Raw genomic sequence first — 54,985 nt, forward strand, 5'->3', positions numbered from 1 at the left:
GCGTGCGCACCCGGCCCCGGTGGCGCAGGGCGACACGCTGGGCGACGACGCCGCCCAGCGACTGCCCGAAGACGTGGGCCGACTCCCAGCCGAGCTCGTCCATGACGGCGACGGCGTCGTCGGCCATGTCCTCGGCGGTGTAGATCGCGCCGCGGCCGGCGGCCAGGGCGGCGAAGGGGTTGCTCCGGGCGGTGGGTTTCGGCAGCCGGGTGGACTCGCCCGCGTCCCGCTGGTCGTAGCGGGCGACGGCGAACCCGGCGTCGGCGAAGGCCGCGCACAGCGCCCCGGGCCACCAGTGCCGGGAGACCGCGAGACCCATCACCAGGAGCAGCGGTTCGCCGTCCGCGCCCTCCTGGAGCTGGTCGTAGGCGAGCTCGACCGCAGCGTTGCGGGCGAAGCGGCGTTCGGTCCAGGTCATGGCGGGCTCCTCCGGTGGACGACAATACTGCGAACGATGTTCGCGGTATTAGACTACAGCCAGTTCCGGAGCCAGGACAGGGGCCCTGAGGGAAGGTGGCGGACCGTGGCTGATCGCGAGACCCGGCCGACGAACGTCTGGTCACGTCCCGAGCGGGGTACCCGGGGCCCCGCGCCCGAACGGAGCCGCCCCCAGATCACGGCGGCGGCCCTCGCCCTCGCCGACGCGGAGGGCCTGGCGGCCGTGTCGATGCGCGCGCTCGCGCAGCGGCTGGGCACGGGGCCCGCCTCGCTCTACCGCTACGTGGGGAGCCGGGACGAGCTGCTGGACCTCATGGCGGACGCGGTCGCGGGCGAACTGGACCTCTCCGGGTCGACCGGCGGTGACTGGCTGGACGAGCTCGTCGGCCTGGCCCTCCAGTCCAGGGACGCGCACGTTCGGCACCCGTGGCTGGCCGATCTGAACGACCGGCGCGGCGAGGTCCTGGGCCCGCACGCGATCGACTACCTCGACCACGCGCTCGGGATCCTGGCCCCCGCGCCGGGCACCGCCGGACAGAAGCTGGAGGCCATCGGCCTCCTCGGCGCCCTGGCCGTTCTCTTCGCCCGCCGCGCGACCGGCACGACGGGCGGCGGCGGCCGGTCCGCCCAGGCGGCCCACCTGGCCGCCGTCGCCGCCGAGGGCCGCCACCCGCACCTGCTCGCCGCCCTCACCGCGGCCGGCGCACCGCCGGCCGACCGGGACGCGCTGTTCGTCACGCTGTTGCGGCGACTGCTTCCGGCGATGCTCGGCGAGGGGGCGGCGGAGGAGCAGGGCGGTGGAGGAGTAGGGCCGCGGGATCAGCCCTCGACCGGGGCCACGCCGATCGGGCAGGAGACACCCGTGCCGCCGATGCCGCAGTAGCCGCCCGGGTTCTTGTCCAGGTACTGCTGGTGGTACGCCTCCGCCGGCCAGAACGGGCGGCCCTCGACCGGGAGGATCTCCGTGGTGATCTCCTTGTGGCCCGACGCCGTCAGGACCTTCTGGTACGCCGCACGGGAGGCGTCGGCTGCGGCGGCCTGGGCGGGGGAGTGGGTGTAGATCGCGGAGCGGTACTGGGTGCCCACGTCGTTGCCCTGGCGGAAGCCCTGGGTCGGGTTGTGCGACTCCCAGAAGAGCTTCAGCAACTCCGTGTACGGGACCACGGCCGGGTCGAAGACCACGCGTACCGCCTCCGTGTGCCCGGTCAGACCCGAGCAGGCCTCCTCGTACGAGGGGTTCTCCGTATAGCCGCCCTGGTAGCCGACGAGCGTCGTCCAGACGCCTTCGGTCTGCCAGAACTTCCGCTCCGCACCCCAGAAACAGCCCAGCGCGAAGTCCGCCACCTCCAGGCCTTCCGGATACGGGCCCACCAGCGGGTTGCCGAGGACCGTGTGGCGGGAGGGGACGGTGAATTCGGGGACGGGGCGGCCGCGCAGGGCCTGCTCCGGGGTGGGGAGCTCGGGGGTGCGGTGGTTCAGGAACATGCGGGGGCTCCTCCGGGGGTCGGCGTTCGGTACGTACAACACGGGAGCGGCCGCCGGGATTCCAGGGCCGGGCAGCGCGGGGCTCGGAGGGCGTCGGAACCGCCCCGGTAGTTCACCCGGTGGTACCGGCGGCACCGGCGGCACCGGTGGTACCGGTGGTACCGGCGGCACCGGCGGCACCGGTGGTACCGGCGGTACCGGCGGTACCGGCGGTACCGGCGGTACCGGTGGTACCGGCGGTACCGGTGGTACCGGCGGTACCGGTGGTACCGGCGGTACCGGTGGTACCGGCGGCGCCGGTGTCCTCGGCGACGTCCGCCAGCGCCCGAGCGAAACCCCGTGTCCGGGCCGTCTCGTGGTTCCGGTGCCACACCAGCGCGAGCGAGGAGGCCCGGAGACCGGTCACCGGGACGAAGGCCACCGCGTGGCTGCCGTAGTAGTCCCCCGTCGGGTCGCACAGCAGCATCGCGCCCCGTTCCGCCCGCACCAGGGCCAACCCCTCCTGGAGACTGCTCACCGCGGGCCCGGCCGGAATCGCGCGGCCGCCGGGCGTGACGGCCGGGGCCTGGGCCAGCCGCCAGTACTCCGGGGCCGCCCCGGCGACGCCGATGAGCGGGCAGCCCGCCAACTCCTCCGCGTCGATGCCGGGCCGGCGCGCGTACGGGTGCCGGTCGGAGACGGCGAGGGTCAGCGGCCGGGTGGAGAAGACCGGACCGAGCGCCAGCGCGTCGTCCCGGACCGGCGTCAGTACCACCGCCGCGTCCACCTCCCCGCGGTGCACGGCGCCGAACGGGTCGGAGAGAGGGATCTCCACGATCTCGGCGGCGCAGTCGGGATGCCCGTCCCGGAAGGCCGTGACCGCCCGCAGGAACGGGTCGTTGGCCGTGCCCTGGAAGCCGACGCGGAACACGCCCCCCAGGCCCCGCGCCGCGTCCCGCACCTCGTCGATCGTCGCGACGATCGCGTCGAAGGCGGGCCGCAGCCCCACATGGAGCTGTTCGCCGAGCGGGGTGAGCCGGACCCGGCGGCTCGTACGGTCGACCAGCCGGCCGCCGACCCTGCTCTCCAGAGCCCGCAGCAACTGGCTGATCCGGCTCTGCGAGAGGTAGAGGCGCTCCCCGGCCCGGCCGAAGTGGAGCTCATCGGCCAGCGCGAGGAAGGCCTCCAGCTCCCGGATCTCCGGGTTGCTCATGTGTCCCCCGCCTCCCTGGTCCGGATCCGGTCCGGATCGATGAGTCCAGCTCATAGAAGGATGAGAGTTCAGCCGTTGTTCCCGGCCTCCGCCCCCGATTGGCTGGGGACATGACGCAGGTTCAGAAATCCTCAGGAGCCCCGGCCGCCCGCCCGGCGCCCTCCCGCCACGGCTGGCCGGGTGTGGCGGCCCTCGCGCTCGGCACGTTCACGGTGGTCACATCCGAGATGCTGCCCGTCGGGCTGCTCACACCGATGGGCCGCTCGCTCGGCGTCCCGGAGGGCGTGGCCGGTCTGACGCTGACCATCACCGGCCTCGTCGCGGCGCTCTCGGCCCCGGCCCTCGTCCCGCTGCTCGGCCGCGCCGACCGGCGTACGGCCCTGTGCGCGCTGGTCGCGGTGCTGGTCGTCGGCAACCTCGGTGCGGCCTGGGCGCCGGACTTCGGGACCATGGTCGTCGCCCGCGTGCTGGTCGGCATCGGCATGGGCGGCGTCTGGGCCGTCGCGGCGGGGCTCGCGGTGCGCCTGGTCCCTGCGAAGTCCGCCGGAGCCGCCACCACCCTGGTCTTCAGCGGCATCGCCGTCGCGTCCGTCCTGGGCGTCCCCGCCGGAACGTACCTCGGCGCCCTCGCGGGCTGGCGCGCCGCGTTCCTGGCGGCCGCCGGCCTCGGCCTGGTGGTGCTGGTCGCGGCGGCGCTGCTACTGCCCCGGCTGCCCGCCGAGCGCACCGTTCCGCTCGGCGGCGTGCTGCGGCTGACCCGGGACCCCGGGCTGCGCACCGGCCTCCTCGTCGTCGGCTTCCTCGTCACCGGGCACTTCGCCGCGTACACCTACATCAGGCCCGTCCTGGAGGACGTCACCGGCGTGGGCGCGGGCACGATCGGCGCCCTGCTCCTGGTGTACGGAATCGCCGGCGTCGCCGGGAACTTCCTCGCCGGGGCCGGAGCCGCCCGCTCGCCGCGCACGACGCTGCTGGTGATCGGCACGGTCCTGGCGCTCACCGTGGCCGCTCTGCCGTGGCTGGGCGGCTCCCCGGCCCTCGCGGCCGTACTGATGGCGGTCTGGGGCCTCGGCTACGGCGGCGTCTCGGTGGCCACCCAGACCTGGGTGCTGCTCGCCGCTCCCGACGCCCGCGAGGCCGCCTCCTCGCTGTTCGTCGGGGTGTTCAACGGCGCCATCGCGCTCGGGGCGCTGGTCGGCGGGCTGGTCGCGGACGGCATCGGCGTCAAGGCGGTCATGGCGACGGGCGCGGCTCTCGTCGCCGGTGCGCTGGTGACCACGGCGGCCGGCCGGGCTCCCGGCTCCGCACCCGCCGGGCCGTGACCTTCACGGAAGCGGTCAGTGCGGCAGCGTCGCCGGGCTGCCGCCGTTCGCCTCGTAGCCGGCGACCGCGAGCGCCCGGTAGACCGTGTACTGCGCGGCCGGGTCCGCGTCCGCCGTCCACGGCAGCGCGCCCACGTGACCGTCGACCCGGATCAGCTGGTGCATCGCCTCCGACCAGCGCTCCATGTGGACCAGGAACAGCACCAGGAGGTGGCGGACATGGGCCAGCATCGGGTCGTCCGGGCGGGCCGCGTGCACCGCGAACATCGCGCCCTCGACCGCCTTGGTGACCACCTGGCTTCGGTAGAAGCCCTGCACGAGGTTGACCTCGGGCAGGTGCTCGTACACCGCGAACAGCGGCAGCGCGGCGAGCAGCGAACCCCGCGGGGCGCGGGCGGCGGCGGCCGTGGCGAAGGCCTCGGCGTCCTTGCGCGAGCCGTGCCACTTCTCGCAGTGGAAGTGCAGCGCCGCGATGTGCGCGCCCATGTGGGCCGGAGCCCGGTCGATGATCTTCGCCCAGAGCTGGTCGAACTGCTCGGGGGTGTAGCCGAGCCCCCGGGCCACCGCCAGCTCCACGATGTACGGGACGGGGTCGCCCGGCGCGAGGAGGGCCGCCTCGCCGCAGACCGTACGGGCCTCCTCCAGGATGATCCGGAAGTCGTCGCTCCCCGCAGCCGAGGACCGCCACGCCTGCTGCACCAGAAACTCCGCGTGCACCGCCGCGCCGCCCGCGTCCTTCGGGGACTCCGCGCGCCACTTCCGCAGCCACGCCCCGCCCTCCCCGGGCCGCCGCGCCAGCTCCAGCGAGGCCGCGCCCGCGAAGGCCTGGATCCGCTGCCAGCGCACCTCGCCGTCCTTCGGCGTCCCGGCGAGCAGCTGGGCGGCGGCCCGCCAGTCCTGGGTGCCCTGGACGACGTCGAGCACGTCCAGGAGGTCCTGGTCGGGTCCGGGCATCCGGACGTCCAGCTCCTCCTGGCGGGCGAAGCCGTACGTGTCCGGGTCCGCGGCGTCCGGCGAACCGGGGGCGACCTGACGGATACCGCCCCGGCGGCGCATGACCCAGGGGCCGATCACCGCCGCGAACAAGCACATCGCGAGCAGGAACAACAGAATCTCCATGACCCCATTGTCCCCGGAGAGGCGAGTGGCCGGTAAGGGCCCTCGCCACGAACTACGCTCGGGCCTCATGAGCGACCAGCACAGCTTCGAAACCCTCGCCATCCACGCGGGGAACACCGCCGACCCCCTCACCGGCGCGGTGGTTCCACCGATCTACCAGGTCTCCACGTACAAGCAGGACGGCGTGGGCGGACTGCGCGGCGGCTACGAGTACAGCCGCAGCGCCAACCCGACCCGCACCGCCCTGGAGGAGAACCTCGCGGCCCTCGAAGGCGGCCGCCGCGGCCTCGCCTTCGCCTCCGGCCTCGCCGCCGAGGACTGCCTCCTGCGTACGCTGCTGACCCCCGGCGACCACGTGGTCATCCCGAACGACGCCTACGGCGGCACGTTCCGCCTGTTCGCGAAGGTCGCCTCGCGGTGGGGCGTGGAGTTCTCGGTGGCCGACACCTCGGACGTGGCCGCCGTACGGGACGCGCTCACCCCGCGCACCAAGGCGATCTGGGTGGAGACCCCGTCCAACCCGCTCCTCGGCATCACCGACATCGCCGCCGTGGCGCAGGTCGCCCGGCAGGCCGGGGCCCGCCTCGTCGTCGACAACACCTTCGCCTCGCCCTACCTCCAGCAGCCCCTCGCGCTCGGCGCCGACGTCGTCGTGCACTCCACCACCAAGTACATGGGCGGCCACTCCGACGTCGTCGGCGGCGCGCTCGTCGTCGGCGACCCGGAACTCGCCGAGGAACTGGCGTACCACCAGAACGCCATGGGCGCGGTCGCCGGACCCTTCGACGCCTGGCTCGTGCTGCGCGGCATCAAGACCCTCGCCGTCCGCATGGACCGGCACACCGAGAACGCCACCAAGGTCACCGACCTGCTGACCCGGCACCCCAAGGTCTCCCAGGTCCTCTACCCGGGCCTGCCCGAGCACCCCGGCCACGAGGTCGCCGCCAAGCAGATGAAGGCCTTCGGCGGCATGGTGTCCTTCCGCGTCGCGGGCGGCGAGGAGGCGGCGGTCGAGGTCTGCAACCGGGCGAAGCTCTTCACGCTCGGCGAGTCCCTCGGCGGGGTGGAGTCCCTCCTGGAGCACCCGGGCCGGATGACGCACGCCTCCGCAGCCGGCTCCCCGCTGGAGGTCCCGGCCGACCTGGTGCGGCTCTCCGTCGGCATCGAGAACGGCGACGACCTGATCGCCGACCTCGCCCAGGCGCTGGGCTGACGCCTCGGGGCCGGAGCACGGAACACGAGGGCGCCCGCCGGAACACGCGGGCGCCCCTCACGTGTCAGACGCCCACCTTCTCGTCCTCCAGCATGCCCCTGACCTGCTCGCGCAGTTCGGGACCGTCCTCGTGCCCATGGACCGACGCGGCGTGCTCGCTCGCGGCCCGGACGACCTCGTCCTCCTCACCGGAGATGGTGAGGGTGCAGTTCGTCTCGCTCGGATAGTTCCGGCAGTCCGCGACCTTCCTGGTCATCACGGCCTCCTCGGCTCGCTCGACCCCTCCAGCGTAGGCGCGTCGCCCACGGACCCCAACGGCTCACCAGCCCTCCAACGGGGGAGTGACCTGCGCGGGCTCGGTCTCCCACGGCTGCTCGACCCCGGCCCAGACGAGGAACGCCGCGAACGCCACGGCCAGCAGCCAGAGCGCCGTCCGCCGCACCGCCCGGCGCAGCCGCAGTCGGCGCCCGCCACGCAGCACCGCCCGCGCCGCCAGGCCGGGCGGCAGGGCCGGGTGCGGGCCGTCCAGCATCCGGCGGACCTGCTCCTCGCGCGGGTCCCGGCGGTCGGCGCTCACGGTGTCGCCCGGGAGTCCGGGGCCGGCCGCGGCCGGTCCGTGCCGTGCGAGGGCGCCCGCCCCGGACCGGCGGCACGCCGCGGCGCGCGCAGCGTCGCCACCGCCCGGGCGCACACCGCGCGGATCCGGTCGCCGGGCAGCCCGAGCAGCGCCGCCGTCTGCTCCTCGCCTACCTCCTCGTACACCCGCAGGACGAGAACGAGCCGTTCGACGGGGGTCAGCCGGTCCAGCGGACCGCCGCGCGGCCGCTGGTGGCGCCGGGCCTCCCGGGCGAACCGGAGCGCCAGCTCCCGGCGTGCCAGGTCGTAGGGGTCACCGCCGCGCAGTCCGTCCCAGTCGGCGTACGTACGGGCGAGCGCCGCGTGCAGCAGCCGCTCGGCCCGCGCATACGCGCCCGCCGGGTGCGACGGTTCGCCGGTGAGCAGCGTCGCCGTGTGCAGCAGACGACCGCCCGCGCCCGCCACGAAGGCCTCGAACTCCAGGGCGCGGAGCCGGTCCCGGTGGGTCGCCCGCTCTGCCATGGACCACATACGAGCCCCGGCGCACCGCCCCGGTCAAGAGCCCGGACGCGGCGGGTGCGGGGAAGCGAGCCCGAGAAGGGCCGGGTCCCCGAACTCACAGGGCACCGCGCGGAAGACCTACGCCGGTGACGTACCCAGCAGAACGGCGGGCGGGGCGAGAGACATCATGTCTCTCGCCCCGCCCGCCGTTCTGCTGGGCGTCGCGTCAGACGCGGCGGTGGCGGCCGTAGTACTCGCCGGTCGTGCGGTGGAATTCCGTGTCGCCGATGTGCTTGTCCTTGTCGAATTCCGGAGAGTCCTTGACCTGGTCCTTGGTGAGGTCGAGGTAGACCTTCTTCTCGTCGCTGTCGATCCGGCTCACCGTGCCCGCCGGGAGCAGAACGTGCTTGCCGAAAATCCATACGCCGGTGTCGACCACCAGATATGAGGACGTGACATCGTCGGAGTGCTTGTCGACCTTGCCGATGCCGCCGTCCGTCGCCTCGACCTTGTAGCCGATCAGGTCGGTACCGGCAGTGTGGCCGACATGCGGCTGGTAACCCCACAGGTTGTCACTCATGGGAAATTCCTTCGTTCGTAGGGATAAGGAATGAACGTATTCGGAGCGGCCGTCAGGGCGGCGCCGACACTGGTTCGCTCTCTCGCTCCCGCCCCGGCGATCCGCCCGTTGCCTCAGCAACCGTTGATCAGCCTCGTGCCCCGGACCATCCGGCATACGCCCACGGAATCGGTTGTTTTCCGGCCCGATTTCAGGGAAGCCGGGCAACCTGCACGCAGGTCGGTTCACGGGCCTCCTTGATCGACTCCGGTGCTGAGGGCTTTTCCGCATCGAGGCTTACCTTTCCCGGTGCCGGGCACACGGGCGACACGACTCGAAGGAGTAATTCCCATGCTGGGTATAGCAGCCGCAGTACTGTTCTTCATCGCGTTCCTCATCAACGCCGCCGACATTTCCACCAACGACGTGTTCGCGTCGGGCAACGTGATGCTGCTCGGCCTCGTGCTCCTCGCCCTGCACGTCGCGGGCGTGGGCGCCGGAAGCCGGATCGGCGGCTCGCGCAGGCGCTGAGGCACCCGCAGGCGCCACCGGCCCCAGGAGGACGCAAACCGATGGAGAAGGCACACCGATGAACGACGCATCGCAGGACAACACGGGCACGCCCACCCCTGAGGAACTGCGCGAACAGGTGGAGCGAACGCGCGACAAGCTCGGGCAGACCGTCGAGGCGCTCGCGGCGAAGGCCGACCTCAGGGAGCAGACGAAGGACAGGGTCGCCGCGGTGAAGGAGCGGGCCGCCGGGAAGGCCGGGACGGCATCCGGCCGCATGCGCCACCTCACGGAGCAGGCCGCGCGGCGGGTGAAGGACAGGACACCCGACGCCGTGCTGGAAGAGACCGCGCGGGTCACCGCGCAGCTGCGTGAGGGTACGGTGCGCGCCGGCCAGTACGCGGCGGTGAAGGCTCCCGATCCTCTGCGGGAAAGGGCGGAGCGAGCCGCGAAGGCTGTCCGCGCCAACCGCGCCCCGCTCCTCACGGGCAGTGCCCTGCTGGTCGCCTTCCTGCTGGTACGCCGCAGCCGCGGACGTAACCGATGAAGGGAACCAAGATCGCCTACAAGCCGGTCGGCCTGGTCCTGGGTGCTGTCAGCGGGATGATCGCGGGCGCCGCCTTCAAGCAGACGTGGAAACTCATCGAGGGCGAGGGCGACGCGCCCGACGCTCTCGACGAGGGCCGCCCGTGGCGGCAGATCCTCCTCGCGGCCGCCGTACAGGGGGCGATCTTCTCCGTGGTCAAGGCCGCCGTCGAACGCTCGGGCGCCCAGGTGACCAGGCGCGTCACGGGCACCTGGCCGGCGTGACCCCCGGGGCTGACCGCCGCCCGCGCCCCGTCAGTCGGACTGCGGCGGCTGGTACGCGGCCTGCCGGGCGGCCAACGACCCGTTGAAACGGGTGAGCAGGGCGCAGAACGTGTCCCGCTCCTCCTGCGTCCAGCCGTCCGTCACCTGGGACATCAGCTCGCGCCGCGAGGCCCGGACCTCTTCCAGCCGGGCCTGACCGCGCGGCGAGAGCTGGAGCACCACGGCCCGGCCGTCCTCCGGATGCGACGTGCGCTTCACCAGACCGGTGTCGACGAGCGGCGCGACCTGCCGCGTCACCGTCGAGGAGTCGATGCCCATCCCGGCCGCCAGCGCCTTGACGCCCATCGGACCTTCCCGGTCCAGCCGGTTCAGCAGCAGGTACGCCGCCCGGTCCATCGAGTTGCGGACCTGGCCGACACCGCCGAGGCGGGTCTGCTCGGCACGGCGGGCGAAGACCGCCACCTGGTGCTGGAGGGAGTCCAGCAGGCGGTCGGGGCCCGGGTGTTCGGGGGCGGCGCCCCCGGAAGGAGACGCAGCAGTCGTCATGTCCTGAGGGGGCATGGCCGGGGGCTCTCTTCGTGCGGTGTCGGATGGGTGGGGGACAGAGTACGCGGCCCCGGGGCAACGCGTACCAGTGCCGCACAAACCTGCGGACACCACCGCAGGCCGCCGTGAGACAAGTCGGCCGCGCCCGGTCGGAGCTGCAAGACTTGCGGACATGAGCTTCCGCGCGACCGCCCGCCACCCGGCCCTGATCCTCGACGACGTCCGGGGCGCGCAGAAGATGCTGTCCGGGGTGGCGCGGGTGACCGCGCTGGAGGGCAGCCGCCATCTGACCGAGCTGGTCGGCTCACCGGTGCACCTCAAGTGCGAGAACCTCCAGCGCACCGGCTCCTTCAAACTGCGCGGCGCCTACGTCCGGATCTCCGGCCTCACCCCGGTGGAACGGGCGGCCGGGGTGGTCGCCGCCAGCGCCGGGAACCACGCCCAGGGCGTCGCCCTGGCCTCGTCCCTCCTCGGCGTACGCTCCACGGTCTTCATGCCCGTCGGGGCGCCCCTGCCCAAGGTCGCCGCGACCCGGGAGTACGGGGCCGAGGTGCGACTGCACGGCCAGGTCGTCGACGAGACCCTCGCCGCCGCCCAGCGGTACGCGGAGGAGACCGGCGCGGTCTTCATCCACCCCTTCGACCACCCCGACATCATCGCGGGCCAGGGCACCGTCGGGCTGGAGATCCTGGAGCAGTGCCCCGAGGTCCGCACGATCGTCCTCGGCATCGGCGGCGGCGGGTTCGCCGCGGGCGTCGCCGTCGCGGTGAAGGCCCTGCGCCCCGACGTCCGGATCATCGGCGTCCAGGCCGAGGGGGCCGCCTGCTACCCGCCGTCCCTGGCCGCCGGGCACCCCGTCTCGCTCGACTCCCCGGCCACGATGGCCGACGGCATCAAGGTGGGCCGGCCCGGCGACGTACCGTACCGGCTGATCGAGGAGCTGGTCGACGAGGTCCGCACGGTCACCGAGGACGAGCTGTCCAGTGCGCTGCTGCTCTGCCTGGAGCGGGCCAAGCTGGTCGTCGAACCGGCCGGGGCCAGCCCCGTGGCCGCGCTGCTCAGCGACCCGAAGTCCTTCCGTGGTCCGGTGGTGGCCGTGCTGTCCGGCGGCAACGTCGACCCGCTGCTGATGCAGCGCATCCTGCGGCACGGGATGTCCGCCGCGGGCCGCTACCTGAGCCTGCGGCTGCGCCTCACCGACCGCCCGGGGGCGCTGGCCGCCCTGCTGGCCGCGCTGACCGTGGCCGACGCCAACGTCCTCGACATCAGCCATGTGCGCACCGACCCGCGCCTCGGCCTGACCGAGGCGGAGGTCGACCTGCACCTGGAGACCAAGGGGCCGCAGCACTGCGCGGAGGTCGAGGCGGCGCTGCGGGCGGCGGGCTTCCGGGTGATGGGCTGAGGGGGCCGCACGGGCGGACCCGTCGCGCGCCGGGCGCCCGGGACACGCCCGTTCACCGGGCGGTGGCGGCCCGCCGATCCTAGGATCGGACCGGAAGGCCGCCGCCGGCGACACCATCACCATCCGCGAGTGACGGGGGGAGCCCCTCCATGCCAGGTGCGATCCACGCCGAAGGTCTGGTGAAGACCTTCGGCGACGTACGAGCTCTCGACGGCGTCGACCTCGACGTCCCCGAAGGCACGGTCCTCGGACTGCTCGGGCCCAACGGCGCGGGCAAGACCACCGCCGTACGCGTGCTGACCACACTGTTGCGTCCGGACAGCGGCACGGCGTTCGTGGCTGGGATCGACGTCCTGAAGAAGCCCAACGAGGTACGCCGTTCGATCGGGCTCTCCGGACAGTTCGCCGCGGTCGACGAGTATCTGACCGGCCGGGAGAACCTCCGGATGGTCGGGCAGCTCTACCACCTGAGCGCCCGGGACGCGAAGGCGCGGGCGGGCGTCCTGCTGGACCGGTTCAACCTCGGCGACGCCGCCGACCGCACCGCCAAGACGTACTCCGGCGGTATGCGCCGGCGCCTCGACCTCGCGGCGGCTCTCGTCGTGTCGCCGCCCGTGATGTTCATGGACGAGCCGACGACCGGCCTCGACCCGCGCAACCGGCAGCAACTCTGGGACGTGATCGAGGACCTGGTGGCCGGCGGCACGACGCTGCTGCTGACCACGCAGTATCTGGAGGAGGCCGACCGCCTCGCCCACGACATCTGCGTCATCGACCACGGCAAGGTCATCGCCCGCGGCACCTCCGACCAGCTCAAGGCCCGCACCGGCGGCGAGCGCGTCGAGGTCGTCGTGCACCGCCCGGACGAGATCGAGCGCGCCCGGTCCGTGCTGACCGCCCTCGGCAGGGGAGAGGTCACCGTCGCCCGGCTCTCCCGCAAGCTGACCGCCCCGGTCAGCGGCGGGGCCAGGCTGCTGGCCGAGATCATCCGCGACCTGGACGCCCAAGGCGTGGAGATCGACGACATCGCCCTGCGCAGGCCCACCCTGGACGACGTCTTCCTCTCCCTCACCGGCCACGCGGCCGAGGTGCGCGAGAGCGGGGACGAGGAACCCGACGGAGCCGTGGCGGAACGCTCCCGCGACTCCCGGAGCAAGGAGGACACCCGGTGAGCGCGATCGCCAAGGACGCCCCCTCGTCGGTCCCCCGCCCCGCCGGGGGCGTCACGCAGTCCGTGAGGGACTCCCTCGTCGTCGCCAAGCGGAATCTGATCCGGATGACCCGGATCCCCGAGATGGTGATCTTCGGACTGATCCAGCCGATCATGTTCGTGGTGCTCTTCACCTACGTCTTCGGCGGCTCCATCAGCATCGGCGGCTCGACCGACCCGCAGCTGTACAAGGAGTTCCTCATGGCGGGCATCTTCGCCCAGACCGTCACCTTCGCCACCGCGGGCGCCGGCGCCGGCATCGCCGACGACATGCACAAGGGGCTCATCGACCGCTTCCGTTCGCTGCCCATGGCCCGGGGCGCGGTCCTCACCGGACGTACGCTCGCCGACCTCGTACAGACCACGCTCACCCTCGTCGTGCTCGCCGGAGTCGCCCTGATCGTCGGCTGGCGCACCCACGAGAACCTCGCCAAGGTGATCTGCGGCTTTCTGCTGCTGCTCCTGCTCGGCTACGCGTTCTCCTGGATCGGAGCGCTGATCGGCCTGTCCGTGCGCACCCCGGAGGCGGCGACCTCCGGCGGTCTGATCTGGCTGTTCCCGCTGACGTTCATCTCGAACGCCTTCGTGCCGGTCACCGGCATGCCGACGTTCCTCCAGCACGTCGCCGAGTGGAACCCCTTCAGCGCCACGGTGGCCGGGGCCCGCGAGCTGTTCGGGAACACGATGCCCGGCGTGACGAAGTCCGTCACCGGGGCCTGGCCGATGGAGCACCCGATCCTCGCCTCGGTCATCTGGTCCGTGCTGATCATCGTGGTCTTCCGCACCCTGGCGGTCCGCAAGTACCGCTCGGCCGCCGTCTGACGCCCGCCACGCGACGCCACGCCACGCCGCCACCACGTCACACCACGGAGGCAACCATGACCAGCACACCGGACGTCCCGGCCACCGGCCCGCCCGGCGCCCCGCCCGTCGTCGACCGGGCCACCTGGCAGGCCGCCCGGGACGAGCTCCTGGCCCGGGAGAAGGCCCACACCCGCCGGGGCGACGCGCTCGCCGCGGCCCGCCGCCGGCTGCCGATGGTGGAGGTCGACGGGACGGCCGAGGTCGTCGGGCCCGACGGCCCGGTCCCGTTCCTGGACCTCTTCGAGGGCCGCCGGGAGCTCGTCGTCTACCAGCACATGTGGTACGACGGCGCACCGCACCAGGGCCAGTGCGAGGGTTGCACCGACGCGGTCTGGCACATGAGGGACGCCGTCTACCTCAACGCCCGGGGCGTCTCGTTCGCCGTCCTGACCACGGGAATCCGGGAGGAGGTGGCCGCCTTCACCGCGTTCATGGGCTACACCCAGCCCTGGTACTCGGTGCGCGGCCTGGACGCCCCGATCGGCGGCGAGATGGGACACCTCGCCTGCTTCCTGCGCGACGGCGGGCGCGTGTTCCTCACCTACTCCACGACGGGCCGCGGGATCGAGGCGGCCAACGGCTCCTTCGGTCTGCTCGACCTGACGCCCTACGGCCGCGGCGAGGCGTGGGAGGACCGGCCCGAGGGCCGGCCGGCGCTCGGCAGCGTCCGCGAGGGATATCCGGGCGAAAGCGGCCAGGCCTGCTGGTACTGGCGCACCGACGCGGACGGGACCGCGAGCTGGGGCCCGGCCAGCCGCCCCACCCCGCAGTGGACCCGCCCCGGCGTGACGCCCGAGAAGACCCTCGGCCGCACCGGCGACTGCTCCTGACCCGGCCCGCGGGAACGGCCGGCCCGGGGGCGGGCGGCGACGCGCGGGAGCCGCGGCCGTACGGCGCCAACGGCGCACGGGGCCCGCGGCCGTCCGAACCACGACGCACGGGGCCCCGGCCGTACGGCACACACGACGCACGGGACCCGCGGCAGTCCGACGTACACGAGGCACGGAAGCCCCGGCCGTCCGTGGCCGGGGCTCCCGTGTCGTTCCGGTCGTGATGCGGCCGGATCAGCCGCTGTAGGGCTTCGCCGCCAGGATCTTCACCGAGGCCGTCTTGCCGTTCGGCAGTTCGTAGTCCGCGTCGTCGCCCGTCCGCTTGCCGTTCACACCGAGGCCGAGCGGGGACTGCGGGGAGTACGTCTCGATGTCCGTGCTGGCGTACTCACGGGAGGCGAGCAGGAAGGTCAGCGTGTCGCTCTCATCGCCGTCGAAGGCGATCGTGACGACCATGCCGGGCTCGACCACGCCGTCGTCGGCCGGCGCCTCGCCGACCTTCGCGTGTTCCAGGAGCTGGGTCAGCTGGCGCACCCGCAGCTCCATCTTGCCCTGCTCCTCCTTGGCCGCGTGGTACCCGCCGTTCTCCCGGAGGTCACCCTCCTCACGGGCCGCCGCGATCTTGACGGCGATCTCCGTGCGCGCGGGACCAGACAGGTACTCCAGCTCGGCCTTCAGCTGGTTGTACGCCTCCTGCGTGAGCCAGGTGACGTTTTCGCTGGTCTGGGTCACAGGTGCTCCTCGTCGGTGCTGGGAATACAAAGCATCGCCCTACCCAGAAGCATGTGCTTCTCCGGGTGGGCGAAACCACGAGCCTAACAATTCCGCAGGAAAAGGGGGAGAAGGTAAACCGTCACACCCCTCAGTCGGCCGATGTGACCCGTATCGTCGCAGGTCACAGGGGGTTCGACAGAGATCAGCCGGTCGGGCCGTCGTCGGCGGTGCAGCCCATCGGCTCGACCGCGGTCGCCCTGGACCGGGTCACCACGGTCACGACCTCGTCGATCCGGTCCTCGGCCCGGTCGAAGCGGACCTCCTTGCGGCCCACCTCGGAGCCGTCCTCGCTGAGCGCCCGCACCAGGCAGTAGCCGTGGCCCTCGCGGTCCTTGCGGACCTCCAGATGGACATCGGCGCGGGCGTCGGAGACGACCTTGAACTTGATCATCTCGGCGCTGATGCCCTGGCCGCCGACGTAGTCGAAGCCGATCCACCCGATCACGCCGAGCAGGGCGACGCCCAGGACCGATCCGACGATCTTCAGCTTGCGGTCCGCACGCTGATCCTCGGTCCGGCCGTACCGCCCCTCGGGCAGGGCCTCACGAACCGTCGTCATGATCGTTCCCTCCGGGCCGGGCATCGAGGAATTTTCCGGCCCCTCGTTCAGTCACTATAGAAGCCGCCCGCCCGGCGTCCGACCGCGCCCCACACCGATGCCGCGCGGGCGCGGCACCTCTTGAGACAGAGACCCGGACCGGCTTCGCCAGCGACCCGGATCGACCCGACCGACCCATGATCGACCAGAGCGACCAATGACTGAGGATCGAGCTTTGACTGAGCAGCTGCGACTGATGGCCGTTCACGCCCACCCCGACGACGAGTCGAGCAAGGGCGCGGCCACCATGGCCAAGTACGTGTCCGAGGGGGTGGACGTGCTGGTCGTGACCTGCACGGGAGGCGAGCGCGGCTCCATCCTCAACCCGAAGCTCCAGGGCGACGCGTACATCGAGAAGAACATCCACGAGGTGCGCAAGAAGGAGATGGACGAGGCCCGGGAGATCCTGGGCGTCCAGCAGGAGTGGCTCGGTTTCGTCGACTCGGGGCTGCCCGAGGGCGACCCGCTGCCGCCGCTGCCCGAGGGCTGCTTCGCCCTGGAGGATCCCGAGGCCGCCGCGGGGCGCCTGGTGGCGAAGATCCGCGCGTTCCGGCCGCAGGTCATCACCACGTACGACGAGAACGGCGGCTACCCGCACCCCGACCACATCATGACGCACACGATCTCGATGATCGCGTTCGACGGTGCGGCCGACGCGGAGCGGTTCCCCGAGGACGAGTTCGGCCCCGTCTGGGAGCCGAAGAAGCTCTACTACAACCAGGGCTTCAACCGGCCGCGCACCGTCGCCCTGCACGAGGCGCTCCTCGCCCGGGGCCTGGAGTCCCCGTACGGCGAGTGGCTGGAGCGCTGGGAGGAGTTCGAGCGCGTGGAACGCACGCTGACCACGCACGTTCCCTGCGACGAGTTCTTCGAGATCCGCGACAAGGCGCTCATCGCGCACGCCACGCAGATCGACCCCGAGGGCGGCTGGTTCCGGGTCCCGATGGACATCCAGCGCGAGGTGTGGCCCACCGAGGAGTACGAGCTGGCGAAGTCCCTGGTCGATACCTCCCTCCCCGAGAGCGACCTCTTCGCGGGCATCCGCGACAATGCCTGATATGTACGCGACCCAGGCACTGACGCACCTCGTCCCGCTCGCCGCCGAAGAGCTCGACAAGAACAAGGTCACCCCCGGCGTCCTCGGCTTCCTCGTCTTCGCGGCGCTGGCCGTCGGCGTGTGGGCCCTGATGAAGTCGATGAACCGCCACATGGGCAAGGTCGACTTCGAGGAGGCACCCGACCCGGACGCGGTGGCCGCCGAGCCCGCCGCCGGCGAGCCCGCCGCCGACGGGGCGGGCGCACCCCGGAAGTAACCCGCGCCGGAGCCGCGCGTACGGGGAGGGCGTCCGGCCTCGGTGCCGGACGCCCGTCGGGCCGTGATCGGACGGGCGCCGGTCTCCGAAGCCCGCCCGCGCAGGCTTGTCCGTACAGGCCCGTCCGCGCGGTCACGCCCGCCCGGTCACGCCCGTGTCGCGACGGGCGTGTCGGTCAAGGCCGGGCCGGCTCCACCGTGACGCCCATGATCTGGCCGGCGTCGCGGGTCGGGGTCAGTCCGAGCCGCCACGCCTGCCAGCCGTCCTCCAGGTCCACGCCCCGCTCCAGAGCCACCGCGAACGCCGCCGCCGACTGCTCCAGCTTGCCGTCCCGCGCCGGGTGCCCGCCCTCGATCAGCTCGGCCAGCTCCTGCTGCGCCACCACCGTGCCCACCTCGATGCCGCCGGGCGAGGCGTACGGCAGCAGGGTGCAGCGCAGGAACCGGGCCCAGTCGCCGCCCCGCGCGTCCCCGTACGAGGCGAACAGCTCCGCCGCCTCACCGCACAGCTCCAGCGCCTGCGGCGCACGCCCGTTGCCCGCGTCGATCAACGCCAGCTCCACGCACGCCCACGCCTCCCCGTACGGCACCTTGATCCGCCGGAAATCGGCCCGCGCGTCCATCAGCAACTGCCGGGCGAATCCCGAGTTGCGCAGGTTGCCCGTCTGCGCGGCCCGCTGGTCCCGGGTCACCCGGCCCGAATGGTGACGGGCGCAAGCCAGCCCGTACACGTCCCGCATCCGCGAGAACATCGTGCGGGACCGCTCCAGTTCACGTACCGCCTGAGCGGTGTCCCCCTTGTCCTCCAGCGCCTGCCCCAGGTAGTACAGGGTCCAGGCCTCGCCCCGCGCGTCCTCGTTGTCCCGGTGCCGGTCCAGCGCCTCGCGCAACTGCTCCAGGGCGGCCCCCGGATCGCCGTCCAGCAGCCGGGCCCGGGCCAGCTGGGTGAGCGCCCACGCCTCGCCGCGCCCGTCGCGGGTGCGCCCGTACAGCTCCAGGGCCGTGTTCAGCGCCTCCTCGGCCGGGGCCACCTCGCCCGTCCGCAGCCGCACCTGCCCCAGCTGGAACTGCGTCCAGGCCTCACCGTGCAGCGACTCGCCCTCCCGGTGCAGCCGCAGCGCGTCCGCCAGCAGGGTCAGCGCCCGCGCCAGAGCACCCCGGTCGCGCTCCACGGCCGCCAGGGCGTGCAGGGTCCAGGCGCGGTCCTCGGCCTGCGCGCCGGACGACTGGAGCGCCAACGCCTCGCCGAGCCGGGCCGCCGCCTCGGTCAGATTGCCCTGGTGGTGCAGGGTGATGCCCAGCGAGCAGAGCGCCAGCGCCTCGCCCGCGTCGTTCTGCGCCTCGTGGTACAGCCCGACGACGGAGGACAGCGTGGTGCGGGCCTTGTCCAGCTCGCCGAGCTGCCGGGCCGCGATCCCCGTACGCCACTGCACCGACCGCTCCAGCAGCCCCTGGTCCACGGCCTGCGTCAGCTCGCGGATCTCGCCCAGGCGGTACAGGTCGCCGCGGAGCAGGCAGTAGTCGCACAGGGCGCCCAGCAGATGCAGCAACGTCGCCTGGTCGACGCCCTCCGCGTGCCGCAGCGCCGCCGTGATGAAGCTCGACTCGTCGTCCAGCCAGCGCAGCGCCGAGTCCAGCGAACCGAAGCCGTGGGAGCCGAACTGCCCGGCCCGCGTCGACATCTTCCCGTCGACCATCCGGATCACCGCGTCGGCCAGCTCCGCGTAGTTCGTCAGCAGCCGCTCCTGCGCCGCCGTCCGCTCGGCCGGCTCCTCCTCGTCCAGCAGCCGGGCCAGCGCGAAGGCCCGCACCAGATCGTGCAGCCGGTAGCGCGACCCCCGTACGCGGGTGAGCAGCCCCGCCCGGGTCAGCACGGTGAGCAGCCGCTCCGCCTCCTGCTCGTCCGTCGCGAGCAGCGCCGCCGCCGCTGCCGCCCCCAGGCTCGCCCGGCCCGCCAGCGCGAGCCGCCGCAGCAGCCGCCGGGCCTGCTCGCCCTGGTCCGTGTAGCGCAGCCACAGGGCCCGCTCCACCGGGTCCACGGGCCCGGACACCCCGGGGGGCGGTCCTGCCGCCCCCAAGTCCTCCGCCAGCGTGTGCCGACTGCGCGCCCCCAGCGCGGAACCGGCCACCCGCAGCGCCAGCGCCAGCCCGCCGCACAGCTCCACGACGGCGTCCGTGGACGGGTAGTCGTACGGCCCGGTCTCCGCCTCCTCGGCGACCTCGCGCAGCAGCTCCTCCGCGCCCGCCGCGTCCAGCGGGCCGACCGGCAGGTGGTGCACCCACGCCGGCAGGTCCTCGGGCAGCTCCAGCGGCTCCCTGGCGGTGACGATCACCAGACTGTCCGAGCGCTCCGGCACCAGGGTGCGGACCTGCCCGGCGTCCGTTGCGTCGTCGAGCACGATCGTGACCGGCGTCCCCGTGAGGTGCTGGTCGTACAGCTCGGAGAGCCGCCGCACCTGCTGCTCGGCCGAAGCGCCTTCCCTGAACAGCAGCTGCTCGCGCGGCGCGCCCAGCCGGTTCAGCAGGTGCAACAGGGCGTCCCGGGTCGGCAGCGGGCTCTCCCCGGCGACCTGGCCGCGCAGATCGACCACGCACGCCCCCCGGAACTGGTCCTTGAGCGCATGGGCGGCCCGCACCGCGAGCGCCGTACGCCCCGCCCCCGGCGCACCGTGCAGCACGACGACCGTCGGCCGGGTCAGCGTCGAGGCGCGGGCCGCGTGCACCCACTGGGCGATCTGCGCCAGCTCGGCCCGCCGCCCGGTGAACGGCCCCTCCGCCTTCGGCAGATGCCCGAAGGACTGCTCCAGTACCACCCGGGTACGGGCCGCGGCACTGCGGTCCCCGCCGCGCAACTGCCGCCCCGCCGGGGCGGTCTGCCTCTTCGGGGTGCGCGCGGCGGGGGCCAGCATGCGCTGCTGGTCCAGGTACGGGCGGATGCCCCGTACCTCCAGGGCGGTGAGCCACTGGAGACGCAACTGCTCGGCCCCGCCCGGCTGTCCGGCCGCTCCGGCGCGGCGGTGGGCGGCCGGCCAGTGCGAGGCGGTCGCCTTCGCCACGGTCGTCGCCGTGCCGGCCACCGCGACGGCCGCGCCCGCGCCCAGCGCCAGGCCGGTGTTCGCGCCGAGCGCCAGATCCGCGCCGAACGCTGCGGCGGCCGCAACTCCCGTCACCAGCAGTGGCGTTCCGAGCGTCGCTCTGCTGAAGCGCTCCGAGAGGGGGCGCTCTCCCGCCGCCACCGAGTCCAGCGCCCGCGTGTACGCGGCGTACTCCTCGCCCGCGCTGGCGGCCATGGTGTCGAGGGCGGCCCGCGCCCGCGACATCAGCGCGCCGGCGTCGGTCCGTCCGCCGGTGCGCCGCGTCTCCTCCTCCACGGCGCGTACCAACAGCCTCTCGGCTTCCGCCCGATGGCTGTCCCGCATATGTGTCCCCCTCCGAGTGCCGCGCTCCGGACCTCGGGTTCCGGAGCGTCGGATACCAAGCGTCAGATACCGAGCGTCGGGGTCAAGTGTCCTGCGTGGAGCGCCCCGGCGCGAGGGGCGCAGGGCAAGGGGAGAGTCAAGCCGCGGGGCCGGACAGGGCGTCGAGCCGGGTCGCGAGCGCGATGACCGGGCCGCGCGCCCGCTCCGGGAGGCCGTCGACCGCGCGCGGCGGCCGGGGCCGGGGTGCCCGCACGGTGGCACCGCCCACCTCCGGCCGGCTCCACCTCCGCACTCCTGCGCGCCCACCCCGTGCCACCTGCCCGTTCGCCCCCGGGGACGGGGTGTCCTCGTAGTTGGTCGGAGCCGGTCACCCGGATCGCCAGGGTGCCGGGACGCCCTGGTCGGCGGGTTCATGAGCAGTCGGGTCTGTCCGGAGGGTTCGCCGGCCTGCCCAGCATGATCTTTTTGAGATGCTTGTCGTAGTACTTCTCCCAGGTCTTTGTGGTGATCGATTTCTTGATGGCCTCGCACAGCAGGTACTGAAGGGCTGGGTCGCCCTTCTTCATTCCCACGGCATAGCGTTCTTGGGTGAAGGCGCGAATCGGCCGGATCAGCTTTCCTTCGCCGTACTTGTAGGCCAGTCCGGCCAGGATGACCTCGTCGGTGCTGACCACCTCGTAGCTGCCACGGGCGCCTTCGGCGAGCAGACCCTTGATGCAGTCCTTGTAGCTTGATTCCTTGCCATGGATGTCGAATTTCTTCTTGTACTTCGGGTCTTCCTCCATGAAGTCCAGCGAAGTGGACTCCACGGTGCATGAATCCGTGTGGTCCGGAAGGTCTGTGAGGGATTTGATCTTCATGTCGACGATGGCTTCGGATCTTGCGACCCCGTTGTCCCAGGTCTGCACCTCCCCTTCGGTCACCTTCGACTTGCGCATGAGCAAAGACTGGCCTGTTTTGTAGTAGGGGGCGGAGAAGGCGACGTCCTTTTCTCGTTTGACGGTCTTGCTGTAGGAGGCGATGACCAGATCGACTTCATCGTTGTTCAGGGCGTTCTCGCGGTCGTTGCTCACCAGTCGCTCGAAAGAGATCTTCCCTCGAAAGCCGATCTCTCTGAGCAGGTACCTGGCCAGGTCGATCTCGAAACCTCTGGCGTTTCCGCCGTCGGGGTCGGTCTCGCTCAGCCCTGGCTGGTCCTCCTTGACCCCGATGACGATATTCTTCTCATTCCGTGCCAGGGCTCTCTCGAGGATCGGCGAGTGCTCGATCCCGTACGCTTCCACGGAGGTTGTGCGGTCCGGCTCCGCGTTGTGATTCCAGATGAGTCGGCCGCCGCCGACGAGGAGGGCGAGGGCGGCGAGGCCGGATGCGCCGATCAGCGTGCCGCGCCGTCCGAAGCCTTTCCCGACCCCGTCTTTCCCGACCCCGCCTTTCACGCCTCCGCCTTTCGGGCCTCTGCTTCTCCTGCCCCCGTCTTTCCCGCCGGGGCTTTTCCTGTCGGTCCGGACCCCGTGGTCGGGGCGAATCGTCCGATCGGTCGGAACGCTGGGGCCGGTCGGAACGGTGGTATCGGTCGGAACCGTGTGATCGAGCGGATCCGCGTGAACGGGACGAGCCGCGTGATTGGGGCCGAGCGCCACCTGGGCACCGCTGTTGCGGTCCCTGGCCTGCGGAACGGGATGCCCCCGGGCACCCAGCGTCAGACGCAGGTGCCGGTAGACGGTCCCCAGATCGAGCAGGTCGGGCCCGCCGGGGACGCCACGGTTCAGCGTGTCGAGCAGGCTGCCGGTGAAGGCGGTGTAGGTGTCCCCGACCGGCGCCAGGGCGGTGCGGGTCTCGGCGGCTGCCGCGAGGAGGAAGCTGCCCTCCACGGCGGCCTGGTCGGCAAGACCGGGCGACGCGTTCATCCGCCCCAGGGCCAGGCCGCTGTAGCAGCAGTCCAGGATCACGACGTGGCGTTCGGCGCGGGAGTTCAGCAGGAGGACCTGGCGAAGCCAGTCATAGGGCAGGCCGGTCTCGACGCGGTCCGGCTCGGTGTGCGGCAGGGCCAGGCTGAGCGTCTCCTGCGGGTCGATCAGCCCATGGCCGGCGAAGTAGACGATCAGGGTGTCGGTGGCTTCGGCGGCGGCCCGTCTCACCTCGCTGACCACGGTGTGCGCGGCTGCGGGATTCTCGACGACGGTCACGTGTTGCGGCGGCAGACGCAGGGACAGCGGGCCCGACAGAAGCGCTGCGAGGGCGCGCAGATTGTTCGAGACGGCCGGCAGTTGCTCAAGGTGCTGATAGCGACTCGTCCCCACCAGGACCGCTCGCGACGCCCCCGGATCGGGCAGCACGCTCACTGGACGCCGCCCTCGTCACGATCGGCGTCGAGAGCCCGGATCACCCTCTCGACCTCCTCAGCGGAACCGTCGGTGAGGGCGATGACGGTGTCCCCGCGGCGAATCTCCACCCTCGGCCGCTGCGGCCGGGTCCGCCGCCAAGCGACCAGGGCCAACGCGAACGACGCCGCGCTCCACCCGTTCTCCGTCGCCAGCTGGAGCACATCCAGCGCCGACCCCATCTCCCCCGGTCGCGGCGTGCTCGGCCGCACGTCGACCGCGGCGGAACCGCGTAACTCGGGGTCAGACCGCAACCAGCCCTGCAGGGAACGAAGTTCCCCCGCGGGCGAGACCCGCACTTCCAACCGCACCTGATACCCCCAGTCTCCGGTGCATCCTCCTTGTGACGATGCGTGCTCATTCTCCGCCACGGCACGGTGTCCGCAGTGGCAAACGCCGCAGGTGCCCCGGCCCGATATCCCGGACAGAGGGTCACGTCCCCGCCCCGTCGGCGCGCGGGCGCCGCGGGGAAGGGTGCGCGAGATCCGGGCCCACGGCGGCTCGGCATCGGGCGGGGGAGCCGTCACCGGTGGCGGTGGACTCGCCGGAGCCGGTAGTCGGAGGTACTCACACCTCTCCGACCACGCGGTTCCCGCCTCCTGTCCGCGCTGACCATCGTCCGACCCGTGCCGGGGGCAGCCTACTGTCGCGGTGCCGCCGGGACGCCTGACTGGGGAAGGGCGTCTGACTGGGGAAGGGCGTCTGACTGGCGAAGGACGCCCGCCCCTCCCCCCGCCCGTTCGCGTCCCGCCCCGTGGCGCACGGCCGTCGTGGGGGAGGGTGCGCGAGGATGGGGTGCATGGCCAACCGACTTGCGCAGACCACCTCCCCGTACCTCCGCCAGCACGCCGACAATCCCGTCGACTGGTGGCCCTGGTCGCCCGAGGCGTTCGAGACGGCCAGAGAGCGGGATGTGCCCGTGCTGCTCAGCGTCGGGTACGCCAGCTGCCACTGGTGTCACGTCATGGCCCACGAGTCCTTCGAGGACGAGACCGTCGCCGCCTACCTCAACGCGCACTTCGTGCCGGTGAAGGTCGACCGGGAGGAGCGGCCCGACGTCGACGCCGTCTACATGGAGGCCGTCCAGGCGGCCACCGGGCACGGCGGGTGGCCGATGACCGTCTTCCTCACACCGGACGCCGAACCCTTCTACTTCGGAACCTACTTCCCGCCCGAGGCCCGGCACGGCTCGCCCTCCTTCCAGCAGGTCCTGGAAGGCGTGGCGGCCGCCTGGACCGACCGGCGCGAGGAGGTCGCCGAGGTCGCCGGGCGCATCGTCGCGGATCTGGCGGGGCGTTCGCTGGCGCACGGTGGCGACGGGGCGCCGGGGGAGCAGGAGACCGCGCAGGCGCTGCTCGGGCTGACCCGTGAGTACGACGAACAGCACGGCGGGTTCGGGGGCGCGCCCAAGTTCCCGCCGTCCATGGCCGTGGAGTTCCTGCTGCGGCACTACGCCCGTACCGGTTCGGAGGGGGCGCTTCAGATGGCCGCCGACACCTGTTCGGCGATGGCCCGGGGCGGGATCTACGACCAGCTCGGCGGGGGCTTCGCGCGCTACTGCGTGGACCGGGAGTGGGTGGTGCCGCACTTCGAGAAGATGCTGTACGACAACGCGCTGCTCTGCCGCGTGTACGCCCACCTGTGGCGTACCACCGGGTCGGACGAGGCCCGGCGGATCGCCCTGGAGACCGCCGACTTCATGGTGCGGGAGCTGCGGACCGCCGAGGGCGGTTTCGCCTCCGCGCTGGACGCGGACAGTGAGGACGCCGACGGCAAGCACGTCGAGGGCGCCTTCTACGTGTGGACGCCCGCCCAGCTCCGCGAGGCGCTGGGAGAGGACGACGCCGCCTTCGCCGCCGCGTACTTCGGGGTGACGGAGGAGGGGACGTTCGAGGAGGGGTCCTCCGTGCTCCGGCTGCCGGGGGACGCGGGGCCCGTGGACGCCGCCCGGGTCGCGGACGTACGGGCCCGGCTGCTGGCGGCCCGTGTGGAGCGGCCGCGCCCGGGGCGGGACGACAAGGTGGTCGCCGCCTGGAACGGGCTCGCCGTCGCCGCGCTCGCCGAGACCGGCGCGTACTTCGACCGGCCCGACCTGGTGGAGCGGGCCACCGAGGCCGCCGATCTGCTGGTCCGGGTGCACCTGGGCGAGGTGGCCCGGCTGGCCCGCACGTCCAGGGACGGGCTTGCCGGCGACAACGCCGGAGTGCTGGAGGACTACGGCGATGTCGCCGAGGGCTTCCTCGCGCTGGCGGCGGTGACCGGGGAGGGCGCCTGGCTGGAGTTCGCCGGGTTCCTGCTGGACATCGTGCTGGAGCAGTTCACCGGCGAGGGCGGGCAGCTCTACGACACCGCGCACGACGCCGAGCAGCTCATCCGCCGGCCCCAGGATCCCACCGACAGCGCCACCCCGTCCGGGTGGACCGCGGCGGCGGGGGCGCTGCTCTCGTACGCCGCGTACACCGGGTCGGAGGCGCATCGGACCGCCGCAGAAGGCGCGCTCGGCGTGGTGAAGGCATTGGGGCCGCGCGTGCCCCGGTTCGTCGGCTGGGGCCTCGCGGTGGCGGAGGCGCTGCTGGACGGGCCCCGCGAGGTCGCCGTCGCCGGGCCGGTCGGCGGGGAGCTGCACCGTACGGCGCTGCTGGGGCGGGCCCCGGGCGCGGTGGTCGCCGTGGGGGAGGGGCCGGGAGCGGGGGCCGAGTTCCCGCTGCTGGTGGACCGGCCGCCGGTGGGCGGGGAGCCGACCGCGTACGTCTGCCGGCACTTCGTGTGCGATGCGCCGACGACCGACGCCGGCGAGTTGGCGGCGAAGCTGGGCGGTTAGTGCTGTTACGAGAATGGTTCACCGTGGCCGGGAGACGGCTCACGGGGCGAGCGCGGCCCGCGGGGCGACTGGTATTACTGGTGCATGCAGGAACAGCAGGAAGAGACCGCGCGGTCCGCGATCGACACGTTCATCTCCGCGTTCAACTCCTCGGACGACAGCTACGTGACCGCGCTGCTCTCCCAGGCCCTCACCTCGGACGTGGTCTTCTGGGGGCCGTTGGGCCGCAGTGAGGGGATCGAGGCGGTCGAGCGGTTCGTGCTGGACATCCGGCGCCACCCCGCGGGGACCGGCACGATGGTGCGCTGTTCGTCGGTGGACATGCCGGACGAGTGGGCCCGGTACCAGTGGGTCTTCACGACGCCGGATGGAGGCCCCCGCCTGGCGGGAACGGACGTCGTCCATCTGCGGCGGAGCCTCATCGACCAGGTCATCGTCTTCGCGGGGGAGATCGAGCCGTCCGCCTCCTGAGCCGTCCGCCTCCCGAGCCGTTCTCCTCCGGCGCCGTCCTTCTCCTGAACCGGCCCCGTTCGGGGGTCCGGGTCCGCCCGTGACCCCTCGGTGCTCATCCGTGCTGGTACGCCACCATCGAGATGCCCACGTAGTGCGCGATGAACGCCGCAAGCGTCAGCGAGTGGAAGACCTCGTGGAAGCCGAACCAGCGCGGCGACGGGTTCGGCTTCTTGATCCCGTAGATCACGCCGCCCGCGCTGTACAGCAGCCCGCCGACCACGACGAGGACCAGGACCGCGATGCCGCCGGTCCGCATGAAGTCGGGCAGGAAGAAGACCGCCGCCCAGCCCATCGCGATGTAGCACGGGGTGTAGAGCCAGCGCGGCGCGCCGACCCAGAACACCCGGAACGCGATGCCCGCCGCCGCGGCCGCCCAGACCGCCCACAGCAGGGGCCGGGCGGTGGACTCGGGGAGCAGGAGCAGCGTCAGCGGGGTGTAGGTACCCGCGATGATCAGGAAGATGTTCGCGTGGTCCAGGCGGCGGAGCACCGCCTCGCCCCGCGGCCCCCAGGTGCCGCGGTGGTAGACCGCGCTGACACCGAACAGCAGACAGGCACTGAGGATGTAGACGCCGCAGGCGATCCGGGCCACCGTGCTGTCGGTCAGGGCGATCAGGGTGACCCCGGCGACCAGCACCGCGGGGAACATCCCGGCGTGCAGCCAGCCGCGCATACGCGGTTTGACGGGGACGGGGTCGAGTACGACGGGGCCCGGGGTCTGCGCGCTAGCGGCGGCGTCAGTCATATCCGCATGCTACCTACGCCACCGTAAGTAGTGGATTTGGGGCGCAAATGAGTGGCGATGCTCACGTGTGAGCCCCCCTGGACATATGGGCGGAACGGTCGGATGATCAAATGAGTGCAGTCGGCACCGGATGAGCGCCAGGGGAATTCGAAGGGTACGAAGCATCCGGGTCGCAGCCCCCACGGGGCCCCTCGACAACTGACACCCTCAACTAGGAGCGATCGTGGCGCGCGACATCGCGGCTCCCCTCACTGTCCCCACCCACCACCAGGAGCTGGTCTCCTGGGTCGACGAGATCGCAGCGATCACCCAGCCGGACCGGGTGGTCTGGTGCGACGGCTCCGAAGCCGAGTACGAGCGCCTGTGCGGGGAGCTCGTGGCCAAGGGCACGTTCACCAAGCTGGACGAGATCAAGCGGCCGAACTCGTACTACGCCGCGTCCGACCCGAGCGATGTCGCCCGCGTCGAGGACCGTACGTTCATCTGCTCCAAGGAGGAGAAGGACGCGGGCCCGACCAACCACTGGAAGGACCCCGCCGAGATGCGGGAGATCTTCACCGGTGCGGACGGTGTGTTCCGCGGGTCCATGCGCGGCCGCACCATGTACGTCGTGCCCTTCTGCATGGGGCCCGTCGGCTCGCCGCTCTCCGCGATCGGCGTCGAGATCACCGACTCCGCGTACGTCGCCGTCTCCATGCGCACCATGACCCGCATGGGCCGGGCCGTCCTGGACGAGCTGGGCACCGACGGCTTCTTCGTGAAGGCCGTCCACACCCTGGGCGCTCCCCTGGAGGAGGGCCAGGAGGACGTCCCGTGGCCCTGCAACACCACCAAGTACATCTCGCACTTCCCCGAGGACCGCGAGATCTGGTCGTACGGCTCCGGCTACGGCGGCAACGCCCTGCTCGGCAAGAAGTGCTACGCCCTGCGCATCGCGTCCGTCATGGCCCGCGACGAGGGCTGGCTCGCCGAGCACATGCTCATCCTGAAGCTCACGCCGCCGCGCGGTGAGAGCGAGACCCCCAAGTACATCGCGGCCGCGTTCCCCTCGGCCTGTGGCAAGACCAACCTCGCCATGCTGGAGCCGACCATCCCCGGCTGGACCGTGGAGACCATCGGCGACGACATCGCCTGGATGCGGTTCGGCGAGGACGGCCGTCTCTACGCGATCAACCCGGAGGCCGGCTTCTTCGGCGTCGCGCCCGGCACCGGCGAGCACACCAACGCCAACGCCATGAAGACCATGTGGGGCAACTCCGTCTTCACCAACGTGGCGCTCACCGACGACGGCGACGTCTGGTGGGAGGGCATGACCGAGGAGCCGCCCGCGCACCTCACCGACTGGAAGGGCAACGACTGGACCCCCGAGTCCGGCACGCCCGCCGCTCACCCCAACGCCCGCTTCACCGTCCCCGCCGGACAGTGCCCGATCATCGCGCCCGAGTGGGAGGACCCCAAGGGGGTGCCGATCTCCGCGATCCTCTTCGGCGGTCGCCGCGCCTCCGCCGTCCCGCTGGTCACCGAGTCCTTCGACTGGCAGCACGGCGTCTTCCTCGGAGCCAACGTCGCCTCCGAGAAGACCGCCGCCGCCGAGGGCAAGGTCGGCGAGCTGCGCCGCGACCCGTTCGCCATGCTGCCGTTCTGCGGCTACAACATGGGCGACTACATGAACCACTGGGTCAAGGTGGGCGCCGACAAGCCCGACCAGTCGAAGCTCCCGAAGATCTACTACGTCAACTGGTTCCGCAAGAACGACGCGGGCAAGTTCGTCTGGCCCGGCTTCGGCGAGAACAGCCGCGTCCTGAAGTGGATCGTGGAGCGCCTGGAGGGCAAGGGCGAGGGCGTCGAGTCCCCGATCGGCATCCTGCCGGCCAAGGGCGCGCTCGACACCGAGGGGCTGGACCTCTCCGAGGCCGACCTCGACTTCCTCCTCACGGTCGACAAGGAGGTCTGGCGCGAGGAGGCCGCCCTGGTCCCCGAGCACCTCAACACCTTCGGCGACCACACGCCCAAGGAGCTGTGGGACGAGTACCACGCCCTGGTGAAGCGCCTGGGCTGAGCCCGGCACTCCCACCGAACCCCGCGGCCGGGTCCGTCGGACATCCGCCCTGACCTGTGGGGCCGAACGACCCGCCGCGGTACGGGGCCTGTCCTCGCCGACAGCCCCGGAGGGCCTGTCCCCGACCAAGGACACCCTCCCGGCCCCCGGAACCCCCTCACGGTTCCGGGGGCCGCCCCGTTTCCGCGGGAGGCGTGCGCCGCAGGCCGCCCACGCCCCCGCCGCGCCGGTCCTCCAGGTACTTGGTGAGGGACCGCTGGCGCAGCTCCTCCGCCTCGCGTAACCCGTCCACCAGCCCTTGGGCCTCCCCGCGCAGCAGCGCCACCTGCCGCTCCAGCTCATCCTCCGGAGCCCGCGCGCCCGGCGCGAGCCGCGTCCACCACCGGGTCCGCAGATACGCGTCGACGGACTCCGGGACGTCCCGGCGCACCGCCCGCGCCACCACGTGCACGCCCTCCGGGTCCTCCGCCAGGGCCTCCGAGACCCAGCCGGGGGCCAGCAGCCCGTCCAGCAGGCCGGTCAGCGCGGCGAGCCGTTCCGTCGCGGCGGCCGGCAGGTCCACCCGGTCCAGATACGCGCGCAGGGTCACCAGGTCGGCCCGCAGTCCGTCCAGCCGGGACGAGGGATCCTCGAACGCGGGAGCGGCCGGCCGGGGCGGCGGGGCGAGCAGCGCGCCCGCCCCGTACAGCCCGCCGACCACCACCGGCCAGTACGCCCCCGCGAGCCCGCCGAAGGTGAGGGCGAGGCCGACGAGGGCGGCGGCGCCACCGGTCAGGTTCCGGGCCGACTCCAGATAGCCGACGACCCGGGCTGCCACGGATCGGCCTCCGCCCCGGCTCCTACTGGTAGCCACGGATCTCCTCGAACGCCCCGTCCAGCGAACCGGGACCCTCCTCCTTCGTGCCGTCGAAGAGCCGGCCGCCGGTCAGCGCCGCGATCGACTCCAGCTCCGAGCGGTCGGAGTCGCCGAAGACGATCGGGAACACCGGGGTGACCCGACGGGCGGCGGGCAGCGCCCGGTAGAACGCCGCGAACTCCGCCGCCGACCGGCCCGCCGTGTTCTCGCCGTCCGTCATCAGCACGATGGAGGTGAACGCGGACTCGGTGTCCGGGCCGAGGTGGTCGTAGGCGGCGGCGAGCGACGAGTAGATCGCGGTGTCCCCCTCGGCGGTCAGCGCCGCGGAGTCCGCCCGGATCGCCGCCGGGCCCGCCTTCGGGTCCGCCGGGTCGACGGTGTGCGTGCGGACCTGTTTGACGGAGGACCCGAACGGCAGCAGCGTGACCTGTTCGCGCTCCCTGAAATCGCCGGTCAGCCCGTTGAGCGCGGACTTCAGCCGGGCCAGCCGCGCGCCCTCCATCGACCCGGAGGTGTCCAGCACGTACACGGTCCGCGACGGCCGCCGCAGCCGGTGCTCGTACGAGGCCAGCAGCCCGTCCGCGACCGACCGCGTACCGGGGAACGGCAGTTCACGGCGCTGCTCGGGGGAGAGCGGATCGGCGGGGCGCGCGCCGGCGACGACCGGCCGGCGCAGCGTCAGCGCGGTGATCTCCCGCTGCACGGCGGTGGACCGGAAGTGCTCGGTCAGGGTCCGCACGGCGTCCCGGGCGTCGGGCGTGGCCCCGGTGAGGGCGCTCAGCGGGTAGTCGGCGGTCACCACCCCGTCGCGGGGGCGGATCACCGTCAGCCCGGCGCCGCTGTCCCGGTTCAGGGACAGCAGAACCGACTCGTAGTTGATCAGTGCGTCCACCGTGGAGCGCCGGGCGTACGCGGAGGCCAGCCACCCCGAGGAGCCGGAGGTCAGCCGCTGTCCGGCGAAGAACTCCTTCAGCTTCGACCCGGTCTCGCGGACGTCGGCGTCGGTGAGCGCCGCCTGTGCGCCGGAGAGCCCGGACGTCACCGAGATCAGCGCTGCGAAACCGGAGTTGGAGCGGCTCGGGTCGGTCATCCCGTACGTCAGGTCCCCCGCCGCGACCGCCCGGTGGACCTGCGCCCAGCTGACCGCCCCGGCATCCCAGCCGAGCCGCCGCACCGTCCCGGGCCGCACCCCGAGGGCGACCGGGGAGGCCATCAGCGGGGTCTCGGAGGCGATCCGGCGGGCGGCCTCCGGATCGAGCCGCAGATAGTCGTTGGACGACAGCCACACCGCGTCGAACGCCCCGTCCGTCTTCCCGGACGCCAGGCGCTCCACGGCGTCCAGCGTGCCCGCCCAGGTGGGCCGCACGGTGATCCCCGTCGCCTCGCGCGCCTTCTCCAACAGAGGCCCCATGTCGCTGAGTTCGCTGGAGGCCAGGACGCGTACGGTCTCCTTGCGGGGCTGCCCGTCGTCGCCGCCCCGGCCGGTGTCCCGCCCGCTTTCCCGGTCCGTCGTACAGGCGGCGAGCGGGACGGTCAGGGCTGCGGCCAGCAGCGGGAGGAGCGCGCGCCGGGCCAAGGAGCCCTTCCTCGGGCGGCTGTTCATGAGCGGCCCCCGTCCGGCGTCGCATCCGTCGCGCGGCTGCGTGCCAACCGCGCGCCGGCCTCCTGGAGTTCGGCGGTCAGTGACTCCACGGTGGCCGCCATGGCTCCGGTCGCCCGCGCCTTGTACGTGTCGATGGCGTCGAGCGTCGCGTAGATCTGCCCGAACGCGGTGCGCAGGGTCTCGACGCCGACCGCGGGGTCGGCCGCGACGCGCTGGATCTCCCCGCTCTGCGTGGCGAGCATCTCCGCGTTGCCCCGGATGAGGTCCTCGGTCGTCGACCGGAGCACCCGCACCTGTTCGGTGACCCGCCGCTGGTTCTCCAGTGCCGAGGAGAGCATCACCGCGATCCGCAGCGCGGACACGGTGGTGGTGGCCGCCCGGTCGACGCCTTTGATCAGCTCGTCGTTGTTGCGCCGCACGACGTCCATCGCCAGGTACCCCTGGGCGCAGACCGCGATCTGGGTCAGCAGGTCCTGGTGTTTCTGCCGCACGGGAAAGAGGACGTCGGCCCGGAGCGCGTCCGCCCGCACCGGGTCGCCCGCCGCCTCGGCCTCCGCGACGCGCCGTTCCACCACGCCGTCGAGGGCTTCGGTGAGCACCGCGTACTCCTGGAGCTTGCCCATGGAGTCCCACAGGCGGGTGCGCTCGGTGTGCAACGCGGCGTTGTCGCGCCGCAGTTCGTCCTGGCCGCCGCGGAGCGAACCGACGATCCGGTCGAGAGTCCCCCGGGCGGAGGCGTACTTCGCGACGTGGTCGCGCAGCCGGCGTCCGCCCGGCAGCCGGGACAGCAGCCGGCGGGCCCCGCGTCCCGGGGTGTCGCGCGGGTCGAGGTCCTCCACCGTGCGGCGCAGCTCGACCAGCGACGCCCCCACCCGGGCCGGGGCGTCGCCCTCGCCGGAGGCGAGCGCGCGGACGGTGCGGTCCAGCATCCGGTTGGACTGCTGGGCGGCGCCGCGGATGTCGCCCTGCCCGAGCGCGGCGATCTCGCCGACCCGGGCGCCGAACTCGGGGGAACGGGCGTCGAGCCCGGCGAGGCCCTCGACGTACTCCTCGGCGCGCCGGACCAGGTCGGCGCGCGCGGCCTCCCCGACCGGGACGAGCCCGGCGGCCTGCTCGGCACGGATGGGGGTGACGGGTGCGGGCGGGGTGAGCACGAGCGGGGTGGTGGGTGGGTCGTACGGCTGCCGAGGGTCCTGCGGCACGTCGTTCTGAGGCATGGTGGAGGTCTCCTGTGCTGCGGGTGCGATTCCGGGGAACAGGGCGTGCCGGGGGCCGGGCGTCAGCCGCGAGCCCGCCGCGCCATCGAGCGCAGCACCTCCGCGGTGGGCACGGGCGCCTGGCGTACACCGGTCAGCCGCTGGTCTATGTAGGCGGTGTGGTCCGCGGTCGCGGCGATGAACTCGGCCGCCGCACCCTGGGGCCGGAAGCCGTGCCGTACCGCCAGCTTCCGCAGCCCGGGGTCGGTGGACAGCAGCTCGCCGAGCTCGCGGCCGTGGTCCGTCAGCGGTACGAGGGTGTGGTCGCTGGACACCGTGGTGTCCGGGTAGAGGACGACGAGGTCGCCGATCTCCTGCCGCTGGCTGCTCATCAGGAGGGAGGCCACCTGCGACTCGTAGACCAGCACGAGGGGGTTGCCCACTCCGCTGATGAAGTCGCGGAACGGTGCGTCGCTGCTCGGCTGCTGCGCGCCCTGGACCTGGACGAGCTTGCGCATGAGGGGCGCGGTGCGCTCCACGGCCTTCGCGTCCGCGGCGACCCGGCCGCCGTCGGCTACGTACGAGGCGGCGGCGAGGTAGAGAGCGCCGGAGTTGGAGGTGACGGGGTCGGTGCTCGTGATGAACACCGTGCCGCTCAACTCGGCATGCCCGGAGGCCCCCTTCAGCTGCTGCCAGGTGCGGTCGTCCTCGGCCGCCGCGAGGTAGGGACCCATGAGCAGAGTGCCCTGCGTGGTGAACTTCGACCCGCCGGCGGCCCGCAGCCGGGCCAGCCCGTTGTCCGCGAGGACCTCGGCCGCGTTGCGATGGGCCACCACGACGAGCGGCGAGTAGAACGGCCGCAGCGGGCCGCCCTGGGCGTCGGCTCCCCGACGCAGCTCATCGGCCGGGGCCTTGGAGCCGGGGAAGGCGAAGTCGTGGCCCTTCAGGGGCAGCCGGTCCATCGCCCAGGACCCGGAGGTCTCGGTCCGAACGGTGAACCCCTTGGCCGCGAGGGCCTTCACGGTGTCGGGGTCGGCGAAGAACTCGGCCTTCTCCGACCCGATCACTCCGCGCACGGTCTTCGCGGCGGTGCCGCTCTCCCCGCTGTCGCGGCCCAGGGCGACGGCCGCTGCCACACCGGCGATCAGCACGACCGCCAGGACGATTCCCACGATGCGTCTCACCTGCGCAGCGTGCTCGCGGAAACCCACATTCCGGGCCGAGTTGGGTGGACGGAAGATGAAGGGGTCATCCCAGTACGCAACGGCCCCGGGCCATGGCGCCCGGTCCGCGCGCCTCGACGGCACGCGGACCGGGGCCGTCAGTGGGCGCCGACCAGCTGCCCGGAGAGGGCGGGGTCGGCGAGGGCCGCCGTGTGGGCGTCCATCCGTAGCGCGGAGAGGATGGCGGCGGTCGTGTCGGCGCGGGACGCCGCCACCAGCAGGGCACGGCCCGCGAGGGCGTGGGCACGGCGGTGGAGGACCGCGGGGGCGGCGTCGGTCAGGCCGGCGTGCCGCGCGGGCGGGGTGCCGCGCAGCCGGGCCACCTGCTCGGCGATCCGGTCGCCCGGCACGGTGAGGCCCAGCTCGTCGGTGACCGCGAGGAGGGCCGCCAGGTGCCCGGCGAGCTGGATGTCCAGCTCCTCCTCGCGGCTGCGGTGCGGAAAGTCCGCTTCGTCGGCCGGGGTGTGGACCGAGGAGCTGCGGATCGGCTCGTACATGGATGGCCTCCCGATGGTGCGTGGAGCCATCCTACATTGGAATGAGTCTAAAGTTGTGTGCGTTCCGGAAGAGGGTTGGTCCTCGGCCCCTTCCTCAGGGCTGACCGTAACCGTCCAGGAAGGTACCGATCCGGGTCACCGCGTCGGTCAGGTCCTCGACCGTCGGCAGCGTGACGATCCGGAAGTGATCGGGCTCGGGCCAATTGAAGCCGGTGCCCTGCACGACCATGATCTTCTCGGCCCGCAGCAGGTCCAGCACCATCTGCCGGTCGTCCTTGATCTTGTAGACCCTGGGGTCGAGCCGGGGGAAGAGATACAGCGCCCCCTTCGGCTTCACACAGGTCACCCCGGGGATCGAGGTCAGCAGGTCGTACGCCACATCCCGCTGCTCCAGGATCCGGCCGCCCGGCAGTACCAGATCCTGGATCGACTGCCGGCCGCCGAGCGCCGTGGCCACCGCGTGCTGCGAGGGCATGTTGGCGCAGAGCCGCATGTTGGCGAGGATCGTCAGCCCCTCGATGTACGAGGTGGCGTGCGCCTTCGGTCCGCAGACGGCCATCCAGCCGGAGCGGTAGCCGGCCACCCGGTAGTTCTTGGAGAGCCCGTTGAAGGTCAGCACCATGAGATCCGGGGCCAGCGCCGCCGTCGGGGTGTGGGTCGCGCCGTCGTAGAGGATCCGGTCGTAGATCTCGTCGGAACAGACGATCAGGTTGTGCCGCCGGGCGATCTCCGTGAGACCGCGCAGCATCTCGTCGTCGTACACCGCGCCGGTCGGGTTGTTCGGGTTGATGATCACCAGGGCCTTGGTGCGGTCGGTGATCCTCCGCTCGATGTCCGCGAGGTCCGGCATCCAGTCGGCCTGCTCGTCGCACCGGTAGTGCACGGCCGTCCCGCCCGCCAGCGAGACCGACGCGGTCCACAGCGGATAGTCGGGAGCCGGTACGAGCACCTCGTCGCCGTCGTCCAGCAGCGCCTGCATCGACATCTGGATCAGCTCGGAGACGCCGTTGCCCAGGTAGATGTCCTCGACGTCGAGTTCGATGCCCTTGGTCTGGTAGTGCTGCATCACCGCGCGGCGCGCGGACAGCAGACCCTTCGCGTCGCCGTAACCGTGCGCGCCCGCGACGTTGCGCAGGATGTCCTCGAGGATCTCCGGCGGGCACTCGAACCCGAACGCGGCGGGGTTGCCCGTGTTCAGCTTGAGGATGCGCTGACCGGCCGCTTCCAGCCGCATCGCCTCCTCCAGCACGGGACCCCGGATCTCGTAACAGACGTTGGAGAGCTTCGTGGACTGGATGACCTGCATGTCCGCGAGCTTACGGCGGCGTTTCGCGAGGTGCGCGGGGATTGCTCCCGGCGTACTCCCTCCGGGGCGCCTCCCCGCCCCGTCCCGTCTTCCATCGCCATGCCCGCCGCCGCTCCGGACCGTGGGATCGCCCGGTCGGGGCGGCGTCGCGGCTTGGAAACGGGGCGTGGGCGGCCGGAACGGGTGAGATGCGCCACGCGGGTGCCCGTACCGGGGCCCTGCGCCGACCCGGCCGGGCCGGCGCGCTCGTTCCGGCGCCTGTCATCCCGGCCGTCACCACGCCCGACGCGTACCGGCGCGCCCGTTCCCGCCGCCGTGGGCGTCACTCCGGCAGCCGGACGCCCTCCGGGAGACGGATGCCGAAGTCGTCCGACAGGACGCGCAGCGCCTCGTCGCCGTCCTTCAGCCGCCGCTCCCGGACCGTGCCGTCGTCGGCCGTCTCCACCAGGTGGAGCCCCGACAGCGCGAGGTGGGAGCCGATCCGGGTGCGCTGCGCGTACACCGCCTGCCGGAACGGCGAGCGCGGGTACGTCGCGATGAACCAGTTGAGCACCTCGTAGTCCGGCTTCTCGTACGGGTCCAGGGTGAAGTCGTACTGCGGCTCCCACGACCCGCCCTGGTCGGCCTGGAGCTCCCACAGCGGCAGCGGACCGTGGTGCGGTGCGTGGACCAGCCGGTGACGGCGCGGCACGTCGGACAGCTCGGCGCCCTCCACCAGTTCGATGGGCTCCAGCAGGGCACCGGACGCCCCGTACCCGACGTCCGCCAGATACGGGTGCGGCTCGCCCGTCACATCCACCCGCATCAGCATGTGCGTACGGGGCCGGATGTCGCCCGGCGCGGCGCCCAGCACCACGCGGGCCGTCAGCGGCGTCACGGAGAAACCGATCTGCCTGAGCGCGGCGGAGAAAAGGGTGTTGTGCTCGTAGCAGTACCCGCCGCGCCCGCCGTGCACGAGCTTCGCCTCCAGGTCGGCGAGTGCCAGCGACGGGGCGGAGCCGAGGACGGCCTCCAGGTTCTCGAGCGGGATGCCGGTCAGATGGGCGCGGTGCAGGGACCGCAGAACCTCCAGCGTGGGGCGGGGCTTTCCGGTCCAGCCGATGCGGGCGAAGTACGCGTCGAGGTCGAGAGTCATACACCGACCGTACGCAGCCGGGGCGCGGGCGCGACTCCGGCCCCGGACCGGCGGGAGCGGCGGCTCAGATCTTGCTCAACTCGGGTGCGAGCCGGGCCGGGCCGGGTAGCGGTGATCATATGAGCATGTTCCGGAAGCCCCAGCCCCTCGCCGCACTCGTCCTCCGGGACGCCCCCGATGTCGTCGCCGGGCTCCGGCGTGCGCTGGAGACCGCCACGGACTCCGAGCGCCCCGGGCTGGAGCGCGCCCTGGTCGTGGCCGAGGACGCCGCCGCGCGCCCCGACGAGGAGCTGCGCGGCCGGTGGGTGCGACAGCGGCTCGCCGCCGCCGGACATCAGGGGCCGGCGGACTCCGTGGAGGCCATCAAGATCCTGCGCCGGGCCGAACCCGGTCTGACGCTGCTCCAAGCGGTGACGTACGCCAAGGAGGCGGCGGCGGCGGAGGCCTGAGGCGGGCCGGGCGGAAGCCGCGTGGTTGTCGCACCTGCCGATTAGGCTGGTCGACCGTGCGGGGCAGCGAGAACCCACTGTGGAGTGGGCGGTCACCTCGCTTCCGGTGACCAGGCAGGGGGAGGGCGGACGATGCGGATCGTACGGAGGCCGGGGGCTTTCGTCTGCGGGATCGACGCGGCGATGGACGTGATCGGCGGCAAGTGGAAGGTGCTCATCCTGTGGGCGTTGAACGAGCGGACCTGCCGCTTCGGTGAGCTGCGCCGGGCCGTGACCGGGGTGACCGAGAAGGTGCTCAGCTCGCATCTCAAGGAGCTGGAGGACGACGGCATCGTGCACCGCGAGGTGTACGCCGAAGTGCCGCCGCGCGTGGAGTATTCGCTCACCCCTCTGGGCCTCTCGCTGAACGCCGCGCTGGAACCGCTGGGGCAGTGGGGGCGCGACCACATCTCTCGCGGCACGGAGGAGACCGAGGCCGACGGCTGTGGCGGCGCGGAGGAGACCGGAGCCGATACGGGAGTCGGTGCGGGAGTCGGTGCGGGAGTCGGTGTCGCGGTCGACGCCGGAGTCGGCGCCTCGGCCTGTCGCGGGGCCGCCCCCGAGCCCGTGGCGGGACTGAGGTAGCGAACGCGGCGGTCGCGACGGGAACCGGCCCCCTGAGAGAGGGCCCCTTGTGATGGCCTGACATCTGCGCCAACATGCGCATGTCAAAAGCCGGAAGATCTCCGGTCCTTGGCATCACTGGAGGGGACCCCCCACATGAACAAGCCTCTCGTCGGTGCGTTTCTCGCTGCACTGCTCCTGGGAGCCGGTGTCGCGCCCGTCGCCGCAGCCGCACCCGCGCCGCAGACACAGGAAGCCGCGCCCAAGGCCGACCCCGCCGCGAAGGCCGTGACCTTCGCCGGGACCGTCGCGCTCAGCAACTGCTCGGGCTCCGTCGTCCGTCGCCCCGACGCCGCCCCCACCGACCCCGCCCTCGTGCTCTCCAACGGGCACTGCATGGAGTCCGGCTTCCCGGGCCCCGGCGAGGTCGTGGTCGACCGGCCGTCCTCCCGGACGTTCACCCTGCTCAACGCCTCGGGCAGGGGTGTCGGCACCCTGAAGGCGAGCAAGATCGCGTACGGCACCATGACCGACACCGACCTCTCGCTCTACGAACTCACCAGCACCTACCAGCAGATCGAGGACGGCTACGGCATCCGGGCGCTGGAGCTGGAGACCGCCCACCCGACGGCGGGCACCGCCATCACGGTCGCCTCCGGCTACTGGAAGCGCACCTACAGCTGCGACATCGACGGCTTCGTCCACCAGCTCAAGGAGGGCCGGTGGACCTGGAAGGACTCGGTCCGCTACACCCCGGAGTGCCGGACCATCGGCGGTACGTCCGGCTCGCCGGTGATCGACGACGCCACCGGCAAGGTGGTCGCCGTCAACAACACCGGTAACGAGAGCGGTCAGGAGTGCACGGACAACAACCCGTGCGAGGTCGACGAGAACGGCGAGGTGACCGTCCGTGAGGGCATCAACTACGCCCAGCAGACGTACAACATGGTGCCGTGCATCGGGGCCGGCAGCGCGATCGACCTCACCCGTGAGGGCTGTGCGCTGCCCAAGCCGTAACCGGAGCGACGGCAGTCGCCAACGGTGAGCCCGGCGCGCGCCGGGCGGCCCCGTCCACTACCGGGGCCGCCGGGCGCGCGCCGCCTCGATCCCGTCCAGGAGCACCCCGAGCCCCACCCGGAACGCCTCCCGGGCCTCCCGCTCCGGATACGGCATGGCCTCCGCGCCCTCCTCCGCGACCGAATACGGCTCCACCGGTCCGTCCGCCTCCAGCCGGCTCACGGCGGGGAAGCGCTCCGCGAAGTCGGGGACGAGCTCCGTCAGGGCCGCCGAGCGCGCCGCCCACCACTCCTCGTCGGAACTCCCGGTCGCCGCCGCGGCCAGCCGTGCGTCGGCCACCACCTGCGCCGACCCCCGAAGATACGGGTACAGGGTCCCCACCAGCCGCCGCAGCGACCCCGCATCGAGGCCGGTCGCCCGCAACAGGGCGACCAGCGCGTCCAGGCCCGCGTACTCGTGCGGCCCCAGCACCGGGCGCGCCTGCGAGACCTGGAGCACCCAGGGGTGCCGGACGTAGAACTCCAGGAGCTCCCCGGCCCAGGCGGTGAGCGCCGCCCGCCAGTGGGCCGGCTCCGGCCGGGCGGCGGGGAGTTCGGCGTGGACGGCGTCGTACATCAGGTCCAGCAGCTCGCTCTTGCCGGGGACGTAGGTGTAGAGCGCCATCGCCGTGCGCCCGAGCCGGTCGCCGACCGCGCGCATCGACAGGGCCCCCATCCCCTCCTCGTCCGCGAGCGCCACGGCGGCCGCAACGATCGCGTCGACGTTCAGCCGGGGCTTGGGGCCCGGACCGCCGCGCGTGGGGGGCGGGGCGTCCGCGCGCCAGAGGAGGGAGAGGGAACGGCGCGGGTCGCCCTGCCCGGCGAAGACCACCACTTGCGACTCCTTACGGCGTAAAGTAACGTCCGGCGGGTAATTCATTACGCCGTAAGTTATCAGCGTGGGAGAGAGGTCGGGCACGAATGAACCGGACGTTGCCGGTCACCTGGGTGCGGGTCACGGACGTCGAGCGGATCACCCCCCGGACGGCCAGGATCGGCTTCACCGCCGACGAACTTCCCGGCCTGCTGGAGGACCGCCCCGATCAGCAGCTGAAGCTCTGCCTGCCGCGCGCCGGGCAGACCGTGCCCCGGTTGCCGGAGGCGGAGGCGGACGACCCGTACGGCATGCGCTGGTACGAGGCGTTCCTCGCGATCCCGGAGGCGGAACGGCCCTGGATGCGCAGCTTCACCGTCCGCGCCTACGACCGCCCACGCAACGTGATGACCGTGGACCTCGTGCTCCACGGTGACGGTGGCCCCGCGTCCCGCTGGGGAGCGGCGGCCCGGGCCGGCGACGTCCTCGGCATGGTCGGCCCGTCCTCCCTCTATGCCCGGCCGCTGCCCGCCGCCCGGCGGATGCTCCTCGCCGGGGACGAGACGGCGCTCCCCGCGATCGCCACGGTGCTGGAGGCGCTGCCCGCCGGAACCCGGGCCGTGGTCTTCGCCGAGGTGGCGGACGCGGGGGAGGAGCGGGAGCTGCCGTCCGCCGTCGGCGGGTCCGAGGTCCGGTGGGTGCGCCGGGACCGGGGCGGCTCGCTGCCGACGGCGGTGCGGGAGGCCGGACCGGTCCTCGACGGGGTGGACGCGGCCTGGGTGGCGGGCGAGTCCTCCGCCGTCCGGGAGCTCCGCCGCCATCTGGTGGAGGAGCGCCGACTGCCCAGGACCGCCGTCGAGTTCAGCGGCTACTGGCGGCGCGCGCTCACCCAGGACGACGCCCCCACCGAGGAGGACCTCGCCTGGGCGGCGGAACGCGCGGCGGACGGTCGGTGAAGAGCCTTCAGACCGCCCCGGCACCCGCTCCCCGGACCGCCCGGCCCGCAAGCACCGGGGTCCGCCTGCCGTCCTCGATGACGAAACGGCCGTCGATCAGCACATGCGGGATGCCGACCGGGAGCGCGCGCGGCTTCTCGAACGTGGAGCCCGCCGCCACCGTCTCCGGGTCGAACAGCACCAGGTCCGCGCGGTAGCCCTCGCGCACCAGGCCCCGGTCCGCGAGCCGCAGCCGGGCGGCCGGGCGCGAGGTCAGATGGGCGACGCACTCCTCCAGCGAGAGGATGCCCAACTCCCGGACGTACCGGCCGAGATACTGCGGGAACGTGCCGTACGCCCGAGGGTGCGGCTTGTCGCCCTGGAGGATGCCGTCGCTGCCCCCGGTGTGCACCGGGTGCCGCATGATCTGCTGGACGTTCTCCTCATGGCCCACGTGCTGGAGGATCGTCGTCCCGAGCCGGTCCTCGGTGAGCAGCCGCCGGGCGGTCACCCAGGGCTCCTCGTCCCGCAGCGCCGCCGACGCCGCCACCGTGCGCCCCACGTACTCGGCCAGGTGCGGTGCGCCGACGCCGGAGATCTCGATGGTGTCCCACTCGATCGGCACGCCGTGGCAGCCGTCCGAGCCCAGCACCTCCAGGTGGTGCCGGATCCGCTCCGCGCTCTCCGCGTCCGCGAGCCGCGCGAGGATCGCGTCCGGCCCGCCCTCGCTCGCCCAACTCGGCAGCACGGCCACCAGCGTGGTGCAGCCCGGGGTGTACGGGTAGGTGTCGAGCGAGATGTCGGCCCCGGCGGCGAGCGCCCCGTCGAGCAGGGCGAGGAGATCCGGCGCCCTGCCCTTGTTCACCCCGAAGTTCATGGTGGCGTGGGCGAGATGGAGGGCGCAGCCGGCGCTCCGGGTGAGCCGCACCATCTCCTCGTACGCTTCGAGCGCTCCGGCCCCGTAACTGCGGTGGTGCGGGCAGTAGTAACCGCCGTGGCGGGCCACCACCCGGCACAGCTCGGTGAGTTCGGCGTCATCCGCGTACATCCCGGGCGTGTAGGTGAGCCCCGAGGACATCCCGACCGCGCCCTCCCGCATGCCCTGGTCCACCAGCTCCTTCATCCGGGCCAGTTCGGCGTCGGTGGCGGGCCGGTCGTCCCAGCCCACGGCGTACATCCGGACCGTGCCCTGGGGGATGAGGTAGGCGGCGTTGACCGCGACGCCCCGGCCGCCGAAGTTCCGGTCGAGCCGGTCCAGATAGCCGCCGACGGTGCGCCAGTCGAAGTCGATGTCGCTCCCGTCGCCGTTCCAGCCGGTGATGGAGCGCCTGACCTCGGCGAGCGTGCGGTCGTCGGCCGGGGCGTAGGACAGCCCGTCCTGGCCCAGTACCTCCAGGGTGACGCCCTGCGCGGCCTTCGCGCTGTGGTCGGGATCGCGCAGCAGCGCCAGGTCGCTGTGGGCGTGCATGTCGATGAAGCCGGGGGCGAGCGCGAGGCCGTCCGCGTCCACGGCCCGGGTGGCGGTGGGGCGGGGGCCGGGGGAGCCCTCGGGGTGGATCTCGGCTATGCGGCCGCCGGCGAGGGCCACATCGGCGCGGTAGGAGGGTGCGCCGGTGCCGTCGACGACGAGCGCGTCACGCAGGACCAGGTCCATGGGTCACCTATCCGATCGGGGAGGGGCCGGGTGTCGCGGGCCCATGGCTCTAGAAGAACGTGCGGATGTAGTCGGTGACCGTGCCGTCCGCCGTGACCAGCGGGATCAACTGCCACTTGTCGAAACTGGTGCAGGGGTGCGAGAGGCCCATGCCGACCCAGTCGCCCACCTCCAGCTCCGTGCCCGCCGCCGTGCGCACCCAGGTGTGCTGGTCGGAGAGGCCGGTGACCGTGACCCCGGTGGCGGGCCTGACCGAGCCGTCCCGGCCGGAGCGGACCACCTGCGCCTCGGGCAGGTCGAGGTCGTACGCCGCGTCGCGCTTGCCCGCGTTCAGGAACGCCTGCTCGCCGGAGGGGCGGGAGACGACCTGCGCCCAGAGGCGGAAGGCGGGCTCCAGCGCGCCTTCCTCGGGGACGCGGTTGAACGGGGTGAGGTGCTTGTAGTGCCCGTCGTCGTGCGAGACGTACGCGCCGGAGCGCAGCAACTTCAGGACCGGCAGGCTCAGTTCGGGAATCTCGGCGAAGACGTCCGCGACCGCGTCGAACCAGGCGCTGCCGCCCGCGCTGACGATGATCTCGTCGGCCGCGGTGAACCGCCGCTCGGCGTCGAAGGAGGCCGCGAGCCCGACGAGCCGCCGCAGCCACTCCCGTACGCGCTCCGGGTCGGCGTCCGGCACCTCGCCCTCGTACCCGGCGACGCCCACCAGCCGCAGCGAACCGGCCGCCGCCACCGCGTCGGCCACGGCCGCGCATGCGGCCTCCGTGCGGGCCCCGGTGCGCGCGCCCTCGCCCGCGCCCAGCTCCACGACCACGTCGACCGGGCGGGTGGCGCCCGCCGCGCCGAGGGCCTCGTTCATCAGCTCGACCCCGCGCACGGAGTCGACGTAACAGGCGAAGCGGAACTCCGGGTCGGCGGCCAGCTCGCCGGCCAGCCAGCGCAGGGCGACGGCGTCGACCAGCTCGTTGGCGAGGAAGATCCGCCCGATCCCGTACGCCCGGTAGACCCGGGCCTGGTGCGGCACGGCGGCTGTGATGCCCCACGCCCCGCGCTTCAGCTGGTCGACGAAGAGCTGCGGGGACATGGACGTCTTGCCGTGCGGGGCGAACGCGAGGCCGTGGCGCTCGGCGTACGTCTCCAGGAGATCGAGGTTGTGCGCGACCGACTCGGCGGAGAGCGCGAGCACGGGGGTGGTGAACCCGCCGGTGAAGAGGTTGCGGCGTTCGGCGGCCAGCGCCCCGACCGTCAGGCCCTCCGCGTCCGGAGGCAGGGCCTTGAAGCGGTGGTCGACGCGTTCGTCGGCGAGGCCGGACGCCAGGGACGCGGGGGAGGCGCCGGGGGCGGAGGGCGCGGGAACGGCGGTGTGGCCGGTGGGGCGTTCGGCTGCCAAGGGGGACTCCTCGAAGTTCGTTGCAACATATGCAACACCCATTGCGTATATCGCTCAACGCTGTCTAACATCCGAGCCGATGCCCGGTCAATGGTGACCACCGGCCCGCACGCCGATCAGTCAGGAGCCCTCCAGTGCCCGGACCCGCAGCAGGGACGGCCGACGCCGCCACGACCACCGATGTCGTCTGCCTCGGTGAGTCCATGGTGACGTTCCTCCCCTCGCAGCCCGGCCGCCTCGCCGACGTGCCCTCCTTCGGGCGCGGGATCGGCGGCGCCGAGTCCAATGTGGCCTGCGCGCTCGCCGCAGCCGGGCACCGGGCGGCCTGGGTCGGCCGGGTCGGCGCGGACGGCTTCGGCGACCACCTCGTCGAGGCGATCGCGTCGTACGGGGTCGACACCTCGGCCGTCCGCCGCGATCCGGCCCGCCCGACCGGCATCTACTTCCGTACGGCCACGGATCGCGGGACCGACACCCACGAGGTCGCCTACTACCGGGCCGGGTCCGCCGCCTCCGCGATGTCCCCGGACAACGTGCCGTACGAGGACCTCCTCGCGGGCCGTGTCCTGCACCTGTCCGGGATCACGGCCGCGCTGTCCGCCGACTGCCTGGCGCTGCTGCGGGACCTCACGGCCGCGCGGCCGGGGCGCCCGTTGGTGTCGTTCGACGTGAACCACCGGCCGCATCTGTGGCGGGGCGGCGACGCCGACGCTTCCGTGCTGCTGGAGCTGGCCCGCCGTTCCGACCTCGTGTTCGTCGGCGAGGACGAGGCGGAGGAGGCGTGGGGGATCGTCGGCGCGGAGGCGATCCGGGCGGCGCTGCCGGAGCCCGCCGCGGTGGTCGTGAAGCGGGGGAGCGCGGGCGCGACGGTGTTCTCGGGGCCCCGCCCCGGGCCCCGCTCCTCAGACGCCGGCGGGGCTGAAAACGCCCCCGGAGTCGGCTCGGCGGGGGCCGAAGGGGCGGAGGACGCCGCCGGAGTGGCCAGGTTCGCCGCCGACACCGTTATTCCCGTCCCCGCCCTCCGCGTCGACGTCGTGGCCGCCGTCGGGGCCGGAGACGCGTTCGCCGCCGGGTTCCTCTCCGCCACTCTGCGCGGGCTGCCCGTGCGGGACCGGGTCCGGCACGGGCACCTCATGGCCGCCGCCGTCCTCACCGTCCCCGGCGACCTCACCGACCCGCCCGCCCGCGACCACGCCGACCGCCTCGCGGCCCTCGACGACGACGCCTGGGGGAGACTTCGTCTCGGCCCCGGCTGGACCGCAGCCGACCGGGCCTCCGAGGAGGTACGCACACCATGAGCCAGACCGTCGACCGGGCGCTCAGCATCCTGCCGCTGCTCGCCCAGGGACCCGCCGACCTCGGCCAGGTCGCCGAGCGGCTCGGCGTCCACAAGTCCACGGCGCTGCGGCTGCTGCGTACGCTCCACGAGCACGGCCTCGTCTACCGCCAGGAGGACCAGCGCTACCGCCTCGGCGCCCGGCTCTTCGCGCTCGCCCAGGAGGCCGTCGAGAACCTCGACGTGCGCGAGATCGCCCACTCCCACCTGGTCGCGCTGAACGACCGGTGCGGGCACACCGTCCACCTCGCCGTGTACGAGGAGCAGGAAGTCCTCTACATCGACAAGGTCGAGAGCCGCTACCCGGTCCGGATGTACTCACGGATCGGCAAGCCCGTGGCGATCACCGTCGCCGCCGTGGCCAAGCTGCTGCTGGCCGACCTCACCGAGCCCGAGCGGCGCGTCATCGCCGAGAAGCTCGACTACCCCATGTACACGTCCCGTTCGACGCCGGGCGCCGCCGCGTTCCTCAAGGAGCTGGCCGTCGTCCGCGAACAGGGATGGGCCACCGACCTCGGTGGCCACGAGGAGTCCATCAACTGCATCGGCGCCCCCATTCGCGGCGCGGACGGGCGGGTCGTCGCGGCCATGTCGGTGTCCGCACCCAATGTGGTCGTCACGGCCGAGGAACTCCTCACCCTGCTCCCGCTGGTCCGGCGCACCGCCGAGACCATCAGCCGGGAGTACTCCGGCACCACCCGACCCAAGAAAGCCTGATCCGCCATGACCGAGAAGACCGCCCTCACCCCCTCCACCCACACCACGCCGCCCGCGAAGTTCTCGCACGGCGTGAAGAAGGGGAACATCCTCCAGGTCGCCGGCCAGGTCGGCTTCCTCCCCGCCGTGGAGGGCCAGGCCCCCACACCCGCCGGCCCCACGCTCCGCGAGCAGACCCTCCAGACCTTCGCCAACGTCAAGGCGATCCTGGAGGAGGGCGGCGCGAGCTGGGACGACGTGATGATGATGCGCGTCTACCTCACGGACGTGGACCACTTCGCGGAGATGAACGAGATCTACAACACCTACTTCGCCGAGCAGAACCTCAAGGAGGCCCCCTCGGCCCGCACGACGGTCTACGTCGGCCTGCCCAAGGGGCTGCTCATCGAGATCGACGCCCTCGCGGTGATCGGCTGACCGCCCCCCGGCGCGCCGTCCCCTCGGCCCGCTGACCCGGCCCGCCGACCCCCGCTCGCCGACCACTCCGGTCCGCCGGCCACCCCGGTCCGCCGGCCACCTCGGTCGGTTGACCACCCCGGTCCGCCGGCCACCTCGGTCGGTTGACCACCCCGGTCCGCCGGCCACCTCGGTCGGTTGACCACCCCGGCCACGCCGCCCTCCCGGTCGGCCGACCACCCCGGCGCGCCGCCCCCGTCCCCCTGATCGCAGGCCCCCGCTGACCGCTCCACCCCACCCGCAGGACCGCTCCAGCACGCCGTACGGCACGGCGCCCCGCTCCCCGGGGGCGCCGTGCCGCGCTCCCCCCTGCCCTCCAGCACCACCGGAGTCCCCATGCTGCTCGCCGCCGGCCCACCGCCGGTCGAGACACCACCGCGCACCGGTGGTCTGCTCCTCCTGATCGACGGCACCGCCGGTCTGCTGACCGTCGCCGCCCTCGGCATCGCCCTCCTGCTCTTCCTGATCATCAAGGTCAGGCTCCAGCCGTTCGTCGCCCTGCTCGCGGTCTCCATAGCCGTCGGCCTCGGCGCCGGGCTCTCGGTCACCGAACTCTTCGGCACCGTGCAGAAATCCGCCGCCGTCTCGGTCATCGAGTCCGGCATGGGCGGCATCCTCGGCCATGTCGCGATCATCATCGGGCTCGGCACCATGCTCGGTGCGATCCTCGAAGTGTCCGGCGGAGCGGAGGTGCTGAGTGCGCGTCTGCTGAACGCCTTCGGCGAGAAGCGCGCCCCGCTCGCCATGGGTATGACGGGTCTCGTCTTCGGCATCCCGGTCTTCTTCGACGTCGGCATCTTCGTCCTCGCACCGATCGTGTACGCCGCCGCCAAGCGCTCCGGAAAATCGATCCTGCTCTACGCGATGCCGCTGCTGGCGGGCCTGTCGATGACCCACGCGTTCCTGCCGCCGCACCCGGGACCGGTGGCCGCCGCCGGACTCTTCAACGTCTCGCTCGGCTGGGTCATCCTGATGGGCGTCGTCGTCGGCGTCCCGTCGGTCATCGCCGCCTGGGCGTACGCCGCCTGGATCGGCAAGCGGATCTTCGTCGACGTCCCGCAGGACATGGTGGAGGCCGCCGAGGAGGCCAAGGCCGCCGTCGCCGCCGAACAGCGCGCCGCCGGGGTCACCCCGCACGAGAAGCCGGTCCCGCTCGGCACGGTCCTCGCGATCATCGGCACCCCGCTGATCCTGATCCTCGCCGCGACGTTCTCCTCCATCGCCCTGGACCCCTCCACGCTCCGCTCGGTCGTCGAGTTCTTCGGCAACCCGTTCGTCGCCCTGACGATCGCCCTGTTGCTCGCGTACTACCTGCTGGGCATCCGGCGCGGCTGGTCCCGCAAGTCCCTGGAATCGGTCTCCACGTCCTCGCTCAAGCCCGTCGGCAACATCCTGCTGGTGGTCGGCGCGGGCGGTATCTTCGGCGCGGTCCTCAAGGGCAGCGGCATCGCGGACGCGCTGGCCGACACCTTCAACGACGTCGGCCTGCCGGTCATCCTGCTCGCCTGGCTGATCTCGGTCGTCCTGCGCGTCGCCCAGGGCTCGGCCACCGTCGCGATCGTCACGACGGCCGGCATCGTGGTCCCGCTGGTCGAGGGCCAGGACCTGTCCCAGGCCCACCTCGCCCTGATCATCATGGCGATCTCGGCGGGCTCGATCTTCGCCTCGCACGTGAACGACGGCGGCTTCTGGATGGTGTCGAAGTACTTCGGCATCAGCGAGCGCGACACCCTCAAGTCCTGGACCGTGCTGGAGACGGTGCTCTCGGTCGCGGGCTTCGTCGTCGCGGCGCTGCTCAGCCTGGTCATCTAGCGAACCGGCACACACGGGGACGTTCCCCGTCCCCGTGTGTGCCGGTTCCCTGCGCCCCCTTGTGCTGTCCCGCCTATTGCGCTTCCTTGATCGGCATGGCGGAGACAAGCGCAACCACAGGGGCAGGGGAGCCGGCCTCCCGACCACGTGAGTCCAGCTGGAAGTACATCGGCCCCGGCATCGTCGTCGCGGCGACCGGAGTCGGGGCCGGTGACCTGGTCGCGACGCTCATCGCGGGCAGCAAGTTCGGATACACCCTGATGTGGGCGGCGGTGATCGGCTGCGTCGTCAAGATCTCGCTCGCCGAGGCGGCCGGCCGCTGGCATCTGGCGACCGGCCGGACGCTCTTCGACGGCTGGCGCAGCCTGGGCCCCTGGACCACGGTGTACTTCGCGGTCTACGTCGTGCTCTGGGGCTTCCTCTACGGGGCGACGGCCATGTCCTCCAGCGCGCTGCCCATCGTGGCGCTGTTCCCCGACGGCCCCGGGCTGAAGTTCTGGGCGATCGTCACCGGGCTGGTCGGGCTGGCCTTCGTCTGGTTCAACCGGTACGCCGTCTTCGAGAAGGTCATGACGGTCCTGATCGGCATCATGTTCGTGGTGGTCGTGTACGTGGCCGTCCGCGTCGTGCCGGACGTCGGGGCCTCGTTCGCCGGGCTGCTGCCCGTGCTCCCGGACGGCTCGCTCCTCTACACCCTCGGGCTGATCGGCGGCGTCGGCGGCACGATCACCATGGCCGCGTACGGGTACTGGGTCAACGCCAAGGGCTGGAGCAACTCCTCCTGGATGAAGGTGATGCGGCTCGACAACCGGGTCGCCTACATCACCACCGGGGTCTTCGTCGTGGCGATGCTCATCGTCGGCGCCGAGCTGCTGCACGCCTCCCAGACCGCCCTCACCTCCGGGGACCGGGGCCTGATCGACCTGGGCAAGGTGCTGGAGGACCGCTTCGGCGACGGCACCGCCAAGCTCTTCCTGGTGGGCTTCTTCGCCACGTCGTTCTCGTCGCTGATCGGCGTCTGGCACGGGGTCAGCCTGATGTTCGCCGACTTCGTGGAGCGGTTCCGGGCTCCGGCGGCCGGTGCGGCGAAGACCGAGGGGCACGAGGGTCCGGAGGTCGCCGAGCGCCGGCAGCGCTCCCTGCCGTTCCGCGCGTACCTCCTGTGGCTGACCTTCCCGCCGATGACCCTGCTCTGGCTGGACCAGCCCTTCGGCCTGGTCATCGCCTACGGGGTGCTCGGCGCCTTCTTCATGCCGTTCCTCGCCCTGACCCTGCTCTGGCTGCTCAACTCCTCCCGTACGCCGGGGGAATGGCGCAACGGATGGCTCAGCAACGGGATGCTCGCCCTGTCCGGGCTCCTGTTCGTCGTGCTGTGCGTCCAGCAGGTGCGCGAACTGCCCTGGTGACCCGTTGCGCCGGTGGCCATGTGGCCATGTGGCCCGATGCCCCGGCTCCCTGGCGACCGGGTGGTCGCCGACGTAACGCCGCAGCGCCGCCGGGGGAGCGGCGGCGCTGCGGGTTCCGGGTGGTGCGGTGTCGTTACGGCAGGCTGCGGACGTGCGGTCCGACCGCCTTCGACCAGGCGAACCCGGCCGTCGCGTCCCAGTTCGTCGACCAGGTCATCACGCCGCGCAGCGACGGATAGGTCTTGGACGGCTTGAACGACCCGCAGTTGGTGCCCTTGGCGAGGCAGTCCAGCGCCGCGTTCACGATCGACGGGGAGACGTAGCCGCTGCCCGCGGCGCGGGTGGAGGAGGGGACGCCGATGCCGACCTGGGACGGGTCGAGGCCGCCCTCCAGCTGGATGCAGGCCAGCGCGGTGAGGAAGTCCACCGAGCCCTGCGAGTAGACCTTGCCGTCGCAGCCGAGCATCGAACCGCTGTTGTAGTACTGCATGTTGACGACGGTCAGGATGTCCTTGACGTTGAGCGCCGTCTTGAAGTACTCGCCCGAGGTCGACTGCATGTCGATGGTCTGCGGGGCCATCGTGAGGACCAGCCCGGGGCCCGCCTTCGCCGACAGCTGGCGCAGCGCCTTCGTCATGTAGGTGGCGTTGAGGCCGTTCTCCAGGTCGATGTCGACCCCGTTGAAGCCGTAGTCCTGCATCAGCGCGTACACCGAGTTGGCGAACGCGGTGGCGGAGGCGTCGCTGTCGACGCGGACCGTGCCCAGCTCGCCGCCGATCGAGATGATGACGTTCTTGCCGACCGCCTGCTTGGCCTTGATATCCGCACGGAACTGGGCGTCGGTGTAGCCGTTCAGCCCGGCGGTGTCCAGGTTGAAGGTGACCGCGCCCTGGGTCGCCGTGGCGTCCGCGAAGGAGACCGCGATGATGTCGTAGTCGGCGGGGAGGTCGCTGAGCTTCTGGACGGCCGCGCCGTTGTTGAAGTTCTGCCAGTAGCCGGTCACCGCGTGCTTGGGCACGGTGGGCCCGGGGCCGGGGCCCGTACCCTCCTTGGCCGTACGGGCGCTGATGGCGGCGGACTTGACCGACTCACCGGCCGCGTTGGTGGCGCTCACCGAGAACTGGTAGGCGGTGTCCGCGGTGAGGCCCGTGACGGTCGCCGAGGTTCCGGTGGAGGTGGTGGCCTGCACACCGTTCCGGTACACCTTGTAGCCCGTGGCGCCGGAAACCGCGTTCCAGGACAGGGCGACGGAGGACGTGGTCGTGGCGCCCGCCGTGAGCCCCGCGGGAGCCGCCGGGATGACCGGTCCGGGCTCCTCGCCGCCACCGCCGTCGGGGCCGGTCACCTCGAAGTCGTCGGCGAGGTAGGCGGCCTGCCCGTACCAGCCGTGGGTGTAGACGGTCACCGAGGTGGTGTTCGCGCCGGTCTTGAAGCTGGTGGACAGCTTGGTCCAGGTGGCGGAGCCCGGCGTCCAGGTGGAGACGTCGGTGGTTCCGGTGCCGCTCACGCCGAGGTAGGCGTAACCGCCCTGCACCCAGGAGCTGAGGGCGTACGTCGAGTTGGGCTTCACCTTGACGGCCTGCGAACACTTGGCGTTGTCCTGGCCGGCCGGGGTGGCCTTCAGCGCCGACGTACCGCCGTGCACGGGGGAGGAGACGACGGTGCCGCTGTTTCCGGCGCAGGTCCAGTTGGCGAGGCCCGACTCGAAGCCCGCGTTCTTGGCGTTGTTGACGTCGGCGGCCTGGGCGGTGCTGACGAGTCCGGTGACGGTCAGGGCCGCGGCCGCGATGACGGCCATGGTGCCGCCGAGGACGGGACGGGAGCGACGACGCCTTCTGCGACTGCTGCCTGCGGAGCGTTCCACTGGTTCCTCCGTGGGGAGTTGGTGGCCTGGCGGGGGACGTGCGGGAGTGCCGGACGGACGAGGGGCGGCCGGGGCTGCACGGGGTGGGCCGGGCGGAGCGGGGATGTCGTACGGCGGTGGTACAGGGGGTGCTGAACCGGGGACGTTGAACACGGGGTGTCCGGCCGGGGGCGGTGGCCACCGCTTGGCGCATAAAACTGGTCCAGACCAATCAAGTTGTCAAGACCTCTGGCAGTAAAACGCCTACAGCGAACGGGAGCGCGAGGTCGTGCCGCCGGGTCGGCGACGGGGCGCCCGAGGTCCCGGGGAGGTCCCCGGCGAGGGTTTCTCCGCCGGGAGCCTCCCCCACGCCCGCACATCGCCCCCCGCACGGGTGATCTTGTGGGCGCTCTTCCGACGGTCACGGAAACGCCCTTACGAAAAGGAGGCCGGCATGCCGGAATCCAGTCTGACGTGCGCGAATGGATACCTGATCGAGAACCGGGCGCAGGCTTCGGTAACGCTACGCGATGACAGTCGAGTTGGGCAGAATCGATTTCGTCCCGTTTAGCACCCGGGCCCCGTAGGAACGGTGTTCGCATGATGCCGTACTGGTCTCCGATAACTGTTCTCTGCCTGCTGAGACGTGGCTAAAGTGCTGGGTCAGGAGCACGGAGTCAGGAGCGATTGCGGCCGACGTCCCCACGTCGACCGGAGCCGAAACGGGGAAGAGCGTGCCGACCGCAATAGCAGTGACGAGCGCAGACCTGGTGCTGCCGCCCACCGACCAGCAGACGCCGACCGCCGCTCTGCTCCAGGCCCCCGAGGCCCAGACGCTGGAGCTGGCGATTGGCGACATGCACCTGCTGCTGGAACAGCACGGGTATGTGATCGCCCTCTACCCCTCGGGTATCCGGCCCGAGCACGAGCGTCGCCTCCACTCCATCCGCTCGGTGCTGGAGAGCGACCGGATCGCCCTGGTCAAGGTGGACCTCCCGCCCCTCGGCCTCGCGGTACTGGTGCGCCAGCTGCGACAGTTGTCCATCTGCGACTTCAGCCCCGGGGTGGTCGCCTCCGCCGCCCGGCTGCTCTCGCACTACATCTACGCGGGCGCACTCCTCAACTCCGTCGCCCGGCTCGACCGGGTCCCGGTCAGCCTCAAGAGCCACGCCAAGTCCTGGGTCCCCGGGTCCCAGTTCGCCGTGCTCGCCGGGCCCGAGTCGCAGTTGGTGAAGGTGGGCCCGACCGTCGAACCTCCGACGGGACCGGATTTTGGTACGCATCTTCTGGTCGCCAAAGGGAATCTGCAGTCGGACTGGGTACAGGAGACCCTCGCGCCCGCCTGGAAGGTCCAGGCCATTCACGACGCCACGGTCCCGTCCGACTCACCGCGCTGGTGGGGCACGGGAAAGCTGGTGGAGTTCGCCGCCCACCTACCGGACCTCCCCGTGCTCTACCAGTTGGTCTCCTCCGTACGCCGGGAAAAGTGCCACTGGTGCGCCATGGAACTCATCGGCGACCGCTGCGCATTCTGTTCCGCTCCTCTCACGGCTTCGGAGAACCGCGCGCTCCTCACCGGTGTCCTCCCCCACGGGGCCGGCGAATCACCGGGCCCCTAGCGAGGCCGCTCCTCCCCGCAGGACCCGCTCCTCCCGGTTCCTGCCCGCACTTCCCGCACTTCCCGCACTTCTGGCACTCCTTGTACTCCCCGCACGAGACCGTCCCCGCTCCGGTCGGCCCGCAGCAGCGCGCCACCGTAGATGTAAGCGCGTAACCGCTCCGCCTCGACCGCTCGACCGTTTCACCGCTCCACCTCGACCGTTTTACCGCTCCACCGCTCCACCGCAGATGTATGCGCGTAACCGTCTGCACCGCACCGCTCTCCCTGTCCGCAGTCCGTCCCCACGCATCCGATTCGAACGAGGTTGTCCGGACCATGAACTCCCGCCAGCGCCGCGGCGTGATACTCCTGCTCCTGTCGGTCCTGTGTGCCTTCGCGGCCTTCGCCGGTGTGCTCTCGGTGATCAGCGACGTCAACTCGAAGGTCGGACCCGAGGTGACCGCGTACCAGCTGAAGACCAACGTGGCTCCGTACACAGCCCTGAACAGCGGCCAGTTCGAGAAGATCAAGATGCCCGAACGCTGGCTCTCGGAGAACGCCGTGACCGACCTGCGAGAGGTCGAGTCGAAGATCGCGGTCACCGAGCTCCGCGAAGGCTCCCTGCTCCAGTCGGACATGATGGTCCGCAAGCCCGAACTCCGCGCCGGAGAGCAGGAGATCGCCATCATGATCGACGCGTCCACCGGCGTCGCGGGAAAGATCACACCGGGTGCGACGGTCAACATCTACGCGACGTTCGCCGGTGAGGACCAGGGCGACGCGGCCCAGTCCAAGGTCATCGTCTCCAACGCCAAGGTGCTGGACGTCGGCGAGCTGACCGCCCTGGATCCCAGCGCGGACGACCGCGGGACCCGGGCGACCGAGGCCGTGCCGATCACCTTCGCCCTGAACACGCTGGACACCCAGCGCGTCGCCTACGCCGAGTCCTTCGCGGAGCACGTGCGTCTCGCGCTCGTCGCCCCGGGCAGCGACGGCACCATCCGTCCGGGGGACCGCACCTACACGCTCGACAAGGACAAGTGAGGATGGGATGACCACCAGAATCCTCCCCGCCGTCGGTGACCTCGACGCGGCCCGCTCCGTCACCACCCTGCTCAGCCAGTTGCCCGACGCCGAACCCGCCACCCCGGTCGGCGACTCCACGCAGCTCATCGACACGCTGGCCCGCCTCGCGGGCGAGGCGATCGACGAGCTGCCCGAGGTGGTGCTGGTCCACGAGCGGATCGGCCCGGTGCCGGCCCTGGAGCTGGTCCGAGAGGTGTCGATGAGGTTCCCGTCCGTCGGCGTCGTCCTGATCACCGCGGACGCCAGCCCGAGCCTCTTCGCCGACGCGATGGACTCCGGGGCGCGCGGGCTGGTCACCCTGCCGCTGAGCTACGAGGAGCTGGCCAACCGCGTCCAGGCGGCCGCGCAGTGGTCCTCCGGCGTACGACGCCACCTCACCTCCGCGAACGACGTCTTCACCGGCCCCGGCGGCACGGTCGTCACGGTCACCGGCGCGAAGGGCGGCGTCGGCGCGACCGTCACCGCCATCCAGCTCGCCCTGGCCGCTCAGGCGTCCGGCAACACGGTGGCGCTGGTGGACATGGATCTCCAGACCGGGGACATCGCCTCGTTCCTCGACGTCCAGTTCCGCCGCTCCCTGGTCGACCTCGCCCTGATCACCGACATCTCGCCCCGGGTGCTGTCGGACGCGGTGTTCTCGCACTCCACCGGCCTCGCCCTGCTCCTCGCCCCCGGCGAGGGCGAACGCGGCGAGGAGGTCAGCGACCGTTCGGCCCGCCAGATCGTCAGCGCGCTCCGCACCCGCTACGAGATCGTCGTCATCGACTGCGGCGGCCAGATGAACGGCGCCAACGCCGCGGCCATCGAGATGGCGGAC

General features: G+C 72.2%; 53 protein-coding genes and 1 pseudogene (2 of these 54 running past the window's edge). 27 read left to right on the forward strand and 27 right to left on the reverse strand.

The annotated features are described in order from the left end of the window. A protein-coding gene (locus tag ACH4RG_RS06860; RefSeq protein ID WP_397929782.1) for an alpha/beta fold hydrolase crosses the window boundary here: on the reverse strand, nucleotides 1-418 show its beginning. The gene continues 497 nt to the left of window position 1, outside the view; only the first 418 of its 915 coding nucleotides appear in the window; the start codon lies at nucleotides 416-418; the stop codon falls past the left edge of the window. Nucleotides 419-523: 105 nt separating this feature from the next. Between ACH4RG_RS06860 and ACH4RG_RS06865 the strand changes: the two genes are divergently transcribed. Beyond that, nucleotides 524-1,321, forward strand: a complete 798-nt coding sequence (locus ACH4RG_RS06865) for a TetR/AcrR family transcriptional regulator (RefSeq protein WP_398539208.1) — start codon at nucleotides 524-526, stop codon at nucleotides 1,319-1,321. Here the strand turns inward: ACH4RG_RS06865 and msrA are convergent. Further along, entirely contained in the window at nucleotides 1,258-1,923 is a 666-nt protein-coding gene (gene msrA, locus ACH4RG_RS06870) for a peptide-methionine (S)-S-oxide reductase MsrA (RefSeq protein ID WP_397929785.1), read from the reverse strand. The genes ACH4RG_RS06865 and msrA overlap by 64 nt on opposite strands. 298 nt (nucleotides 1,924-2,221) lie before the next feature. Continuing rightward, nucleotides 2,222-3,115 (reverse strand): annotated as a pseudogene (locus tag ACH4RG_RS06875) (LysR family transcriptional regulator); the annotation flags it as partial. A 110-nt stretch (nucleotides 3,116-3,225) separates the two neighbouring features. Here ACH4RG_RS06875 and ACH4RG_RS06880 point away from each other — a divergent pair. Then, the gene (locus ACH4RG_RS06880; RefSeq protein WP_397920270.1) at nucleotides 3,226-4,437 is read left to right on the forward strand and encodes an MFS transporter; all 1,212 of its coding nucleotides are present in this window, start codon (nucleotides 3,226-3,228) and stop codon (nucleotides 4,435-4,437) included. A gap of 15 nt (nucleotides 4,438-4,452) precedes the next feature. On the opposite strand, the gene ACH4RG_RS06885 is transcribed toward ACH4RG_RS06880, so the two are convergent. Then, the gene (locus tag ACH4RG_RS06885) at nucleotides 4,453-5,556 is read right to left on the reverse strand and encodes a hypothetical protein (RefSeq protein WP_397920272.1); all 1,104 of its coding nucleotides are present in this window, start codon (nucleotides 5,554-5,556) and stop codon (nucleotides 4,453-4,455) included. A gap of 67 nt (nucleotides 5,557-5,623) precedes the next feature. Here ACH4RG_RS06885 and ACH4RG_RS06890 point away from each other — a divergent pair, with 67 nt between their 5' ends. Beyond that, entirely contained in the window at nucleotides 5,624-6,769 is a 1,146-nt protein-coding gene (locus ACH4RG_RS06890; protein ID WP_397920274.1) for a cystathionine gamma-synthase, read from the forward strand. 64 nt (nucleotides 6,770-6,833) lie between these two features. On the opposite strand, the gene ACH4RG_RS06895 is transcribed toward ACH4RG_RS06890, so the two are convergent. The 4 genes from ACH4RG_RS06895 to ACH4RG_RS06910 all read right to left on the reverse strand — a co-directional run bounded on the left by ACH4RG_RS06895 (nucleotide 6,834) and on the right by ACH4RG_RS06910 (nucleotide 8,426). After that, nucleotides 6,834-7,025, reverse strand: coding sequence for a DUF1059 domain-containing protein (locus ACH4RG_RS06895; RefSeq protein WP_397920276.1), 192 nt, complete (start codon nucleotides 7,023-7,025; stop codon nucleotides 6,834-6,836). A gap of 63 nt (nucleotides 7,026-7,088) precedes the next feature. Next, nucleotides 7,089-7,346 (reverse strand): hypothetical protein, encoded by a 258-nt coding sequence (locus ACH4RG_RS06900; RefSeq protein WP_397920278.1) that lies wholly within the window; start codon nucleotides 7,344-7,346, stop codon nucleotides 7,089-7,091. Then, nucleotides 7,343-7,867, reverse strand: coding sequence for a sigma factor-like helix-turn-helix DNA-binding protein (locus tag ACH4RG_RS06905; protein WP_397920279.1), 525 nt, complete (start codon nucleotides 7,865-7,867; stop codon nucleotides 7,343-7,345). The genes ACH4RG_RS06900 and ACH4RG_RS06905 overlap by 4 nt, the downstream gene beginning before the upstream one ends. A 205-nt stretch (nucleotides 7,868-8,072) precedes the next feature. After that, the gene (locus tag ACH4RG_RS06910) at nucleotides 8,073-8,426 is read right to left on the reverse strand and encodes a PRC-barrel domain-containing protein (RefSeq protein ID WP_228926115.1); all 354 of its coding nucleotides are present in this window, start codon (nucleotides 8,424-8,426) and stop codon (nucleotides 8,073-8,075) included. Between the two features lie 330 nt (nucleotides 8,427-8,756). Here ACH4RG_RS06910 and ACH4RG_RS06915 point away from each other — a divergent pair, with 330 nt between their 5' ends. The 3 genes from ACH4RG_RS06915 to ACH4RG_RS06925 are packed head-to-tail and all read left to right on the forward strand — an operon-like array spanning nucleotide 8,757 to nucleotide 9,725. Next, the gene (locus ACH4RG_RS06915) at nucleotides 8,757-8,936 is read left to right on the forward strand and encodes a hypothetical protein (RefSeq protein WP_228926114.1); all 180 of its coding nucleotides are present in this window, start codon (nucleotides 8,757-8,759) and stop codon (nucleotides 8,934-8,936) included. A 58-nt stretch (nucleotides 8,937-8,994) separates the two neighbouring features. Continuing rightward, on the forward strand, nucleotides 8,995-9,462 hold the full coding sequence (locus ACH4RG_RS06920; protein ID WP_397929791.1) for a DUF3618 domain-containing protein: 468 nt from the start codon (nucleotides 8,995-8,997) through the stop codon (nucleotides 9,460-9,462). Further along, nucleotides 9,459-9,725 carry a DUF4235 domain-containing protein gene (locus ACH4RG_RS06925; RefSeq protein WP_210933680.1) on the forward strand — a complete coding sequence of 89 codons (267 nt, stop codon included), beginning with the start codon at nucleotides 9,459-9,461 and terminating at the stop codon, nucleotides 9,723-9,725. The genes ACH4RG_RS06920 and ACH4RG_RS06925 overlap by 4 nt, the downstream gene beginning before the upstream one ends. Nucleotides 9,726-9,755: 30 nt before the next feature. Here ACH4RG_RS06925 and ACH4RG_RS06930 read toward each other — a convergent pair whose 3' ends face one another. Then, complete coding sequence (locus tag ACH4RG_RS06930) at nucleotides 9,756-10,286, reverse strand: MarR family winged helix-turn-helix transcriptional regulator (RefSeq protein ID WP_397920283.1); 531 nt, start codon at nucleotides 10,284-10,286, stop codon at nucleotides 9,756-9,758. 157 nt (nucleotides 10,287-10,443) lie between these two features. Between ACH4RG_RS06930 and ilvA the strand changes: the two genes are divergently transcribed. From ilvA to ACH4RG_RS06950, 4 genes are all read left to right on the forward strand, one after another. Further along, nucleotides 10,444-11,673, forward strand: coding sequence for a threonine ammonia-lyase (gene ilvA / locus ACH4RG_RS06935; protein ID WP_026290211.1), 1,230 nt, complete (start codon nucleotides 10,444-10,446; stop codon nucleotides 11,671-11,673). Nucleotides 11,674-11,822: 149 nt separating this feature from the next. After that, a complete protein-coding gene (locus tag ACH4RG_RS06940) occupies nucleotides 11,823-12,845 on the forward strand; it encodes an ATP-binding cassette domain-containing protein (RefSeq protein ID WP_397920285.1) in 1,023 nt (340 codons plus the stop codon). Continuing rightward, nucleotides 12,842-13,705, forward strand: coding sequence for an ABC transporter permease (locus ACH4RG_RS06945; RefSeq protein WP_397920287.1), 864 nt, complete (start codon nucleotides 12,842-12,844; stop codon nucleotides 13,703-13,705). The genes ACH4RG_RS06940 and ACH4RG_RS06945 overlap by 4 nt, the downstream gene beginning before the upstream one ends. A gap of 56 nt (nucleotides 13,706-13,761) precedes the next feature. Continuing rightward, nucleotides 13,762-14,577, forward strand: a complete 816-nt coding sequence (locus ACH4RG_RS06950; RefSeq protein ID WP_397920289.1) for a DUF899 family protein — start codon at nucleotides 13,762-13,764, stop codon at nucleotides 14,575-14,577. Nucleotides 14,578-14,811: 234 nt separating this feature from the next. On the opposite strand, the gene greA is transcribed toward ACH4RG_RS06950, so the two are convergent. Continuing rightward, a complete protein-coding gene (gene greA, locus ACH4RG_RS06955) occupies nucleotides 14,812-15,309 on the reverse strand; it encodes a transcription elongation factor GreA (protein ID WP_397920291.1) in 498 nt (165 codons plus the stop codon). 184 nt (nucleotides 15,310-15,493) lie between these two features. Further along, on the reverse strand, nucleotides 15,494-15,910 hold the full coding sequence (locus ACH4RG_RS06960; RefSeq protein ID WP_274032728.1) for a DUF4307 domain-containing protein: 417 nt from the start codon (nucleotides 15,908-15,910) through the stop codon (nucleotides 15,494-15,496). Between the two features lie 214 nt (nucleotides 15,911-16,124). Between ACH4RG_RS06960 and mca the strand changes: the two genes are divergently transcribed. Together mca and ACH4RG_RS06970 are read left to right on the forward strand one after the other, a co-directional pair. Then, nucleotides 16,125-17,006 (forward strand): mycothiol conjugate amidase Mca, encoded by an 882-nt coding sequence (mca, locus tag ACH4RG_RS06965; RefSeq protein ID WP_397920293.1) that lies wholly within the window; start codon nucleotides 16,125-16,127, stop codon nucleotides 17,004-17,006. Nucleotide 17,007: 1 nt separating this feature from the next. Beyond that, nucleotides 17,008-17,262, forward strand: coding sequence for a hypothetical protein (locus ACH4RG_RS06970; RefSeq protein WP_398161380.1), 255 nt, complete (start codon nucleotides 17,008-17,010; stop codon nucleotides 17,260-17,262). Between the two features lie 175 nt (nucleotides 17,263-17,437). On the opposite strand, the gene ACH4RG_RS06975 is transcribed toward ACH4RG_RS06970, so the two are convergent. The 4 genes from ACH4RG_RS06975 to ACH4RG_RS06990 form a co-directional block, all read right to left on the reverse strand. Continuing rightward, nucleotides 17,438-20,680, reverse strand: coding sequence for a tetratricopeptide repeat protein (locus tag ACH4RG_RS06975; protein WP_398539209.1), 3,243 nt, complete (start codon nucleotides 20,678-20,680; stop codon nucleotides 17,438-17,440). Between the two features lie 136 nt (nucleotides 20,681-20,816). Then, on the reverse strand, nucleotides 20,817-20,948 hold the full coding sequence (locus tag ACH4RG_RS06980) for a hypothetical protein (protein WP_397920299.1): 132 nt from the start codon (nucleotides 20,946-20,948) through the stop codon (nucleotides 20,817-20,819). 142 nt (nucleotides 20,949-21,090) lie between these two features. Further along, nucleotides 21,091-23,022 (reverse strand): transporter substrate-binding domain-containing protein, encoded by a 1,932-nt coding sequence (locus tag ACH4RG_RS06985; protein WP_397929801.1) that lies wholly within the window; start codon nucleotides 23,020-23,022, stop codon nucleotides 21,091-21,093. Beyond that, nucleotides 23,019-23,588 carry a hypothetical protein gene (locus ACH4RG_RS06990; RefSeq protein ID WP_397929804.1) on the reverse strand — a complete coding sequence of 190 codons (570 nt, stop codon included), beginning with the start codon at nucleotides 23,586-23,588 and terminating at the stop codon, nucleotides 23,019-23,021. The genes ACH4RG_RS06985 and ACH4RG_RS06990 overlap by 4 nt, the downstream gene beginning before the upstream one ends. A 272-nt stretch (nucleotides 23,589-23,860) precedes the next feature. Here ACH4RG_RS06990 and ACH4RG_RS06995 point away from each other — a divergent pair, with 272 nt between their 5' ends. Together ACH4RG_RS06995 and ACH4RG_RS07000 are read left to right on the forward strand one after the other, a co-directional pair. Continuing rightward, the gene (locus ACH4RG_RS06995; RefSeq protein ID WP_398539210.1) at nucleotides 23,861-25,882 is read left to right on the forward strand and encodes a thioredoxin domain-containing protein; all 2,022 of its coding nucleotides are present in this window, start codon (nucleotides 23,861-23,863) and stop codon (nucleotides 25,880-25,882) included. 84 nt (nucleotides 25,883-25,966) lie between these two features. Then, the gene (locus tag ACH4RG_RS07000; RefSeq protein ID WP_397929809.1) at nucleotides 25,967-26,353 is read left to right on the forward strand and encodes a nuclear transport factor 2 family protein; all 387 of its coding nucleotides are present in this window, start codon (nucleotides 25,967-25,969) and stop codon (nucleotides 26,351-26,353) included. A 94-nt stretch (nucleotides 26,354-26,447) separates the two neighbouring features. On the opposite strand, the gene ACH4RG_RS07005 is transcribed toward ACH4RG_RS07000, so the two are convergent. Continuing rightward, a complete protein-coding gene (locus ACH4RG_RS07005; protein WP_397920309.1) occupies nucleotides 26,448-27,140 on the reverse strand; it encodes a hemolysin III family protein in 693 nt (230 codons plus the stop codon). Nucleotides 27,141-27,363: 223 nt separating this feature from the next. On the opposite strand from ACH4RG_RS07005, the gene ACH4RG_RS07010 reads away from it, so the two are divergent. After that, nucleotides 27,364-29,199, forward strand: coding sequence for a phosphoenolpyruvate carboxykinase (GTP) (locus ACH4RG_RS07010; RefSeq protein WP_397920311.1), 1,836 nt, complete (start codon nucleotides 27,364-27,366; stop codon nucleotides 29,197-29,199). A 157-nt stretch (nucleotides 29,200-29,356) separates the two neighbouring features. Here the strand turns inward: ACH4RG_RS07010 and ACH4RG_RS07015 are convergent, their stop codons facing one another. The 7 genes from ACH4RG_RS07015 to ACH4RG_RS07045 all read right to left on the reverse strand — a co-directional run bounded on the left by ACH4RG_RS07015 (nucleotide 29,357) and on the right by ACH4RG_RS07045 (nucleotide 37,015). Continuing rightward, complete coding sequence (locus ACH4RG_RS07015; RefSeq protein WP_397920313.1) at nucleotides 29,357-30,016, reverse strand: hypothetical protein; 660 nt, start codon at nucleotides 30,014-30,016, stop codon at nucleotides 29,357-29,359. 22 nt (nucleotides 30,017-30,038) lie between these two features. Then, nucleotides 30,039-31,658: a substrate-binding domain-containing protein gene (locus tag ACH4RG_RS07020; RefSeq protein WP_398539211.1), complete on the reverse strand. Its 1,620-nt coding sequence runs from the start codon at nucleotides 31,656-31,658 to the stop codon at nucleotides 30,039-30,041. Next, on the reverse strand, nucleotides 31,655-32,875 hold the full coding sequence (locus ACH4RG_RS07025) for a toxic anion resistance protein (protein ID WP_398539212.1): 1,221 nt from the start codon (nucleotides 32,873-32,875) through the stop codon (nucleotides 31,655-31,657). The genes ACH4RG_RS07020 and ACH4RG_RS07025 overlap by 4 nt, the downstream gene beginning before the upstream one ends. A 62-nt stretch (nucleotides 32,876-32,937) precedes the next feature. Continuing rightward, nucleotides 32,938-34,026, reverse strand: coding sequence for a hypothetical protein (locus ACH4RG_RS07030; RefSeq protein ID WP_397920594.1), 1,089 nt, complete (start codon nucleotides 34,024-34,026; stop codon nucleotides 32,938-32,940). A 149-nt stretch (nucleotides 34,027-34,175) separates the two neighbouring features. Further along, nucleotides 34,176-34,574: a hypothetical protein gene (locus tag ACH4RG_RS07035; RefSeq protein ID WP_397920319.1), complete on the reverse strand. Its 399-nt coding sequence runs from the start codon at nucleotides 34,572-34,574 to the stop codon at nucleotides 34,176-34,178. Between the two features lie 94 nt (nucleotides 34,575-34,668). Further along, nucleotides 34,669-35,880 (reverse strand): pyridoxal phosphate-dependent aminotransferase, encoded by a 1,212-nt coding sequence (locus ACH4RG_RS07040; protein WP_397920321.1) that lies wholly within the window; start codon nucleotides 35,878-35,880, stop codon nucleotides 34,669-34,671. 322 nt (nucleotides 35,881-36,202) lie between these two features. After that, nucleotides 36,203-37,015, reverse strand: coding sequence for an arylamine N-acetyltransferase (locus ACH4RG_RS07045; protein WP_398539213.1), 813 nt, complete (start codon nucleotides 37,013-37,015; stop codon nucleotides 36,203-36,205). 119 nt (nucleotides 37,016-37,134) lie between these two features. Between ACH4RG_RS07045 and ACH4RG_RS07050 the strand changes: the two genes are divergently transcribed. From ACH4RG_RS07050 to ACH4RG_RS07060, 3 genes are all read left to right on the forward strand, one after another. Continuing rightward, nucleotides 37,135-37,464 (forward strand): hypothetical protein, encoded by a 330-nt coding sequence (locus tag ACH4RG_RS07050; RefSeq protein ID WP_397920325.1) that lies wholly within the window; start codon nucleotides 37,135-37,137, stop codon nucleotides 37,462-37,464. A gap of 132 nt (nucleotides 37,465-37,596) precedes the next feature. Beyond that, nucleotides 37,597-38,088: a winged helix-turn-helix transcriptional regulator gene (locus ACH4RG_RS07055; protein WP_398539214.1), complete on the forward strand. Its 492-nt coding sequence runs from the start codon at nucleotides 37,597-37,599 to the stop codon at nucleotides 38,086-38,088. Nucleotides 38,089-38,223: 135 nt separating this feature from the next. Continuing rightward, nucleotides 38,224-39,084 carry a serine protease gene (locus ACH4RG_RS07060; RefSeq protein ID WP_397920329.1) on the forward strand — a complete coding sequence of 287 codons (861 nt, stop codon included), beginning with the start codon at nucleotides 38,224-38,226 and terminating at the stop codon, nucleotides 39,082-39,084. A gap of 57 nt (nucleotides 39,085-39,141) precedes the next feature. On the opposite strand, the gene ACH4RG_RS07065 is transcribed toward ACH4RG_RS07060, so the two are convergent. Continuing rightward, complete coding sequence (locus tag ACH4RG_RS07065) at nucleotides 39,142-39,957, reverse strand: TetR/AcrR family transcriptional regulator C-terminal domain-containing protein (protein WP_398539215.1); 816 nt, start codon at nucleotides 39,955-39,957, stop codon at nucleotides 39,142-39,144. Between the two features lie 86 nt (nucleotides 39,958-40,043). Here ACH4RG_RS07065 and ACH4RG_RS07070 point away from each other — a divergent pair, with 86 nt between their 5' ends. Then, the gene (locus ACH4RG_RS07070; RefSeq protein WP_397929822.1) at nucleotides 40,044-40,892 is read left to right on the forward strand and encodes a siderophore-interacting protein; all 849 of its coding nucleotides are present in this window, start codon (nucleotides 40,044-40,046) and stop codon (nucleotides 40,890-40,892) included. 7 nt (nucleotides 40,893-40,899) lie between these two features. Here the strand turns inward: ACH4RG_RS07070 and ACH4RG_RS07075 are convergent, their stop codons facing one another. Both ACH4RG_RS07075 and ACH4RG_RS07080 read right to left on the reverse strand, forming a co-directional pair. Continuing rightward, nucleotides 40,900-42,525 (reverse strand): amidohydrolase family protein, encoded by a 1,626-nt coding sequence (locus ACH4RG_RS07075; protein ID WP_398539216.1) that lies wholly within the window; start codon nucleotides 42,523-42,525, stop codon nucleotides 40,900-40,902. A gap of 49 nt (nucleotides 42,526-42,574) precedes the next feature. Further along, a complete protein-coding gene (locus ACH4RG_RS07080; protein ID WP_397929828.1) occupies nucleotides 42,575-43,912 on the reverse strand; it encodes an alanine racemase in 1,338 nt (445 codons plus the stop codon). 134 nt (nucleotides 43,913-44,046) lie between these two features. Here ACH4RG_RS07080 and ACH4RG_RS07085 point away from each other — a divergent pair, with 134 nt between their 5' ends. The 5 genes from ACH4RG_RS07085 to ACH4RG_RS07105 all read left to right on the forward strand — a co-directional run bounded on the left by ACH4RG_RS07085 (nucleotide 44,047) and on the right by ACH4RG_RS07105 (nucleotide 49,639). Continuing rightward, nucleotides 44,047-45,210, forward strand: a complete 1,164-nt coding sequence (locus tag ACH4RG_RS07085) for a sugar kinase (RefSeq protein WP_398539217.1) — start codon at nucleotides 44,047-44,049, stop codon at nucleotides 45,208-45,210. Further along, complete coding sequence (locus tag ACH4RG_RS07090; protein ID WP_069753718.1) at nucleotides 45,207-45,965, forward strand: IclR family transcriptional regulator; 759 nt, start codon at nucleotides 45,207-45,209, stop codon at nucleotides 45,963-45,965. The genes ACH4RG_RS07085 and ACH4RG_RS07090 overlap by 4 nt, the downstream gene beginning before the upstream one ends. Before the next feature lie 6 nt (nucleotides 45,966-45,971). Continuing rightward, nucleotides 45,972-46,382 carry a RidA family protein gene (locus ACH4RG_RS07095; protein ID WP_217222554.1) on the forward strand — a complete coding sequence of 137 codons (411 nt, stop codon included), beginning with the start codon at nucleotides 45,972-45,974 and terminating at the stop codon, nucleotides 46,380-46,382. A gap of 375 nt (nucleotides 46,383-46,757) precedes the next feature. After that, nucleotides 46,758-48,233 carry a GntP family permease gene (locus ACH4RG_RS07100; RefSeq protein WP_397920596.1) on the forward strand — a complete coding sequence of 492 codons (1,476 nt, stop codon included), beginning with the start codon at nucleotides 46,758-46,760 and terminating at the stop codon, nucleotides 48,231-48,233. 95 nt (nucleotides 48,234-48,328) lie between these two features. Beyond that, entirely contained in the window at nucleotides 48,329-49,639 is a 1,311-nt protein-coding gene (locus tag ACH4RG_RS07105) for an Nramp family divalent metal transporter (RefSeq protein ID WP_397929834.1), read from the forward strand. A gap of 133 nt (nucleotides 49,640-49,772) precedes the next feature. On the opposite strand, the gene ACH4RG_RS07110 is transcribed toward ACH4RG_RS07105, so the two are convergent. Further along, a complete protein-coding gene (locus ACH4RG_RS07110) occupies nucleotides 49,773-51,503 on the reverse strand; it encodes a chitinase (protein ID WP_397920337.1) in 1,731 nt (576 codons plus the stop codon). Nucleotides 51,504-52,234: 731 nt separating this feature from the next. On the opposite strand from ACH4RG_RS07110, the gene ACH4RG_RS07115 reads away from it, so the two are divergent. From ACH4RG_RS07115 to ACH4RG_RS07125, 3 genes are all read left to right on the forward strand, one after another. Next, nucleotides 52,235-53,101, forward strand: coding sequence for a hypothetical protein (locus ACH4RG_RS07115; protein WP_397929837.1), 867 nt, complete (start codon nucleotides 52,235-52,237; stop codon nucleotides 53,099-53,101). A 317-nt stretch (nucleotides 53,102-53,418) separates the two neighbouring features. Continuing rightward, nucleotides 53,419-54,126: a Flp pilus assembly protein CpaB gene (gene cpaB, locus ACH4RG_RS07120; RefSeq protein ID WP_018956130.1), complete on the forward strand. Its 708-nt coding sequence runs from the start codon at nucleotides 53,419-53,421 to the stop codon at nucleotides 54,124-54,126. Between the two features lie 7 nt (nucleotides 54,127-54,133). Further along, a protein-coding gene (locus ACH4RG_RS07125; protein ID WP_397920339.1) for a CpaE family protein crosses the window boundary here: on the forward strand, nucleotides 54,134-54,985 show its 5' portion. 462 nt of this gene lie beyond the right edge of the window; 852 of the gene's 1,314 nt are visible here — the first part of the coding sequence; it begins with the start codon at nucleotides 54,134-54,136; its stop codon lies off the right edge, out of view.

This window comes from Streptomyces sp. NPDC021019 (genome assembly GCF_044333295.1).
Classification (GTDB): Bacteria; Actinomycetota; Actinomycetes; order Streptomycetales; family Streptomycetaceae; genus Streptomyces.

What these genes read in the sequence shown, in the direction of transcription:
- ACH4RG_RS06885 (WP_397920272.1), bottom strand. Translation starts at nt 5,556, where the DNA reads ATGGAGATTCTGTTGTTCCTGCTCGCGATGTGCTTGTTCGCGGCGGTG.
- ACH4RG_RS06995 (WP_398539210.1), top strand. Translation starts at nt 23,861, where the DNA reads ATGGCCAACCGACTTGCGCAGACCACCTCCCCGTACCTCCGCCAGCAC.
- ACH4RG_RS07045 (WP_398539213.1), bottom strand. Translation starts at nt 37,015, where the DNA reads ATGACTCTCGACCTCGACGCGTACTTCGCCCGCATCGGCTGGACCGGA.
- ACH4RG_RS06890 (WP_397920274.1), top strand. Translation starts at nt 5,624, where the DNA reads ATGAGCGACCAGCACAGCTTCGAAACCCTCGCCATCCACGCGGGGAAC.
- ACH4RG_RS07020 (WP_398539211.1), bottom strand. Translation starts at nt 31,658, where the DNA reads ATGAACAGCCGCCCGAGGAAGGGCTCCTTGGCCCGGCGCGCGCTCCTC.
- ACH4RG_RS07100 (WP_397920596.1), top strand. Translation starts at nt 46,758, where the DNA reads ATGCTGCTCGCCGCCGGCCCACCGCCGGTCGAGACACCACCGCGCACC.
- cpaB (WP_018956130.1), top strand. Translation starts at nt 53,419, where the DNA reads ATGAACTCCCGCCAGCGCCGCGGCGTGATACTCCTGCTCCTGTCGGTC.
- ACH4RG_RS06975 (WP_398539209.1), bottom strand. Translation starts at nt 20,680, where the DNA reads ATGCGGGACAGCCATCGGGCGGAAGCCGAGAGGCTGTTGGTACGCGCC.
- ACH4RG_RS06895 (WP_397920276.1), bottom strand. Translation starts at nt 7,025, where the DNA reads ATGACCAGGAAGGTCGCGGACTGCCGGAACTATCCGAGCGAGACGAAC.
- ACH4RG_RS06960 (WP_274032728.1), bottom strand. Translation starts at nt 15,910, where the DNA reads ATGACGACGGTTCGTGAGGCCCTGCCCGAGGGGCGGTACGGCCGGACC.
- ACH4RG_RS07025 (WP_398539212.1), bottom strand. Translation starts at nt 32,875, where the DNA reads ATGCCTCAGAACGACGTGCCGCAGGACCCTCGGCAGCCGTACGACCCA.
- ACH4RG_RS06880 (WP_397920270.1), top strand. Translation starts at nt 3,226, where the DNA reads ATGACGCAGGTTCAGAAATCCTCAGGAGCCCCGGCCGCCCGCCCGGCG.
- ACH4RG_RS06910 (WP_228926115.1), bottom strand. Translation starts at nt 8,426, where the DNA reads ATGAGTGACAACCTGTGGGGTTACCAGCCGCATGTCGGCCACACTGCC.
- ACH4RG_RS06915 (WP_228926114.1), top strand. Translation starts at nt 8,757, where the DNA reads ATGCTGGGTATAGCAGCCGCAGTACTGTTCTTCATCGCGTTCCTCATC.
- ACH4RG_RS06950 (WP_397920289.1), top strand. Translation starts at nt 13,762, where the DNA reads ATGACCAGCACACCGGACGTCCCGGCCACCGGCCCGCCCGGCGCCCCG.
- ACH4RG_RS06940 (WP_397920285.1), top strand. Translation starts at nt 11,823, where the DNA reads ATGCCAGGTGCGATCCACGCCGAAGGTCTGGTGAAGACCTTCGGCGAC.
- ACH4RG_RS07060 (WP_397920329.1), top strand. Translation starts at nt 38,224, where the DNA reads ATGAACAAGCCTCTCGTCGGTGCGTTTCTCGCTGCACTGCTCCTGGGA.
- ACH4RG_RS07040 (WP_397920321.1), bottom strand. Translation starts at nt 35,880, where the DNA reads ATGCAGGTCATCCAGTCCACGAAGCTCTCCAACGTCTGTTACGAGATC.
- msrA (WP_397929785.1), bottom strand. Translation starts at nt 1,923, where the DNA reads ATGTTCCTGAACCACCGCACCCCCGAGCTCCCCACCCCGGAGCAGGCC.
- ACH4RG_RS07050 (WP_397920325.1), top strand. Translation starts at nt 37,135, where the DNA reads ATGAGCATGTTCCGGAAGCCCCAGCCCCTCGCCGCACTCGTCCTCCGG.
- ACH4RG_RS06925 (WP_210933680.1), top strand. Translation starts at nt 9,459, where the DNA reads ATGAAGGGAACCAAGATCGCCTACAAGCCGGTCGGCCTGGTCCTGGGT.
- ACH4RG_RS07070 (WP_397929822.1), top strand. Translation starts at nt 40,044, where the DNA reads ATGAACCGGACGTTGCCGGTCACCTGGGTGCGGGTCACGGACGTCGAG.
- ilvA (WP_026290211.1), top strand. Translation starts at nt 10,444, where the DNA reads ATGAGCTTCCGCGCGACCGCCCGCCACCCGGCCCTGATCCTCGACGAC.
- ACH4RG_RS06970 (WP_398161380.1), top strand. Translation starts at nt 17,008, where the DNA reads ATGTACGCGACCCAGGCACTGACGCACCTCGTCCCGCTCGCCGCCGAA.
- ACH4RG_RS07000 (WP_397929809.1), top strand. Translation starts at nt 25,967, where the DNA reads ATGCAGGAACAGCAGGAAGAGACCGCGCGGTCCGCGATCGACACGTTC.
- ACH4RG_RS07075 (WP_398539216.1), bottom strand. Translation starts at nt 42,525, where the DNA reads ATGGACCTGGTCCTGCGTGACGCGCTCGTCGTCGACGGCACCGGCGCA.
- ACH4RG_RS07095 (WP_217222554.1), top strand. Translation starts at nt 45,972, where the DNA reads ATGACCGAGAAGACCGCCCTCACCCCCTCCACCCACACCACGCCGCCC.
- ACH4RG_RS06920 (WP_397929791.1), top strand. Translation starts at nt 8,995, where the DNA reads ATGAACGACGCATCGCAGGACAACACGGGCACGCCCACCCCTGAGGAA.
- ACH4RG_RS07105 (WP_397929834.1), top strand. Translation starts at nt 48,329, where the DNA reads ATGGCGGAGACAAGCGCAACCACAGGGGCAGGGGAGCCGGCCTCCCGA.
- ACH4RG_RS07055 (WP_398539214.1), top strand. Translation starts at nt 37,597, where the DNA reads ATGCGGATCGTACGGAGGCCGGGGGCTTTCGTCTGCGGGATCGACGCG.
- ACH4RG_RS07090 (WP_069753718.1), top strand. Translation starts at nt 45,207, where the DNA reads ATGAGCCAGACCGTCGACCGGGCGCTCAGCATCCTGCCGCTGCTCGCC.
- ACH4RG_RS06905 (WP_397920279.1), bottom strand. Translation starts at nt 7,867, where the DNA reads ATGGCAGAGCGGGCGACCCACCGGGACCGGCTCCGCGCCCTGGAGTTC.
- ACH4RG_RS07005 (WP_397920309.1), bottom strand. Translation starts at nt 27,140, where the DNA reads ATGACTGACGCCGCCGCTAGCGCGCAGACCCCGGGCCCCGTCGTACTC.
- ACH4RG_RS06930 (WP_397920283.1), bottom strand. Translation starts at nt 10,286, where the DNA reads ATGCCCCCTCAGGACATGACGACTGCTGCGTCTCCTTCCGGGGGCGCC.
- ACH4RG_RS07035 (WP_397920319.1), bottom strand. Translation starts at nt 34,574, where the DNA reads ATGTACGAGCCGATCCGCAGCTCCTCGGTCCACACCCCGGCCGACGAA.